The organism is Escherichia sp. WS1118, assembly GCF_046487695.1.
Lineage (GTDB): Bacteria > Pseudomonadota > Gammaproteobacteria > Enterobacterales > Enterobacteriaceae > Escherichia > Escherichia coli.
The window spans coordinates 115,344-173,014 of the sequence record NZ_JBJQIZ010000009.1 but is presented as its reverse complement, the minus strand read 5'-3'; the positions used below and the strand labels follow the sequence as shown (position 1 = coordinate 173,014).

Below are 57,671 nucleotides of genomic sequence, written 5' to 3'. Positions count from 1 at the left end.
AAAAACTGTTTAGCGGTATGCAGCGTAAAGACGGTAATTTGAACTTAACCGGCCAGGCACCGTACAAACTGAAAATTGGTGCGCCAGCCGCAGTACAGATCCAGTATCAAGGGAAACCTGTCGATCTGAGTCGTTTTATCAGAACTAACCAGGTTGCGCGTCTGACCCTCAATGCCGAACAATCACCGGCGCAGTAACAGACGGGTAACGCGGGAGATTTTTCATGCATAACCAGGCTCCAATTCAACGTAGAAAATCAACACGTATTTACGTTGGGAATGTGCCGATTGGCGATGGTGCTCCCATCGCCGTACAGTCCATGACCAATACGCGTACGACAGACGTCGAAGCAACGGTCAATCAAATCAAGGCGCTGGAACGTGTTGGCGCTGATATCGTCCGTGTCTCCGTACCGACGATGGACGCGGCAGAAGCGTTCAAACTCATCAAACAGCAGGTTAACGTGCCGCTGGTGGCTGACATCCACTTCGACTATCGCATTGCGCTGAAAGTAGCGGAATACGGCGTCGATTGTCTGCGTATTAACCCTGGCAATATCGGTAATGAAGAGCGTATTCGCATGGTGGTTGACTGTGCGCGCGATAAAAACATTCCGATCCGTATTGGCGTTAATGCCGGATCGTTGGAAAAAGATCTGCAAGAAAAGTATGGCGAACCGACGCCGCAGGCGTTGCTGGAATCTGCCATGCGTCATGTTGATCATCTCGATCGCCTGAACTTCGATCAGTTCAAAGTCAGCGTGAAAGCGTCTGACGTCTTCCTCGCTGTTGAGTCTTATCGTTTGCTGGCAAAACAAATCGATCAGCCGCTGCATCTGGGGATCACCGAAGCCGGTGGTGCGCGTAGCGGGGCAGTAAAATCCGCTATTGGTTTAGGTCTGCTGCTGTCTGAAGGCATCGGCGACACGCTGCGCGTATCGCTGGCGGCCGATCCGGTCGAAGAGATCAAAGTCGGTTTCGATATTTTGAAATCGCTGCGTATCCGTTCGCGCGGGATCAACTTCATCGCCTGCCCGACATGTTCGCGTCAGGAATTTGATGTTATCGGTACGGTTAACGCGCTGGAGCAACGCCTGGAAGATATCATCACTCCGATGGACGTTTCGATTATCGGCTGCGTGGTGAATGGCCCTGGTGAGGCGCTGGTTTCTACACTCGGCGTCACCGGCGGCAACAAGAAAAGCGGCCTCTATGAAGATGGCGTGCGCAAAGACCGTCTGGACAACAACGATATGATCGACCAGCTGGAAGCACGCATTCGTGCGAAAGCCAGTCAGCTGGACGAAGCGCGTCGAATTGACGTTCAGCAGGTTGAAAAATAATAACGTGATGGGAAGCGCCTCGCTTCCCGTGTATGATTGAACCCGCATGGCTCCCGAAACATTGAGGGAAGCGTTGAGGGTTCATTTTTATATTCAGAAAGAGAATAAACGTGGCAAAAAACATTCAAGCCATTCGCGGCATGAACGATTACCTGCCTGGCGAAACGGCCATCTGGCAGCGCATTGAAGGCACACTGAAAAACGTGCTCGGCAGCTACGGTTACAGTGAAATCCGCTTGCCGATTGTAGAGCAGACCCCGCTATTCAAACGTGCGATTGGTGAAGTCACCGACGTGGTTGAAAAAGAGATGTACACCTTTGAGGATCGCAATGGCGACAGCCTGACTCTGCGCCCTGAAGGGACGGCGGGCTGTGTACGCGCCGGCATCGAGCATGGTCTTCTGTACAATCAGGAACAGCGTCTGTGGTATATCGGGCCTATGTTCCGTCACGAGCGTCCGCAGAAAGGGCGTTATCGTCAGTTCCATCAGTTGGGCTGCGAAGTTTTCGGTCTGCAAGGTCCGGATATCGACGCCGAACTGATTATGCTCACTGCCCGCTGGTGGCGCGCGCTGGGTATTTCCGAGCACGTAACTCTTGAGCTGAACTCTATCGGTTCGCTGGAAGCTCGTGCGAATTACCGCGATGCGCTGGTGGCATTCCTTGAGCAGCATAAAGAAAAGCTGGACGAAGACTGCAAACGCCGCATGTACACTAACCCGTTGCGCGTACTGGATTCAAAAAATCCGGAAGTGCAGGCGCTTCTCAACGACGCTCCGGCATTAGGCGATTATCTGGACGAGGAATCTCGTGAGCACTTTGCCGGTCTGTGCAAACTGCTTGAGAGCGCGGGGATCGCTTACACCGTAAACCAGCGTCTGGTGCGCGGTCTGGATTACTATAACCGTACCGTTTTCGAGTGGGTGACTAACAGCCTCGGTTCCCAGGGCACCGTGTGTGCAGGTGGTCGTTATGACGGTCTGGTGGAACAACTGGGTGGTCGTGCAACACCGGCAGTCGGTTTTGCGATGGGCCTCGAACGTCTTGTATTGTTAGTTCAGGCCGTTAATCCGGAATTTAAAGCCGATCCTGTTGTCGATATATACCTGGTGGCTTCAGGTGCTGACACACAATCTGCGGCTATGGCATTAGCAGAGCGTCTGCGTGATGAATTACCGGGCGTGAAACTGATGACCAACCACGGCGGCGGCAACTTTAAGAAACAGTTTGCCCGTGCTGATAAATGGGGTGCCCGCGTTGCTGTGGTGCTGGGTGAGTCTGAAGTGGCTAACGGCACAGCAGTAGTGAAGGATTTGCGCTCTGGTGAGCAAACTGCAGTTGCGCAGGATAGCGTAGCCGCGCATTTGCGCACGTTACTGGGTTAAGGAAGGAGAAGGACAGCGTGGAAATTTACGAGAACGAAAACGACCAGGTTGAAGCGGTTAAACGCTTTTTTGCTGAAAATGGCAAAGCACTGGCTGTTGGGGTGATTTTGGGCGTTGGCGCACTGATTGGCTGGCGCTACTGGAACAGCCATCAGGTTGATTCTGCACGCTCCGCTTCTCTTGCCTATCAAAATGCGGTTACCGCAGTGAGCGAAGGCAAACCGGATAGCATCCCAGCGGCGGAAAAATTTGCTGCTGAAAATAAAAATACTTATGGTGCGCTGGCTTCTTTGGAACTTGCGCAGCAATTTGTTGACAAAAATGAACTAGAGAAAGCTGCCGCCCAGTTACAACAGGGGCTGGCAGACACGAGCGATGAAAATCTCAAAGCCGTGATAAATCTGCGTCTTGCTCGCGTTCAGGTACAGCTCAAGCAGGCTGATGCCGCGCTAAAAACCCTTGATGCTATCAAAGGTGAAGGGTGGGCTGCCATTGTTGCCGACCTGCGTGGTGAAGCATTGCTGAGCAAAGGTGATAAGCAAGGTGCGCGTAGTGCATGGGAAGCAGGCGTGAAAAGCGATGTTACCCCGGCACTGAGCGAAATGATGCAGATGAAAATTAATAATTTGTCCATCTGAGAGGGACCCGATGCAATTGCGTAAATTACTGCTGCCAGGACTGCTTTCCGTTACCCTTTTAAGCGGCTGTTCGCTGTTTAACAGCGAAGAAGATGTGGTAAAGATGTCCCCATTGCCAACCGTTGAAAACCAGTTTACGCCGACTACTGCGTGGAGCACTTCCGTTGGTAGCGGCATTGGCAACTTCTATTCCAATCTTCATCCGGCACTGGCGGACAACGTTGTCTATGCAGCGGACCGCGCTGGTTTAGTAAAAGCGCTGAATGCGGATGACGGCAAAGAAATCTGGTCTGTCAACCTGGCCGAGAAAGATGGCTGGTTCTCTAAAGATCCTGCATTACTTTCTGGCGGCGTGACCGTGTCTGGTGGGCATGTCTACATTGGCACCGAAAAGGCGCAGGTTTACGCGCTGAATACCAGCGATGGTACTGTGGCATGGCAAACTAAAGTCGCGGGTGAAGCACTTTCGCGCCCGGTGGTCAGCGACGGTCTGGTGTTAATCCACACCAGTAACGGTCAGTTACAAGCGCTGAACGAAGCTGACGGCGCTGTCAAATGGACAGTTAACCTCGATATGCCTTCGCTCTCTTTGCGTGGCGAGTCTGCGCCGGCAACGGCTTTTGGTGCGGCCGTCGTGGGTGGCGATAATGGTCGCGTCAGCGCAGTGCTGATGGAACAGGGCCAGATGATTTGGCAGCAGCGTATTTCCCAGGCGACCGGTTCTACCGAAATTGACCGTCTGAGCGATGTTGACACGACTCCCGTCGTTGTTAACGGCGTTGTTTTCGCGCTGGCCTATAATGGTAACCTGACGGCGCTTGATCTGCGCAGCGGTCAGATTATGTGGAAACGCGAACTGGGTTCGGTGAATGATTTCATCGTCGACGGCAATCGCATCTATCTGGTCGATCAAAATGACCGGGTGATGGCGTTGACCATTGATGGCGGCGTTACGCTGTGGACACAAAGCGATCTGCTGCATCGCCTGCTGACTTCTCCGGTGCTGTATAATGGCAACCTGGTGGTAGGTGACAGCGAAGGTTATCTGCACTGGATTAACGTCGAAGATGGTCGTTTCGTTGCCCAGCAAAAAGTTGATAGTTCCGGTTTCCAGACTGAACCGGTTGCCGCTGACGGCAAACTGCTGATCCAGGCAAAAGACGGAACCGTGTACTCTATTACACGTTAATCGTCTCTGTCGTTCACTTTGAAAACGGCTCCTGGACAGGGGCCGTTTTCCTGTTTTTAACAACGACACGAATATAGCGTGCGTTGTCTGATGATTTATAAAAATGAGGCTTTAAACATGGTACCTGTGGTCGCGCTTGTCGGGCGCCCTAACGTAGGAAAATCCACGTTATTTAACCGTCTAACTCGCACCCGAGATGCGCTGGTTGCGGATTTCCCGGGTCTGACTCGTGACCGTAAGTACGGTCGTGCGGAAATTGAAGGCCGTGAGTTTATCTGCATTGATACCGGCGGGATTGATGGCACAGAAGACGGTGTAGAAACCCGCATGGCGGAACAGTCGCTGCTGGCGATTGAAGAAGCGGACGTCGTACTGTTTATGGTGGATGCGCGCTCGGGCCTGATGCCGGCGGATGAAGCGATTGCTAAACATCTGCGCTCCCGTGAAAAACCGACCTTCCTGGTGGCAAACAAAACTGACGGTCTGGATCCCGATCAGGCAGTGGTTGATTTCTACGCGCTTGGTTTAGGTGAAATCTACCCGATCGCCGCGTCTCACGGTCGTGGCGTATTAAGTCTGCTGGAGCACGTGCTGCTGCCGTGGATGGAAGATCTCGCACCGCAAGAAGAAGTCGACGAAGACGCCGAATACTGGGCGCAATTTGAAGCGGAAGAGAACGGCGAAGAAGAAGAGGAAGACGACTTCGACCCGCAAAGTCTGCCGATCAAACTGGCGATTGTGGGTCGCCCGAACGTAGGTAAGTCTACACTCACTAACCGTATTCTTGGTGAAGAGCGCGTTGTTGTTTACGACATGCCTGGCACGACGCGTGACAGTATCTACATTCCAATGGAACGCGACGGACGTGAGTATGTGCTCATTGACACCGCTGGCGTACGTAAACGCGGCAAAATCACCGATGCGGTAGAGAAATTCTCGGTAATCAAAACGTTGCAGGCCATTGAAGATGCCAACGTGGTGATGTTGGTGATTGATGCGCGTGAAGGTATTTCCGATCAGGATCTCTCCTTGCTGGGCTTTATTCTCAATAGTGGGCGCTCACTTGTGATTGTAGTGAACAAGTGGGACGGCCTGAGCCAGGAAGTGAAAGAGCAGGTGAAAGAGACGCTGGACTTCCGTCTGGGCTTTATCGATTTTGCTCGTGTGCACTTTATCTCTGCCTTGCACGGCAGTGGTGTTGGTAACTTGTTTGAATCAGTACGTGAAGCGTATGACAGCTCCACCCGTCGTGTGGGGACCTCTATGCTGACGCGCATCATGACGATGGCTGTTGAAGATCACCAACCACCGCTGGTACGCGGTCGTCGTGTGAAGCTGAAATACGCCCACGCCGGGGGTTATAACCCGCCGATTGTGGTGATTCACGGCAATCAGGTGAAAGACCTGCCTGATTCCTACAAGCGTTACCTGATGAACTACTTCCGCAAATCGCTGGACGTAATGGGATCGCCGATTCGTATTCAGTTCAAAGAAGGGGAAAACCCGTATGCGAACAAGCGTAACACCCTGACGCCAACCCAGATGCGTAAACGTAAGCGTCTGATGAAGCATATCAAGAAAAGTAAGTAATCACTTATCTGGTTTCCCTTTCCACACGGAGAGGGAAGCCGAATAACACGCGAGGAGTATTTATGGCACTCAACTGTCCAACCTGCAAAACCCCTCTCGAACGCAATGGCGAGACTGCTCACTGTGCAACTTGCGACAAAGACTTTACCGTCCAGGCACTTTGCCCTGAGTGTCATCAGGCGTTACAAGTGTTAAAAGCTTGTGGTGCTGTGGATTATTTCTGCCAACATGGGCACGGTTTAATATCTAAAAAACGCGTTGAATTTGTTATTGCTTAATATCATGTGAATATATTGTTTTATCATTTATATTTAATATATGAATGGTAAACAATCTGTTATTAGTGGAATAACTAATGTATTTGAGTGAAATCACTAATTTAAACAATTAAGAATATATTTATTCTTTATGACATGCCTTTCTGAATAATCAGGGATACAATATTAAAGCTTATTTTTGACTGTATCATTGTCACAGGGAAAGTGCATGCTGCGATGGAAACGCTGTATTATTCTAACATTTATCTCTGGTGCTGCTTTCGCGGCGCCAGAGATAAATGTTAAGCAAAACGAATCGTTACCTGATTTAGGTAGCCAGGCAGCACAACAGGATGAACAAACCAACAAGGGTAAATCGCTGAAAGAGCGCGGAGCCGATTACGTCATCAACTCCGCCACGCAAGGGTTTGAAAACTTGACCCCTGAGGCGCTGGAATCTCAGGCCAGAAGCTATCTGCAAAGTCAAATCACCTCAACCGCACAATCTTATATTGAAGACACACTCTCTCCCTACGGTAAGGTCCGTTCGAACCTCTCCATTGGTCAGGGCGGCGATCTGGATGGCAGTTCCATCGATTATTTTGTTCCCTGGTACGATAATCAAACCACTGTTTATTTCAGCCAATTTTCTGCGCAACGAAAAGAAGATCGTACGATCGGGAATATTGGCCTTGGGGTAAGGTATAATTTTGATAAATATCTATTGGGTGGAAATATATTTTATGATTATGACTTTACCCGTGGACATCGCCGTTTAGGTTTAGGCGCCGAAGCCTGGACGGATTATTTAAAATTCTCAGGCAACTATTATCACCCACTTTCTGACTGGAAAGACTCTGAAGATTTCGACTTTTATGAAGAACGCCCTGCGCGCGGCTGGGATATTCGCGCTGAAGCCTGGCTACCCGCTTACCCGCAGCTTGGCGGAAAAATTGTCTTCGAACAATATTATGGGAATGAAGTCGCGCTTTTTGGTACCGATAGTCTGGAGAAAGATCCCTTCGCTGTCACGCTGGGTGTGAAATACCAGCCCGTTCCGCTCATTGTTGTCGGTACAGATTTCAAAGCTGGCACTGGCGATAATACCGATCTTTCTGTTAACGCAACGCTGAACTACCAGTTTGGCGTCCCGCTCAAAGACCAGCTTGATCCTGACAAAGTGAGCGCGGCTCACTCGCTCATGGGTAGCCGTCATGACTTTGTTGAACGTAACAACTTTATTGTTCTGGAATACAAAGAAAAAGATCCCCTCGACGTCATTTTGTGGCTGAAAGCAGACACCACGAATGAACATCCCGAGTGCGTGATTAAAGATACGCCTGAAGAAGCTATCGGGCTGGAAAAATGTAAGTGGACCATTAACGCACTCATTAATCATCATTACAAAATCGTTGCGGCCTCCTGGCAGGCGAAAAACAATGCCGCCCGCACGCTGGTGATGCCGGTTATCAAAGAGAATACTCTGACAGAGGGTAACAATAACCACTGGAACCTGGTGCTGCCTGCCTGGCAGTACAGTTCCGATCAAGCCGAACAAGAAAAACTCAATACCTGGCGAGTACGTCTGGCGCTGGAAGATGAAAAGGGCAACCGACAGAACTCTGGCGTGGTGGAAATCACCGTTCAGCAGGACCGTAAAATAGAGTTGATTGTTAATAACATCGCGAACGTGCCAGAAGAGAACAACCACAGCCACGAAGCCAGCGCACAGGCAGATGGCGTTGATGGTGTAGTGATGGATCTCGATGTAACCGACAGCTTTGGCGATAACACCGACCGCAACGGCGATGCGTTGCCGGAAGATAACCTTACGCCTCAGCTTTACGACGCGCAGGACAAACGAGTGACGTTAACCAACAAGCCCTGCTCGACCGATAACCCCTGCGTTTTTATTGCCAAACAAGATAAAGAAAAGGGCACTGTCACCCTCTCCAGTACCTTACCTGGCACCTATCGCTGGAAAGCAAAAGCCGCGCCCTACGATGACAGTAACTATGTGGATGTCACTTTCCTCGGGGCAGAAATTGGTGGGCTAAATGCTTTTATCTATCGTGTGGGGGCGGCTAAACCCAGCAACCTGATAGGTAAAGATAAAGAACCGTTGCCGCTCAACAACATTTATCGATTTGTTTTATGGCGCGACAACAATAAAGACGGTGTCTTCCAGCAGGTCGAAAAACTGACTGACGAAGAGATGGTGCAGTACGACTACAAGTGGGAATTTACCGGCAAGAGCATCAATGGTGAAGTGGGTGCACAGGCGAACACTTCCAATGAGGACATTGTGATTCCGGCCACTAACCGTGAAGCGGCGCAAACCTATGGCGCACAAGCGGGAGATGGCTTGCAGGGATACGGTTTACGCGTGCTGTATACCAAAAAATAAGATTGGCGTAAGGCCAGTCGGCCAGTCGCTGAAGGTTCATTAAGGAGAGCATCAATGAAGCAGGATAAAAGACGCGGTCTGACCCGGATCGCATTAGCGCTGGCACTTGCAGGTTATTGTGTGGCACCTGTGGCGCTGGCTGAAGACAGCGCCTGGGTCGACAGCGGTGAAACCAATATTTTCCAGGGGACCATTCCGTGGCTCTATTCGGAAGGGGGAAGTGCTACGACAGATGCCGACCGTGTAACGTTGACTTCTGATCTAAAAGGCGCTCGCCCGCAAGGCAGTGAAACGGACAAGCGTCTTTACTCGGGTGATAAATTAACCGTAAGTTGGGAAATTGGTGATACCGAAGGCGACGTGGATCTTGGGGGATTGGGCGATAACGCGAAAACTATCGATACTATCCGCTGGATGAGCTACAAGGATGCGCAGGGGGGTGATCCAAAAGAGCTGGTAACGAAGGTGACCAGTTACACTCTTACCGATGCCGACCGTGGTCGTTATATCGGTATTGAAATTACGCCAACCACGCAGACCGGTACGCCAAACGTCGGGACTGCGCTGCATCTTTATGACGTTTCTACTGCCAGCGGCGGCGGAAGCGACAGCGATAACGTTGCACCGGGGCCGGTGGTTAACCAGAACCTGAAAGTCGCTATCTTTGTTGATGGTACCAGTATCAACCTTATCAACGGTAGCACGCCAATCGAACTTGGCAAAACCTACGTGGCCAAACTGTACTCGGATGAGAACAAAAATGGCAAGTTTGATGCGGGTACCGATGCTGACGTCACCGCCAATTATGACTTCCGTTGGGTACTTTCTGGCAGCAGCCAACAGCTTGGCACTTCGGGTGGCATCGTTAACTCAAGCTTCGATAATAACAATTTGGTCATCCCTGCGACCAACGACGAAGCCAGAACCAACCTTAACGGCCCTGCGCGCGATGGAAAAGAGGCACTTTCCATCCCGACCAACGGCGACGGGGTACAGGGTTACAAACTTCACATTATTTACAAACACAAATAACGCGTACTCAGCAGCATTCCCGCAAGGGAATGCTGTTTCCGCATATTTTGCTTAATCCCGGATTAAGCAAAATATGTTGATGCGACAAGTGTCCGTTTAACAACCGGTGGAGTTTCTGTCATGTCCCTGACCCTGAATAAAATCCTTGTGTTATGCGCATTGCTGATAAGCGCAATGCTGCCTGGGTGGTCATGGGCAGAATCTGCATGGCAAGACTCTTCAGATACGGTCGGCGAATTTAACGGTACCGTGCCCACCGCCGACAGCGCCAGCATACCCGTCTACCAGGGCAGTGTCTTTCTGGATCCTACAAAGACGCATGAGGTAGCGTTTACCGCTAAACCGAGTGAATTCAACGCGGATGTTAGCGTCTCTAAATTGCTCGTCACCAACCCGCAAGACAGAGAAGGCGATATCATTGCCACCCCACGTTGGGAAAACCAAACGCCACCGGCTGTATCTTTAGTTTGGGCGGATGCCGCCACGCCGGACACCTTACTGGACCCACAGCCAGTCGCAGATCGCTCGTTTTGTGCACAGGGACTTGCCGGGCGTTCGCTGGTCGCCTGGGCGCAGCCTGATCCCCAGCAGACCATGCCGCTGTTATATTTACTCACCTCGACGGGCTATCCCTATGAAAGTGTTCTGACGCTCGCCGATCAGAAAGTGACGCTGAAGATTGCGCCCGCGCAGGGTGACCTTATTTCCGTCAGCGCTGCGGGCTATGACGAATCCTCAGGTGCGGCGAAAATGACGGTTGGGGGCAGTATCACGTTAACGGTCACCACCAAAGATTGCGTCGGTAATGTTGTGGGGAATATTCCTTTTGTTATCAAACGCAAAGATGCTGAAAACCGCCAGGGTGTGGTGAACAATACTGCGCCTGTAAAACTGGGCACGACCGAATTAACCACCACCGCGACGGAATATCGTGGTACTACCGATGCGAATGGTGTTGCCACGGTTACGGTCACCCAGGCCAACGGCCCTGGTGTAAAAACGCCGTTGGTCGCGAGCCTCGCGGGTATTGCTCAGGCCAGTGAAACGGCAGTGATCTTTACCGTCCTCACCAGCCCGGATGTTCCGCAGGCTACAATGTGGGGTCATATGCCCGATACGCTGAAGGCCCGTGATTACACTTTTAGTCGACCAAAACTGGCGGCGGAAGTCGATAATGAAGGCGGTACGGTTAACGATCACAATGAAACCTGGTCCACCTTTACCTGGAGCGGCGCGGATAAACATTGCGACATTTTGCCCGGAATGCGTCAGTTCGGTGCGCTGGCGACGGTGGTGCCAACGTCAGTGCAGGATGTGGCTGGTTGGCCGATGCAGGGTAATTTCTACTGGTCATCACTGGCGGGGATGAGCGGCCAGCACCATGCGGCGGATGTTTCGAACCGCAGCGAAGCGCAAAAACCGGACGATACGACGTTTATTGTGAGCTGTGTCGATAAAGAAGCGCCCGATGTTGAACCGAAGCTGGTACTGACGCCGGGCAGCTATGATTCGACGATAAAAGCGATGAAAGTAAAGGTGGGGGAAGAGGCTTCTTTACGTCTGACGATTACCGATAGCAAGAACAACGATCAGCCGCTGGCTTACTACTACTTTTCGCTGCATCTGGATGACGGCATTAACCGTAAGAATCAAACTGACGCCGCGTGGGAGACGCATCCGGTACAAATTGATGGCGGCAGTAACGTTCGCAAAGTTGACGCCCATACCTATGAAGGGATCACTGATGCTAACGGAGAGGCCACTCTGACGCTGACCCAGCCAGGCGGCGTGGGGGTGAAAACTCACATCACCGCGAGAATGCGCAGTGATTTTACTGCCTCGGATGAGAAAGACGTTATTTTTACGGTGATCACCAGCCCCGATACCGACAAAGCGCGGATGTGGGGCCATATGTTGGGCATTATTGAAGCGAACAATATCTTTAAACGCCCACGGCTGGCGGATGAAACCGACAACGAACTGGGATCGGTGCGGGAAAATAACGAAGACTGGGCGCTGTTTGATCAGAATAGCAGTATGCAGGCTGAGTGTGGTTTAGGTCATATTCCGAGCCAAAGTTCATTGCACAGTTTGTTTGCCGCTCATCCAGCCAATGCCATCGGCACCGAATATGGCTGGCCAACGTTGCAAAAAGCGTATCTTAGTGCGGTGGAAGAGACGTCGCACGCGTCGGTAAACCTGGCCACGGGCAACATCGACACCTATTCCGGCTTTAAGCAAAACTATCTCTCTTGTTCGGGCAATGAGATGGTCGCCAAGATTGCCGCGACCACCGATCGTGATGTTTCCGCAGGCAGCAGAGCGCAGGCCAAAGTGGGTGACACGATCACCATGACGGTACGCACCTTTAATGCCTTGAATAATGCACCCGTGCCGTATACCGCGTTCACCATCACTAAAGATATGGGGAAAAATCGTCAGGGGCAGACTACAGGTTTTGATGATCCAACCCGCGGCGCAATCGAGATGAATGGCACACTCTACGGAACATCGCAACCGTCTTTAGTCTATGCCGGTACTACGGATGCGCAGGGTTTTGCGACTGTGGAAATTAAGCAATCGCAAGGTGTGGGCTTATCGACGCCGCTAAATATTGTGCCTGTGAACTCCTATATTCCCAATACTGTTAATTACAATGTGATTTTCACTACGCTCACCAGTCCGGATGCGGTTGGCGCGCAGATGTGGGGGCATATGGATGAGACGATTACCGTCGATGCTTTAACCTTTGCCCGCCCCCGACTGGCTGCGGAAGTGTTCAGTCCGGACGGCACATTAACGGAAAATAACGAAGTCTGGTCGCGAGTCAGCCAGGCCAACGCCTCCAGCACCAGTAAAGGTGGCTGTGGCGCCAATATGCTCCCACGCCGTTCTCAGCTTAGCGCGCTCTATGATGCCAATAACGGTGACGGTGTACAGACAGTACACGGCTGGCCAACGCAGCGTCAGCCCTACTGGAGCAGTTCGCCCGCAGATCAGGTACCGCATTATTACACCATAGCCCTCAACGATGGGGCGCGGACCGTTGGCGGTAGCACGGCGGTTTATGTCAGTTGCCTGACGACGGCTAACAATCCTGCCAGTAGCATTACGCTGGAAGTGGTGGATCCGGCGCAGTGGAACGCGGCTGCAAATGCGGCGAAGCTGAAAAAAGGCGAAACGCTACAGGTAAAGGTGACGGTAAAAGATGCGCAGGGCAATCCATTGGGTGATATACCCTTTACCCTGAAACGTGGCGATGGTTATACCCGCTCAGAGGAAAAACACGTTGCTGGTAGCAGTGATGCGCTGGTTGCGCCGGTTGTGGTCAATGGTGGCCTGGCGGACGAAACTTCGCTTAATAATACCGCTGCAGCATACAGCGCCATGACCGGCAGCGACGGAACTAAAATTCTCACTATTACCCGCCCGGATACCCATGGCACGAAAACGTCGCTGACCGCTAGGCTCTATTCAGATACAACGAAAAAAGCGACCCTAGATACCATTTTTACCGTTGTAACCAGTCCGGACAGCGATAAGGCGAAAATGTGGGGGCATATGCCTGAAACAGTGACGGCTGCAGATGGAGCGGTCTTTAAACGCCCATTATTGTTGAAAGAGTTATCCAGTACGTCGGGGCGAACAGCGATTGCAGAAGAGAATGAAGACTGGGCGCAATTTACCCAAGCTCAGGCTATAAGCACATCCTCTAATGGTTGTGGTAGTGAATATGTTCCCTCTCAGGCCGGGCTGGAGTCATTGTATGAAGCCAACCGCGGAAATGCGATGAAAACGGTTCAGGGCTGGCCCGTCGCCTCAAGTTACCTTTCCAGCACGACAGGTAGTAGTAGCCTGGAACAGCGTGACTTCAAGGCCGTCAATCTCAGTTCAGGCACCAGTTCGATAATTCCATCTGCCACAAAAGAACTGCTTACCTGCCAGACGACGCCGATTGTTAAGGCAAGCCAAATCGTTCTTGAAGCTGCAGACCTCACAAAATTTGACCGTATGAATAATGTTGTCAAAGTGAAAAAGGGTGAAGAAGCCGTATTACGAGTGACCACTAAAGATGCGCAGGGTAAGCCTGTGGGAAATACCGCATTTACCCTCAAACGAAACACCAGCGTGAACAGGGCCAATGTGTCAACTACGACGTCGATTGCTTCACTGGCGGTAACGGATGCCTGGGGAAATACTCAAAATGATTTTCTTTCAACGACCCTGGTTATTTATGGCGTGACGGGGGCTGATGGCACCACCACTTTCACATTGAAGCAAGACCAGACTACCGGGCTAAAAACAGAACTCACGGCAGCGTTGGATTCCTCCAGCAGCACTAAATCGACGCTTCCCGTTGTCTTTACGGTGCTTACCAGCCCGGATTCGCCAAAAGCCAAATTCTGGGGGCATATGGCTGAAACGGCGACAGGCGATGACGGTCTTATTTATCGAAGGCCTTTGCTGAGGGACGAGAATAGTGCTACCACCAGTATCGGTACCCTGGTGGAAGAGGGGGAGGCCTGGTCTACGTTCCCGTCGGGCCAGGCTAACGATACCTCGATAAATGGTTGTGGCGCGGAGTATGTTCCAACTGACAATGAACTTAGGGCCATTTATGCGCACCAGGGGAGTAGCGCATTACATGATGCTATTGGCTGGCCAGTGTCGAGGTTCTATATCTCGAATACCGTTGCAGATACGTTCACTCAAACCTTTACGTATGATGTCGTTTCGCTGAAGACAGGAGATGAAACGCAGATGCCCTCATCTGGTGGTGCATTACTGAGCTGCCGGACCACGCCTGTCGCCGTTGCCAGTCAGATCATTGTTGAGGCGAATGATACGGCGCAATTTGTCAAAGTTGACGACACCTTGAGTGCGTTGAAAGTGAAAAAAGGCGAAGACGCGGTGATTCGCGTGGTGACTAAAAATGCGCAGGGAAATAGCGTGCCCAATGTCCCCTTTATTCTCAGACGTGAAGGCTCGAAGAACCGTCAAAATGCCGAGATGATAAATAAGTCGATTACGGTAATTAACGCGGCAGGCGCTTCTGCGAGGATGAATAGTTCTTCAAGCCTGCTTTATGGGGTGACTGGCGCGGACGGGACTACCTCCTTTACGGTAAAACAAGATGATTCTATGGGCCTGGTAACCAATATGTACGCCCAGTTGTATCAGCTGACGATAGAATCCAACAAATTACCGGTCATGTTTACCGTCATAACCAGCCCGGATACGCCACTGGCAAGTTACTGGGGGCATATGCCTGAAACGTTTACTACCCGGTCGGGAATTGCCTTTAAGCGGCCATTGCTTACTGCCGAGCATCCAGCGGGGCAGTCAACCATGGCTAATAATGAATCATGGCTTTCTTTGAATACGGCAGCAAAAAATGATGTCAGCAAATCAGACTGCGGCGAACCTTATCAACCGTTATTAAGCGAATTTCAAGAGTTATACAGTGAACATCCTAATGGTGCGATAGGGACCGATTTAGGCCTTCCGCTGACTAACACCTGGTGGGCTTACGATAAAATTGCCTACGCGAACGTCTGGTACGATCAGTCTATTAATTTATCGAATGGATCAAGCTCCAGGGCATTATCAAACACCGTGGCATTTGTGTCCTGTCTGGTAAACCCTCATGCAGTGGCAGCTTCTATAGAGATGACCTCCACGGCACTGGATGCGGAGAAAACGGCCAGCAACGATGGTCGCCCTAGTGCAACGGCGGCGAAAGGTACGGCGATCCGGATGACGGTGATTGTGCGGGATAGCGCAGGAAATCTGTTGCCAGGCGCAAACTTTAATCTCATACGCGGGACTGCGTTGGATCGTGCAAAAAACAGGCTAGATTCTACGTATGATGATCTTACTATCGTGCCGGTCACCCCTGCCGGAGTAAACATGTCACTCTATAATAATGGGGCACAGGCACTTCTGACGACAGGAAGTGATGGTAAAGCGACTTTTGATGTGACGCAAAACGAGACTTATGGGCTGGCAACTCCGCTCACTGCAACATTGATGCGCGACACCACAAAAAGTGCCACGATGGATGTTATTTTCACTGTGATAACCAGTCCGAACTCACCGAAAGCAAAATACTGGGGTCATATGCCCGACACGTTTACCAGTAGGGCGGGGGTGACCTTTAAACGACCGCTACTGGCAGCAGAAGCGACCTTGGGGTCCTCGGTAAGTAATAATAATGAGTCGTGGTCATACCTTTTTTATACCAATAAAGTTACGCCGGATTGCCCGGTTGAGTATCAGCCGCGTCTCAATGAGTTACAGAGGCTATATAATGATCATCCAGGCGGGACAATACTGACAGATTTGGGGTTGCCTATAACTGCCGGAAGTGGAAATTGGTGGACTTATGAAATGAGTACCACTGACGCGTTGACGTGGTATTACGGCGCCATTAATTTGAAAACGGGACAATCGACGACGACTATAAATGGATACGCTTTAATGCTCTGTCTGACGCAGCCACATTCGGCACCAGCAAGCCTTACGCTGTCATCGACTGCCTATGATGAGGGCCGAACTGCCAGTAATGGTGGTACCCCCACGTCATCTGTGAAAAAAGGTGAGATGCTTCCCATCGTGGTGACGATCAAAGATGCCAATGGTAATCCTGTTGGTGGCGAAGGTGTTACGCTCAAGCGCGTGCAGGCGAAAAGCCGTTCAGGGATCTCTGTATCCTCCAATACCGTAGATGATCTCATTTTAGATGAAGTCACCCCGACATCGGCGCGTATCTCCTTCAACCAGAATACGTCGGCATGGAGCGGCTTCACCGGCAGTGATGGCACGATAACGTTCAACGTTACCCAAAATAACACCGTTGGTCTGGTAACGCCGTTTACAGCTTCATTGGCGCGAAATCCGCAGGTTACGGCTAATCAGGACCTGATATTCACGGTAGTGACCAGCCCGGATTCTGCGAAGGCTAACTACTGGGGGCATATGCCAGCAACCTTGACGGCAGTGAATGGTGCGGTATTTGAACGCCCGAAATTGTGGAGTGAACTGACATCGACTTCTGGCGTCGGCAAGATCAATAACAATAATGAAGACTGGCCGTACTTTACCCCAACACAGAAATCAGATGCGAGTGTGAGCCCTTGTGAAGTAGCAAGGCAGCCACTATTCAATGATTTAAGTTCGTTGTCTGCGCGTTATCCGAATAACACGTTTGTCACTGAAACTGGCTGGCCTGCGTATTACACCTGGTGGGCAGAGGATAAATCCGCCGATGGTAAAGACCAGTCGGTTGATTTGAGAAATGGCACGCTGTATACGGGTTCAACAAAATCATTTCAGCCTTGCCTGGCTAACGTGCGTTCAACGGTTTCCAGCGTCACACTTACCTCAACAGCGTTTGATGCAGCCACTCAGGCGGCGAAAGTGAAAAAAGGCGAAGCCATGTCCGTTACCGTGACGGTGAAAGACAGCGCCGGGAATACGGTGCCGAATGTTGAATTTACTTTGAAACGTGGTGAGGCATCGCCGCGTAACGCTGGGGCAACGTTGTATGGCAATGTAGTGGCGATGGACGATCTCGTCGTTCAGCCGTTATCAGGTTCGGCTATTACGCTGAGTGAAAGCGGTAATACCATTAGTGGCATGACAGGCGCGGATGGGACGGCAAGTTTTTCGCTCCGCCAGGATAATACCCCTGGTTATAAAATGCCACTGACGGTTACTCTGGCTAATTACGCTTCCGCGACAGACACGCTGGACGCTATTTTTACGGTGCCAACCAGCCCAAATGTTTCATCGGCGCACTTTTGGGGACATATGGCAGACACGGTAGTGGTGAATAGTAAATCGCTACATCGACCGTTGTTAACGACGGAATTGCCGTCCGGGGCTAATCCCGTATCCTCACCGATTATTAACTACGAAAACTGGGCTTCTGCACATATCATTGATGCCAGTAAATGGGATATCGCAAGGCAGTGTGGCAGCATAGAAAATGCACCGACATACAATGAATTAGAGTTGTTGCATACTGTTTTTAATTCACTGGGATGGCCGTCTTCACCCAGTTTTCCTTATTTGTCCTCTCAACAGTGTGGGATGGACGAAGGTACTGGAGCACAGGATTGTAGTATCACGCTAATAAATAAACCGGGTCTGGTGACCTGCTTCCAGTAACCAGCATGGCGGATCTGGCGTAGCCTGGGAGTTATTGCCGGATGCGATGCTGGCGCCTCTTATCCGGTCTACGGATTAGACGTTTTTTTACGTGATTTGCGGGTTTTTGTTACGGCGCTGACTTCACTAATCACCACACCATCTCCCAGTCGTGTGGTCAGTGTCTCACCCACTTTCACTTGCTTAACCTGTTTTAACACCGCGCCATCAGCGGCGCTGGTGACGCTATAACCGCGCGCCAGCGTTGACAGTGGGCTTACGGCTTCGAGGTGTGTTACTGCATTACCGAAACGTTCACGCGTGGCGCTAAGCTGTGCGCGCAGGGTTTCTGCTAAACGATATTCCAGTTGCTGAATGTGCGTTTGCGCGCGATGAATACGCGACTGCGGATTTTGCTGGACGAGTTGCCGTGTTAATCGCTGCTGTTGCTGACCCGCGCGTTTAAGCTGATTCTCCAGCGCAAAGCTCATCCGCTTTTGCAGACGTTCGAGCATAGTTTGCTGGCGTGCCAGCCGGAGCTGCGGATGCTGTTGCTGCAAGCGATGATGAATCTGCGTAAAACGACGCGTGCGGTTGGCGAGATAATAATCCATCGCCATTTCCAGCCGTTGATGGGTCGATTGCACCTGACGTAGCAATTCTTGCTGATTTCGGCTCACCACTTCAGCGGCGGCTGACGGCGTTGGCGCACGCAGATCAGCAACAAAGTCGGCAATCGTCACATCCGTCTCATGCCCGACGGCGCTGACTATCGGAATGCGACTGGCAAAAATCGCCCGCGCCACACGCTCATCATTAAAACTCCATAAATCTTCCAGCGAACCACCGCCACGGCCAACGATCAACACGTCACACTCGTTGCGCTTATTCGCCAGTTCAATGGCACGAACGATTTGCCCCGGCGCATCATCCCCCTGTACGGCGGTGGGATAAATAATCACTGGCAGAGAAGGATCGCGACGTTTTAACACATGCAAAATATCATGTAGCGCAGCACCGGTTTTTGAGGTGATCACACCAACGCAATGCGCAGGGGAGGGGAGTGATTTTTTGTATTGCAGATCGAACAAACCTTCAGCCTGCAACTTCGCTTTAAGCTGTTCGTACTTCTGTTGCAGCAATCCTTCACCGGCCGGCTGCATACTTTCGACGATAATTTGATAATCGCCGCGCGGCTCGTAGAGTGTAATATTGGCGCGAACTAAAACCTGTTGCCCGTGCTGTGGGCGGAAGGTGACCCGGCGGTTGCTGTTGCGGAACATCGCACAGCGCACCTGCGCGGTATCGTCTTTAAGCGTAAAGTACCAGTGACCGGAGGCTGGTTGTGTAAAATTAGAGATTTCACCGCTGATCCACACCTGCCCCATCTCATGCTCAAGCAGCAGACGAACCGTTTGATTCAGGCGGCTAACGGTAAAAATTGCAGGGGATTGAGAAGGTAACATGTGAGCGAGATCAAATTCTAAATCAGCAGGTTATTCAGTCGATAGTAACCCGCCCTCCGGGGATAGCAAGCATTTTTTGCAAAAAGGGGTAGATGCAATCGGTTACGCTCTGTATAATGCCGCGGCAATATTTATTAACCACTCTGGTCGAGATATTGCCCATGCTACGTATCGCTAAAGAAGCTCTGACGTTTGACGACGTTCTCCTCGTTCCTGCTCATTCTACCGTTCTGCCGAATACTGCTGACCTCAGCACTCAGCTGACGAAAACTATTCGTCTGAATATCCCTATGCTTTCCGCAGCAATGGATACCGTAACGGAAGCGCGCCTGGCTATTGCTCTGGCTCAGGAAGGCGGTATCGGCTTTATCCACAAAAACATGTCCATTGAACGCCAGGCAGAAGAAGTTCGCCGTGTGAAAAAACACGAATCTGGCGTAGTAACTGACCCGCAGACTGTTTTGCCAACCACGACGCTGCGCGAAGTGAAAGAACTGACTGAACGTAACGGCTTTGCGGGTTACCCGGTCGTTACCGAAGAAAACGAACTGGTCGGCATCATCACCGGTCGTGACGTGCGTTTTGTGACCGATCTGAATCAACCGGTTAGCGTTTACATGACGCCGAAAGAGCGTCTGGTAACTGTGCGTGAAGGCGAAGCCCGTGAAGTGGTGCTGGCAAAAATGCACGAAAAACGCGTTGAAAAGGCGCTGGTGGTTGATGACGAATTCCACCTGATCGGCATGATCACCGTGAAAGACTTCCAGAAAGCGGAACGTAAACCGAACGCCTGTAAAGACGAACAAGGCCGTCTGCGTGTAGGTGCAGCGGTTGGCGCGGGCGCTGGTAACGAAGAGCGTGTTGATGCGCTGGTTGCCGCAGGCGTTGACGTTCTGCTGATCGACTCCTCTCACGGTCACTCTGAAGGTGTTCTGCAGCGTATCCGTGAAACTCGCGCTAAATATCCTGACCTGCAAATCATCGGCGGCAACGTGGCAACTGCTGCAGGTGCCCGCGCGCTGGCAGAAGCCGGTTGCAGTGCCGTTAAAGTGGGTATCGGCCCTGGTTCTATCTGTACGACGCGTATCGTGACTGGTGTCGGTGTTCCGCAGATCACCGCCGTTGCTGATGCAGTAGAAGCCCTGGAAGGTACCGGCATTCCGGTTATCGCTGACGGCGGTATCCGTTTCTCAGGCGATATCGCTAAAGCTATCGCCGCTGGCGCAAGCGCGGTGATGGTAGGTTCCATGCTGGCGGGTACTGAAGAATCTCCGGGTGAAATCGAACTCTACCAGGGCCGTTCTTACAAATCTTACCGTGGTATGGGTTCCCTGGGCGCGATGTCCAAAGGTTCTTCTGACCGTTACTTCCAGAGCGACAACGCTGCCGACAAACTGGTGCCGGAAGGTATCGAAGGCCGCGTAGCCTATAAAGGTCGCCTGAAAGAGATCATTCACCAGCAGATGGGCGGCCTGCGCTCCTGTATGGGCCTGACCGGCTGTGGTACTATCGACGAACTGCGTACTAAAGCGGAGTTTGTACGTATCAGCGGTGCGGGCATTCAGGAAAGCCACGTTCACGACGTGACCATTACTAAAGAGTCCCCGAACTACCGTCTGGGCTCCTGATTCTCTTCGCCCGACTTCATGTCGGGCGATTTATATTATCTGTTTCACTTGCCTCGGAATAAGCGTCAATGACGGAAAACATTCATAAGCATCGCATCCTCATTCTGGACTTCGGTTCCCAGTATACTCAACTGGTTGCGCGCCGCGTGCGTGAGCTGGGCGTTTACTGCGAACTGTGGGCGTGGGATGTGACAGAAGCACAAATTCGTGACTTCAATCCAAGCGGCATTATTCTTTCCGGCGGCCCGGAAAGTACTACTGAAGAAAACAGCCCGCGTGCGCCGCAGTATGTCTTTGAAGCAGGCGTACCGGTATTCGGCGTTTGCTATGGTATGCAGACCATGGCGATGCAGTTGGGCGGTCACGTTGAGGCTTCTAATGAACGTGAATTTGGCTACGCGCAGGTTGAAGTCGTAAACGACAGCGCACTGGTTCGCGGTATCGAAGATGCGCTGACCGCAGATGGTAAACCGCTGCTGGACGTCTGGATGAGCCACGGCGATAAAGTTACCGCTATCCCGTCCGACTTCGTCACCGTAGCCAGCACCGAAAGCTGCCCGTTTGCCATCATGGCCAACGAAGAAAAACGCTTCTATGGCGTACAGTTCCACCCGGAAGTGACTCACACCCGCCAGGGTATGCGCATGCTGGAGCGTTTTGTGCGTGATATCTGCCAGTGTGAAGCCCTGTGGACGCCAGCGAAAATTATCGACGACGCTGTAGCCCGCATCCGCGAGCAAGTGGGCGACGATAAAGTCATCCTCGGCCTCTCTGGTGGCGTGGATTCCTCCGTAACCGCAATGCTGTTGCACCGCGCTATCGGTAAAAACCTGACTTGCGTATTCGTCGACAACGGCCTGCTGCGTCTCAACGAAGCAGAGCAGGTTCTGGATATGTTTGGCGATCACTTTGGTCTGAACATTGTTCACGTACCGGCAGAAGATCGCTTCTTGTCAGCGCTGGCTGGCGAAAATGATCCGGAAGCAAAACGTAAAATCATCGGGCGCGTTTTCGTTGAAGTATTCGATGAAGAAGCGCTGAAACTGGAAGACGTGAAGTGGCTGGCGCAGGGCACCATCTACCCTGACGTTATCGAATCTGCTGCTTCTGCAACCGGTAAAGCACACGTCATCAAATCTCACCACAACGTGGGTGGCCTGCCGAAAGAGATGAAGATGGGCCTGGTTGAACCGCTGAAAGAGCTGTTCAAAGACGAAGTGCGTAAGATTGGTCTGGAGCTGGGCCTACCGTATGACATGTTGTACCGTCACCCGTTCCCGGGACCAGGCCTTGGCGTTCGTGTTCTGGGAGAAGTGAAGAAAGAGTATTGTGACCTGCTGCGCCGTGCTGACGCCATCTTCATTGAAGAACTGCGTAAAGCGGACCTGTACGACAAAGTCAGCCAGGCGTTCACCGTCTTCCTGCCAGTACGTTCCGTTGGCGTAATGGGCGATGGTCGTAAGTATGACTGGGTTGTCTCTCTGCGTGCTGTCGAAACCATCGACTTTATGACCGCACACTGGGCACATCTGCCGTACGATTTCCTCGGTCGCGTTTCCAACCGCATTATCAATGAAGTGAATGGTATTTCCCGCGTGGTGTATGACATCAGCGGCAAGCCACCAGCGACTATTGAGTGGGAATGATTTGACTCTGCACTATGAATGAACAAAACCCTCTGTTACTACAGAGGGTTTTTTATACTCACGAATCATAGGATTGAAGTTACTAACATCGATTAATTAAACCAGCTATCTGATTTATTCTCTTCTGCTTTGCCCACGCTTTTCATCAGATCGCGACCGCCTTCAGTCATATTTCTGTTTGCGTCAGCTTCAGATTGCACCACATCGGTTTGCGCAGCTTTGTGCTTCAGTTCCTGATCGATAAATTCGTTTTCGCGCTTAACGCGGGCTTCTTCTTTCGCCAGCGCCAGTTTTTGTTTCTGAATCTCTAAGCTGCGTAGCTCATCTTCATAACTTTGATCGCGTTTTTTGTCCGCAGTGGCTTCGGCGTCCAGTTTATCCTGACGAGCTTTCTTATTCGCTGCTGCCGTTGCCGCTCTTTTATTAGCCGCGGCCTGGGCGTTTGCGCGACGTTGCTTCTCTTGCTGGATTTCCCTGTTGCGCTCCGCGACCCATTCGTCATGCTGCCTTTGCTCTTCGTTTTTACCTTGCTGTTCCGCTTCTGCGACAGCCGATAGTTGATCCTGCAATGATGAGGCGATAGCCGGATAGCTTAAGGAGGCTAAGATGGCGCAAAGAAAAACTTTCTTCATGACTCCTCCTGATTATTAGCTCTTTTCAGGACATTTGGTATTTGGCTGAATACGCGTTTCGTTATACGTCGTGGTAATAACAACGGCTAAACCTGTCGTAAACTGGCACTCTTTACCCACCTGGGTGGAGGTATACACTTTGGTGCCTTCCTTATATGTTAAAGAAACACCTTCCACTAAGGTTTTATCATTCACCATAGAACCCGCTGCCGCGCCTACAGCTCCGCCGCCAACTGCACCTGCCGTCGTTCCGGAATTGCTGCCAGACCCGACGTTGTGGCCGATAACACCGCCAGCGACAGCGCCAATAAGCGCGCCGAAGGCTTGTGCGTTCCGTTTATTTTGGGCGTTGTCTACGGCAACTTTTGCGGGAAGAATGGAAATAATATTAACGGTTTTAGTTTCTTGTTTGGTATTCAGTTGATCGGTTTGATAAACATCGGCGGCATGATCATCAGCATTTGACTGGCATCCTGCCAGAGTGAATGACGCTAACATTGCCACAGGCAGAAGACATTTTTTAAATTTCATCACTATTCCTTGTTATACACATTACGAAAAATAAGACATTTAAGATCATCAAAAGAGGAAAGTAAATGTATTGCGTATAAAGGAATAGATTAAATTTATTAAAATTCATGCGGGAAATAATTTATAAAAATACATCATCACAACATATGTATTAATGATGTATTTATTTCGCAGTCGAACAGGATAAACATCAGTCAGGACAAAAACGTAAAATTTAAGATGAAAAAATATCTGCCGCTTTGATAATCCCAAAGAGCAAAAGCATCCGACAGCGAGGTGCCGTTATGTTCTGTGAGAGTGGAGAAGGTAACCGCTAACGTTGTACCGGTGATTCGACGGAGAGTGTGGATTGCTGAGCTTCTTTTTTGCTCTGATGGTGCTGCCAGGCACCGACGGACGAGTAGATAAAACGGCCAAAGAAGAAGATAAAGCTGATGAGCAGTACGATACGGGTCATGCGACTGTTAAATCGGTGTCGTTTTCGCATACTGGTTGCCTGACTCACAAAAGGTTCCTTGAAGTATGTCCCACGCCGTGGACGGTACTTACATTAAGGCACAACAGGACAAAATGGTCAATTCTTCGTTATGTAAAAAAGCGTCAGTGGATACATATTTTAATGTTATGGAAGTTAATTTAATTATTTACAATGATGATGTAATAATGATGAGTTAACATGATAAACGTAATAATTCATTAATCAGGGTTATTTTGTTTGATATATATCAATTGGAACTTTCATATGACACTTAGAATCATTGCTCTCTATAGTGATGAATAATCATCATTCGAAGTCAGGTGGGATGCCTGTCTGAATACACCTCCTTCAGGATGTGGGGGATTCTGCTGAGCATCTATGAAACTGAATGCAACTTATATAAAAATACGTGATAAATGGTGGGGGCTTCCGCTGTTCCTGCCTTCTTTAATCTTGCCCATTTTCGCCCACATTAATACTTTCGCGCATATTTCTTCCGGTGAAGTTTTTCTCTTTTATCTGCCACTGGCACTGATGATCAGCATGATGATGTTTTTCAGCTGGGCGGCATTGCCAGGGATCGCCTTAGGGATTTTTGTTCGCAAATATGCAGAGCTGGGTTTTTACGAAACGCTCTCATTAACGGCTAATTTTATTATCATTATCATTCTCTGTTGGGGCGGTTACAGGGTTTTTACTCCCCGGCGTAACAACGTTTCACATGGTGATAGCCGTTTAATTTCCCAGCGACTATTCTGGCAGATTGTGTTTCCTGCAACGCTGTTTCTGATACTTTTCCAGTTTGCTGCGTTTGTTGGATTACTGGCGAGCAGAGAAAATCTGGTCGGCGTCATGCCCTTTAACCTCGGGACCTTAATCAATTATCAGGCCTTGCTGGTGGGTAATCTGATTGGTGTCCCGCTGTGCTACTTCATCATTCGGGTGGTGCGAAATCCGTTTTATTTACGTAGCTATTATTCGCAATTAAAACAGCAGGTTGATGCCAAAGTTACCAAAAAAGAGTTCGCAATCTGGCTACTGGCATTAGGTGCTTTACTATTGCTGTTATGCATGCCGTTAAATGAAAAAAGCACGATTTTTAGCACCAATTACACCTTGTCATTATTGCTGCCCCTGATGATGTGGGGAGCGATGCGTTATGGTTATAAGCTGATTTCATTGCTCTGGGCGGTCGTGTTGATGATCAGCATCCACAGCTATCAAAATTACATTCCCATTTATCCTGGCTATACCACGCAGCTGACCATAACCTCCTCCAGTTATCTAGTATTCTCTTTTATTGTCAATTATATGGCTGTACTGGCAACCCGTCAGCGAGCGGTAGTCAGACGCATTCAGCGGCTTGCGTATGTGGACCCGGTGGTTCATTTGCCAAATGTTCGCGCCCTGAATCGCGCGTTACGTGATGCCCCCTGGTCTGCGCTTTGTTATTTACGCATCCCTGGCATGGAAATGCTGGTTAAGAATTATGGCATCATGCTGCGTATTCAATACAAGCAAAAACTTTCTCACTGGCTGTCACCATTGCTGGAACCGGGTGAAGATGTTTATCAGCTTTCGGGTAACGATCTCGCGCTGCGGCTGAATACAGAATCGCACCAGGAGCGCATTACCGCACTGGATAGCCATCTCAAGCAATTTCGTTTCTTTTGGGATGGAATGCCGATGCAACCGCAGATTGGCGTCAGTTACTGCTATGTGCGCTCGCCAGTGAATCATATCTACCTGCTGCTGGGAGAGCTAAATACAGTGGCCGAACTTTCCATCGTGACCAACGCCCCGGAAAATATGCAGCGTCGCGGAGCAATGTATTTGCAACGCGAATTGAAAGATAAAGTCGCGATGATGAATCGGCTACAGCGGGCGCTGGAACACAACCATTTTTTCCTGATGGCCCAGCCGATTACCGGTATGCGTGGTGATGTCTACCATGAAATTCTTCTGCGCATGAAAGGTGAGAATGATGAACTGATCAGCCCCGATAGCTTCTTACCGGTCGCGCACGAATTTGGTTTATCGTCGAGTATCGACATGTGGGTCATTGAGCATACGCTGCAATTTATGGCTGAAAACAGAGCGAAGATGCCCGCTCACCGTTTTGCTATTAATCTGTCTCCAACCTCGGTATGTCAGGCTCGTTTTCCTGTTGAAGTCAGTCAGCTGCTGGCTAAATATCAGATTGAAGCGTGGCAACTTATTTTTGAAGTCACCGAAAGTAATGCTCTGACCAATGTTAAGCAGGCGCAAATCACCTTGCAGCATCTTCAGGAATTAGGCTGCCAGATTGCGATTGATGATTTCGGCACCGGCTACGCCAGCTATGCGCGGCTTAAAAATGTGAATGCCGATCTGCTTAAAATTGACGGCAGTTTTATCCGCAATATTGTGTCAAATAGTCTGGATTATCAGATAGTGGCGTCGATTTGCCACCTGGCGCGAATGAAGAAAATGCGGGTAGTGGCAGAGTACGTTGAAAACGAAGAGATCCGCGAGGCGGTGCTCTCTTTGGGGATCGATTATATGCAGGGTTATCTTATTGGTAAGCCGCAACCGTTAATTGATACGCTGAATGAAATCGAACCCATTCGCGAAAGTGCCTGAATAATGCGGGCCGACATTTCTCGTCGGCCCGCAAAGCATTAAGCGGCGATTTCTGGTGTACTTTCTTCTTCAATTTTCAACCGCCAGCCAGCCACGCCTTCCCAGTATTCTTGCTCCTTTTCCAGATCAAGCAGTACCAGCGCATTCTGACTAAACCAGTCATGCGGGAAACGCAGTGTCCAGTGACTGTCATCAGTAATCAGCGTCAATGTTGGCGGTGTGGTGGTTGCCTGACGTTGATTATTGAGTAATACGCCAAGGCGCAATAGCTGAATCAGTGGCAGGAACTGTTTCTTCTTAAACAAGGTAAAGCGCGGCAGATCGTCGAGTTTAATCGCTTTACGGTGATAGCGCACCAGTGTCGCCATCATCAGCTGCTGTTCCTGATTAAAACCCGGCAAGTCGCTGTTTTGCAGAATATAAGCGGAGTGGCGATGCAAACCGCTGTGGTTGATATTCAACCCGACCTCATGCAGCATGGCGGCCCATCGCAGTAGCGCCTCCAGTTGTGGGTGCGCCAGCTTCGGTTGCTGTTCCCGCCACTGTTCGTACATTTGCATAGTGGTATCCAGCACCCGTCGGGCCTGTTCGCTGTCGATGTGATACTGGTTGGCGAGGCTGCTGGCAGTGCGACTACGCACATCCTGATGACGGAAACGTCCTTCCATTTCATACAGTACGCCTTCGCGTAACGCCCCGTCAGAAAGGCGCAGTTCACGGATGGCTAAAGCATCAAACACACCGCATAAAATCGCCAGTCCAGGAACGAAGACTGTTTTCCGCTCTTCGGAAAGACCTGGTAAACTCAGCGATGCGAAATTACGGTGCCGTAAAACTTCTTTTACCAGTTTTTCCAGACGTTCCGGGGTAATTATCCCGTCTTTCTCGCCCATTTCCATTAACACTTCATGGGCGGCTTTTATGGTACCGGAAGCGCCCATTGCCACGTTCCAGCCCTGAATTCGAAATTGCCAGGTTAACGTTTCCAGTTTTTGTGCTGCCGCCATGCGAGCGCGCTGAAAATTCTCTTTATTGATGACCCCGCCAGGGAAATAAAGCTGGGCAAAGCTGACACAACCCATCCGGCGGCTTTCAACGAGAATCGGTTCGAAATTTTCACCAATCACCAGTTCTGTAGAACCGCCGCCAATATCAATAACCAGTTTGCGACCTTTTTCCGGTTGGGTATGTTCCACGCCCATAAAAATCAGACGGGCTTCTTCATTACCGGAAATAATTTCGATCGGGTAGGGAATGACTTTTTCCGCGCGTTTCAGAAAGTCAGTGGCGTTCAGCGCCTGACGCAGCGTATGGGTACCAACTATACAGACGCTGGCAGGAGAAAACCCTTGTAGCCTTTCGGCAAATAGCGACAGACAGTTCAAACCGCGCGTCATTGCCTCTTCACTCAACATATTATCTGGCCCCAGGCCGTCCGCCAGATGCACCCGCTGTTTCAGGCGGCCAATAATCTGCATGGCACCATCTACCACACGGGCTATGACCATGTGAAAACTGTTTGAACCAAGATCGACCGCAGCAAACTCCTGCGGACGAGGGGATTTATCGTGTATTGGCATAGGGTTATTCAGATTGTTCGAGTGATTTGATGTAGTCGTAAATCGCCAACTGCGCCCGTACTTTGCGGCGATTGCCGCGGGGAACGTAGCGATTACTGAGTTCTTTATCGATATAACGTGCTTTGACCGTATCGCTGAACAATATGTCGATGATGTCCAGCACCCGCTGCTTCAGGCGCGGATCGAGCAGCGGCGTTGCCACTTCAATACGATAATCAATATTGCGCGTCATCCAGTCGGCGGAAGAAAGGTAGACCTTTTTATCGCCGCCATTTTCAAAAATATAAACCCGGTCATGTTCAAGGTAACGGTCAACAATACTGATGGCACGAATGTTGTCGCTAATGCCTTCCAGATTGGGGATCAGAGAACACATTCCGCGCACCAGCAGATTAACCGGTACGCCGGAGCTGGAGGCCGCATACAGACGATCAACCAGGCCTTTATCGACAAGGTTATTTAGCTTCAGGGTGATACCACTGGGCAGCCCTTGCTGCGCGTTGGCGATCTCGCGGTCCACCATTTCATACAACAGACGGCGAGAGTTTTGCGGCGACACCATTAAATAATCAAATGTCACCGGACGGTATGGGTTTTCAATAAAGTTGAACACCCGCCGTACTTCGTTGGTGATGCGCGCATCGGCGGTCAGCAACGAATAGTCAGTATAAAGACGCGCGGTTTTTTCGTTAAAATTTCCGGTCCCGATGTGTGCGTAACGCACCACTTCACCGTTTTCTTTACGTGAAATCAGGAACAGTTTGGCGTGAATTTTCAGCCCCGGCGCAGAGAAGATAACGTGCACGCCTGCTTCGGTCAGGCGCTTCGCCCAGTGAATGTTGGCTTCTTCGTCGAAACGCGCCTGTAACTCAACCACCACGGTGACTTTCTTACCGTTGTGTGCGGCGTGGATCATCGAGTCGATGATGCGTGAATCTTTCGCCACGCGGTAAATGTTAATTTTAATCGCCAGTACGCTCGGGTCGAACGAAGCCTGACGCAGCAGTTCCAGTACATGCTCAAAGGTATGATAAGGATAATAGAGCAACACATCGCGTTCGCGAATAGCATCAAAACCATTGCGGAACTGGGCTTTATCAAACCAAATGTGGCGTAAACGTGGCAGTGGTTTGTTCACCAGATTGGCTTTGCCGACATTGGGGAAATTAATAAAGTCTTTAAAATTATGATAACGACCACCAGGGACGATGGAGTCGTAGCGGGAAATAGTCAGTTTTTCGCGTAACACTTCAACCAGCGCATTGGGCATATCGCGCTGATAAACAAAACGCACCGGCTCAGCAGTTAAACGCTGCTTGAGACTGGAAGACATCAACTCCATCAGGCTGGCTTCCATCTCATGCACTAAATCGTATTCGGCATCGCGGGTCATCTTCATTGAATAGGCATTCAGCGCGTCATAATCAAAGAAGCCTTTGAAAATATCATCAAGGCAGTAACGCAGAATGTTATCCAGAAGAATCATCGGCTTGCGTCGACGCGGCGCTTCTGGCGGTAAATTCACAAAGCGCGGCACTTTATCTGATGGGATCTCCAGCAGCGCGTAACGGATGGTATCGCCACGGATAATTTCCACCGCCAGATAGGTGTAATCATCTTTCAGGAACTGCACTAAATCAGTGTCAGGATTGATTAAAATCGGCGTAATGTGCTGACGCAGATACTGCTTAAAATAATGACGCAGCCAGTTTTGTTGATTGACGGAGAGCTGGCGTTCATTAATCAGGAAGATCTGGTTGCGCGCCATCTCCAGCAACAGCTCGTTGTAGAGGCCGTCGAATTCCTGATCGGCTTTCAGCACCCGGGACTGAATTTTGCCCAGTAAATGGCGGGAATGAGAGTTGGAACCTTGTTCTTCGCTAATAATGATGCGTCGCTTCAGTTCAGCGAAGCGGACTTTATAGAACTCATCAAGGTTATTGGAATAGATCCCCAGGAAACGCATCCTTTCAATCAGCGGGTTAGATTTGTCCGCCGCTTCCTGAAGCACGCGTTCATTGAACGATAACCAACTGAGCTCTTTTTCGATGTATAGCTTTTCCTGACCCATTACCACTTTTACTCCGTTTTATTCACGGGACACTGCCTGGATATTATGGCGAGCAATATTGGCAGATGTCCAACTATGCCAGAAAAGGGGGAAAAAAACTGCTGGAGCTTGCGATTTACAGGTGAATTGAAAAACGCCAGCGGCAGAGCTGGCGCTTTAACTACGGGGGCATTACTCGTCGGCAGCGTAGCCCTGCGGCGGCAGACGTTGACCATCCAGCCACGCGGCGTTTTCGTGCATTTTCAGACGACCATCGGCAAACCAGCTAATCACCAGTGGATAAATAGCGTGTTCCTGGGTTTGCACGCGGGCGGTGATGTCATCTTCCGTATCACCAGCAAATACCGGGACTTTCGCCTGTAAAATAACCGGGCCACCGTCCAGTTCATCGGTGACGAAATGCACCGATGTACCGTGCTCCTCATCGCCATTTTCCAGCGCCTGACGATGGGTGTGTAATCCGGGATATTTCGGCAGCAGAGAAGGGTGAATGTTCAGCAAACGCCCGGCATAATGGGAGACAAACGCCGGGCTGAGAATGCGCATAAAACCAGCCAGCACGACCACATCGGGTGCGTACATGTCGATTTCATGAATCAACTCCCGGTCATAGGCTTCACGACTGTCAAACGCGCTGGTGATGAGCGTATGCGTTGCAATACCCGCCTGGCGGGCGCGTTCAAGGCCGAACGCGTCGGCCTTATTGCTGAAAACTGCCCGTACGGTGCCTTTAATTTTGTTGGTTTTGCAGGCGTCAATAATTGCCTGCAAATTACTTCCGTTGCCGGAAATAAGCACCACAATATTCATTATTCGATAACCACGCGTTGTTCGGAATCAGAGGCTTTGATGATACCGATTTTCCACGCGTTTTCACCGTTGGCATTGAGCAGGGCGAGGGCTTTGTCCACTTCCGGAGCAGGCAGGGCAATAATCATACCGACGCCGCAGTTGAAGGTGCGATACATTTCATGGCGCTCAACGTTACCTGCCGTTTGCAGCCAGTTAAACACTTCCGGCCACTGCCAGGAAGATTCATCAATCACTGCCTGGGTATTATCTGGCAATACGCGCGGAATGTTTTCCCAGAAACCGCCGCCGGTCAGGTGCGCAATGGCATGCACATCGACCTTTTCAATCAACTTCAGCACTGACTTCACGTAAATGCGGGTCGGTGCCAGCAGATGATCGGCTAATGGCTTACCATCAAGTTCGGTGGTTTGCGGATCACAACCGCTGACTTCAAGAATTTTGCGCACCAGCGAATAGCCGTTCGAGTGCGGACCGCTGGAGCCGAGTGCAATCAGCACATCGCCATCGCTGACTTTAGAGCCGTCGATGATTTCTGATTTTTCTACCACGCCAACGCAGAAACCAGCGACATCGTAATCTTCACCGTGATACATCCCCGGCATTTCTGCCGTTTCGCCACCCACCAGTGAACAGCCCGATTGCAGACAACCTTCCGCAATGCCGCTGATCACCGCTGAAGCGGTATCAACATCCAGTTTTCCGGTTGCGTAATAGTCGAGGAAAAACAGCGGTTCCGCACCTTGCACCACCAGGTCATTAACGCACATGGCGACCAGATCAATACCAATGGTGTCGTGACGTTTTAAGTCCATCGCCAGACGCAGCTTGGTACCTACGCCGTCAGTGCCGGAAACCAGCACAGGTTCACGATATTTTTGCGGCAATGCACACAGTGCACCGAAGCCGCCCAGACCGCCCATCACTTCCGGACGACGCGTTTTCTTCACTACGCCTTTGATTCTTCCAACCAGAGCATTACCCGCGTCAATATCAACACCGGCATCTTTGTAGCTAAGAGAGGTTTTATCGGTCACTGCTTGGGTCCCCACGCGTTACTTGCGGTAGAAAAATAAAATTCGGCGCAATTCTAACAGGGAAAGCAAACGTTTGCGAGACTGCTTTACACAACCTTTTTGCACGTCTTTTCCCCAGGCGCGCGGCGAAAGAATACTTGTACCAGGGCAAAGGATCGTTTTCGGATGGAATAATCTTCTTTCATAACCATTTGAATATAAAATAACTTTATCTCAAACCGTTATCATTTTGACTAAAGTCAACGAAAATAATATTGCCGCCTTGAAGAAAGGAGGTATAATCCGTCGATTTTTTTGTGGCTGCCCCTCAAAGGAGAAAGAGTATGAAGATCGTGGAAGTCAAACACCCACTCGTCAAACACAAGCTGGGACTGATGCGTGAGCAAGATATCAGCACCAAGCGCTTTCGCGAACTCGCTTCCGAAGTGGGTAGCCTGCTGACTTACGAAGCGACCGCCGACCTCGAAACGGAAAAAGTCACTATCGAAGGCTGGAACGGCCCGGTAGAAATCGACCAGATCAAAGGTAAGAAAATTACCGTTGTGCCAATTCTGCGTGCGGGTCTTGGGATGATGGACGGTGTGCTGGAAAACGTTCCGAGTGCGCGCATCAGTGTCGTCGGTATGTACCGTAATGAAGAAACGCTGGAGCCGGTACCGTACTTCCAGAAACTGGTTTCTAACATCGATGAGCGTATGGCGCTGATCGTTGACCCAATGCTGGCAACCGGTGGTTCCGTTATCGCGACCATCGACCTGCTGAAAAAAGCGGGCTGCAGCAGCATCAAAGTTCTGGTGCTGGTAGCTGCACCAGAAGGTATCGCTGCGCTGGAAAAAGCGCACCCGGACGTCGAACTGTATACTGCATCGATTGACCAGGGACTGAACGAGCACGGATACATTATTCCGGGCCTCGGCGATGCCGGTGACAAAATCTTTGGTACGAAATAAAGAATAAAAATAATTAAAGCCGACTTTAAGAGTCGGCTTTTTTTTGAGTAAAGCGCCTATAACACATAATACAGAGGATAATACTATGACGCGCCGTGCTATCGGGGTGAGTGAAAGACCGCCACTTTTACAGACAATCCCGCTTAGTTTGCAACATTTGTTCGCCATGTTTGGTGCAACCGTCCTGGTGCCCGTCTTATTTCATATTAACCCGGCGACTGTACTGTTATTTAACGGTATAGGAACACTGCTGTATCTCTTCATCTGTAAAGGGAAAATTCCGGCTTATCTTGGTTCCAGCTTTGCCTTTATTTCACCGGTATTGTTACTGTTGCCGTTGGGGTATGAAGTTGCGCTGGGCGGCTTTATTATGTGCGGCGTGCTGTTCTGCCTGGTTTCTTTTATCGTGAAGAAAGCGGGGACCGGCTGGCTGGACGTGCTGTTTCCACCTGCGGCAATGGGCGCAATCGTTGCCGTCATCGGTCTGGAGCTGGCGGGCGTAGCTGCCGGTATGGCGGGTTTACTCCCGGCTGAAGGGCAAACGCCAGACTCCAAAACCATCATCATCTCTATTACCACCCTGGCGGTCACGGTTTTAGGTTCCGTGCTGTTTCGTGGTTTCCTGGCAATTATCCCGATTTTAATTGGCGTGCTGGTGGGGTACGCGCTCTCTTTCGCAATGGGAATTGTCGATACCACGCCGATTATTAATGCTCACTGGTTTGCGCTGCCGACCCTCTATACGCCGCGCTTCGAGTGGTTTGCCATTCTGACTATTCTGCCAGCGGCGTTAGTGGTTATTGCCGAACACGTAGGGCACCTGGTAGTAACGGCTAATATCGTCAAAAAAGATCTGCTGCGCGATCCAGGTCTGCACCGTTCGATGTTTGCTAACGGCTTGTCGACCGTGATCTCCGGCTTCTTTGGCTCCACGCCAAACACCACTTACGGAGAAAACATTGGCGTGATGGCGATCACCCGTGTTTACAGTACCTGGGTTATCGGCGGTGCGGCGATTTTCGCTATCCTGCTTTCCTGCGTCGGTAAACTGGCTGCTGCTATCCAGATGATTCCATTGCCGGTGATGGGCGGCGTTTCGCTGCTGCTTTACGGTGTCATCGGTGCTTCCGGTATTCGTGTGTTGATCGAATCGAAAGTGGATTACAACAAAGCACAGAACCTGATCCTGACTTCCGTTATTTTGATCATCGGCGTCAGTGGCGCGAAGGTAAACATTGGCGCGGCGGAGCTGAAAGGTATGGCGCTGGCGACCATCGTCGGTATCGGCTTAAGTTTGATCTTCAAACTGATTAGTATGCTGCGCCCTGAAGAAGTGGTGCTGGACGCAGAAGACGCGGATATAACAGACAAATAATGTACCGACCGGGCAGTGTTGCTGCCCGGTTCAAACATCATGGGATTCTGTGGTAAACTTCTCGCGATTTTGTGAAATCCTGGTTGAGGTATCTCTGAACACACCGGCACAGCTCTCTTTGCCACTTTATCTTCCTGACGACGAAACCTTTGCAAGTTTCTGGCCGGGGGATAACTCCTCTTTACTGGCCGCGCTGCAAAACGTGCTGCGTCAGGAACATAGCGGTTACATCTATCTCTGGGCACGCGAAGGCGCGGGGCGCAGCCATCTGCTGCACGCGGCTTGCGCGGAATTGTCGCAGCGTGGCGATGCGGTGGGCTATGTCCCGCTGGATAAACGCACCTGGTTTGTTCCGGAAGTGCTCGACGGTATGGAGCATTTGTCGCTGGTCTGTATTGACAACATTGAGTGTATTGCCGGCGATGAGTTGTGGGAGATGGCGATTTTCGATCTCTACAATCGAATTCTGGAATCGGGCAAAACACGGTTGTTGATCACCGGCGATCGTCCACCGCGGCAGTTGAATCTGGGATTACCGGATCTCGCGTCGCGTCTCGACTGGGGGCAGATCTACAAATTGCAGCCACTTTCTGATGAAGATAAGTTGCAGGCGCTACAGTTACGCGCGCGTTTGCGTGGTTTTGAACTGCCGGAAGATGTGGGGCGTTTCTTGCTGAAGCGGCTCGACAGAGAAATGCGCACGTTGTTTATGACGCTGGATCAGCTGGATCGTGCGTCGATTACCGCGCAACGCAAGCTGACCATTCCGTTTGTGAAAGAAATTCTGAAGTTGTAGATAAGGTGTTTATTGTCGGATGCGGCGCGAACGCCTTATCCGACCTACGCGAAGTTAATCCATAGTATTCGTAGGCCGGATAAGACGCGGCAAGCGTCGCATCCGGCAATGTGCTTCAACTAGCGATGGAGCACATCTTAACCCACGATTTCCAGTACCTGCTCCGGTGGACGACCAATCCGCGCTTTGCCATTCGCGACCACAATCGGGCGTTCCATTAGCTTCGGATTATCCACCATCGCCTGAATCAGCGCCTCTTCGCTAAGTGAACTGTCAGCCAGGTTCAGTTCTTTATAAAGATCCTCTTTTTGGCGCATCAATTCACGAGCGCTATTCATCCCCAGCATTTTCAGCAAATCACGCAGCGTTGCCGCATCGGCGGGTGTCTCAAGGTAGAGCACCACTTCTGGCTCCACGCCGTTTTCTTTCAGCAGGTTCAGCGTTTCCCGGCTCTTTGAACAGCGTGGGTTATGGTAGATTTTTACCTGTTTGGTCATTGTTCTTCCTTTAATGCGAATTACATCTTGGTATAAGGCTTAAAGCGTTCCTGCAGCTGGCGCAACTGGTCGATGCGCGCATCGTAACGCGCTTGTTGCAGGCTGCCTAATTTCACCTGAGAACTGGCGCTACTCAACAAGGAAATAGCCTGATCGAGTCGCCCGGCGAGCGCATAACCTTCTGCTCGCGCAGCCAGTTCCTGATCGCGGTTATTTAGTGCGGCTTCCGCCTGTGCCAGTAAATCCCAGCCGTTGCTGTCATCTTTATTGTTAAAAGTGTAGCGATTCAGAATATTGGCCGCTTCCTGTGGTTGCCCCCCTTGCAGATAAGCGTTCGCCAGGTTGAGCTGCAACACCGGATTGGTGCGCAAATCGCGGGCATTTTTCAGGCGATTGATAGCGTCATTGGCTTTGTTTTGCCCAAGATCGATATCGGTAGCCAGATCGAGATACCATGCGTTGCCAGGTTCTGCCGCCAGTAACGGTTGCAGCGTTTTACGCGCCTCGTCGTATTTATTGGCTTCCATCGCCTGTAAAGCACGACCATATTGCGCCGCTCGTTGCTGACGAACGTTTCCTTTCGCCCATTCATCCAGCAAATCACTGGTGAGTTGGTTACGCCCTGAATTGTACATCCCCAGTGTGCGCACTTTTGCCAGATAGAAATCTTCTGACGATTGCACCACTATCGGGCGCATCTGATTGGCACGGTTACGGGCATCAGCCAGACGGCTTTCCGGTAGTGGGTGAGTGAGCAGAATTTCTGGTGGGCGCGAAGAGTAACGCGCCTGATCGAGTAATTTTTCGAGGAAGGTCGGCATCGCCTGCGGATCGAATCCCGAGCGTTGCAGCACCTGAATACCAATGCGGTCCGCTTCCTGTTCATTTTGCTGGGTGAAACTGATCATCCCCTGGCGCGTTCCCGCCAGTGTACCGGTCAGCGCCGCCATCCCCGCCTGCGGACTGGCCATCGCCAGTAAAATAGAACCTAACGCGCCGACCCAGGTCAGCGGCGCGCTGCGCTGCTGATCTTCCATCGCTCGCGCCAGGTGACGTTGGGTGACGTGGGAGATTTCGTGCGCCATAACTGAAGCCAGTTGACTTTCGTTATCGGAATAACGGAACAGGGCAGAGTGCAGCACCACGTTGCCGCCAAAGAAAGCAAAGGCGTTAATTTCATCGTTGTTGATCAGAAAGAAATGAAACGGTGTCTTAACCGAATTGGCATGCGAAACCAGACGCATTCCTAGCGAATTAATGTATTGCGTTAACAGCGGATCATTAATTAACGGCGCGCTGCCGCGTAACTGGCGGACATAATAGTCGCCCATCTGCATTTCCTGACCAATGGAAAGTGTGCTTCCTGCGGAGGTTCCCATATCCGGCAAGGTGTCTGCGCTGTCGGCAAACGCCGGGGCTACCTGACCAATGGTCATAGCAGCAATGAGGGTTGCAACCAGGTTTTTTTTCAACTGCCTGAACATAACCTCTATCCTGTATTTCTGGAGATAGTCATTTGACCGATACTGTGAAATATCGTTCCCACCGCGCCGCCTTTGAGTGTAACGGCGAAGATTAGCCCACTCAAATGACTTTTCAGTTTCCTGAATCCGTCATAAAAAGCGAAGTCTTTTTTGTGACATTTCGATACAATTGCGGATCGCAATCCCGCTCTTGAGGTTCAGGGAAGGTCTGTATGCTCGAAATGTTGATGCAATGGTATCGCCGCCGTTTTAGCGACCCGGAAGCGATTGCCTTGCTGGTTATTTTGGTTGCTGGTTTTGGCATTATCTTTTTCTTTAGCGGCCTACTCGCGCCGTTGCTGGTGGCTATTGTGCTGGCCTATTTACTGGAATGGCCGACTGTCCGCCTGCAGTCTATTGGCTGTTCCCGCCCTTGGGCGACATCTATCGTGCTGATCCTGTTTGTGGGCATCCTGCTACTGATGGCGTTCGTGGTACTGCCTATCGCCTGGCAGCAGGGCATCTACTTAATCCGCGATATGCCGGGGATGCTCAATAAGCTTTCTGACTTTGCCGCCACGTTGCCGCGCCGCTATCCGGCGTTAATGGATGCGGGCATTATTGATGCAATGGCTGAAAATATGCGCAGTCGGATGCTGACCATGGGCGATTCGGTGGTGAAAATTTCCCTCGCCTCGTTGGTTGGTTTGCTGACCATTGCCGTCTATCTGGTGCTGGTGCCATTGATGGTCTTCTTCCTGCTGAAAGACAAAGAGCAGATGCTGAACGCCGTTCGCCGGGTGCTGCCGCGCAACCGTGGACTGGCAGGACAGGTGTGGAAGGAGATGAATCAACAAATCACCAACTATATCCGCGGCAAAGTGCTGGAGATGATCGTGGTAGGGATCGCCACCTGGCTGGGGTTCTTGCTCTTTGGGCTGAACTATTCGCTGCTGCTGGCGGTGCTGGTCGGCTTCTCGGTACTTATTCCGTACATTGGCGCATTTGTGGTGACCATTCCGGTGGTTGGCGTGGCGCTATTCCAGTTTGGTGCTGGCACGGAATTCTGGAGCTGCTTCGCGGTGTATCTGATTATTCAGGCGCTGGACGGCAACCTGTTAGTACCGGTGTTGTTCTCCGAAGCGGTTAACCTGCATCCTCTGGTGATTATTTTATCGGTGGTGATCTTCGGTGGTTTGTGGGGATTCTGGGGCGTATTCTTCGCTATTCCATTGGCGACGCTGATCAAAGCCGTGATTCACGCCTGGCCTGATGGGCAAATCGCGCAAGACTGACCTTCAGCGAAAAAATTTTAAACGAGTGTTGCAGGGCAGTGAGAAGATTTGAGATGTGCTGGCCGCAAGCGCAGCCAGCACGGAATGGAGCAAAGTAATCAGGCGTGTTCTTTCAGCCAGTTCAGCACAACGTCGTGGTGATTGCTGGTTTTGAAATCGTCAAAGACATGTTCGATTTTGCCATCAGCGTCAATCAGGAAGCTGATGCGATGAATACCATCGTAGGTTTTGCCCATGAAGGACTTTTCACCCCAGACGCCGAATTGTTCGCACACCTGGTGGTCCTCATCAGACAGGAGCGTAAAGTTAAGCAGCTCTTTTTCCGCAAAACGGGAGAGTTTTTCGGGTTTATCGGTGCTGATACCCAGCACATCAACGCCCGCTTTTTTCAACTCATCCATGTTATCGCGTAAGCCGCAGGCCTGTACGGTACAGCCGGGGGTCATGGCTTTCGGGTAGAAATAAACCAGAACACGCTGTCCCTGGAAGTCGGTCAAATTAACTTGTTCTCCGTCTTGATCCGGCAAGCTAAATTTCGGTGCGATATCACCGGCTTTCAGTGGATTCATTACTTAACTCCATCCTGTTCATCATGTTGGGAATAATTGACGACGTTAATACTGCCTTGTGCATTGAGTTCTGTACATAGGGCTTTGAACGCTTGCTCAATATTTGCTGCGTCCGCAGATGCGGGGCTGTGGGCAGTTATCTGAATATGCAACTGCGCAGCCCTTTCATTTTCAGCAGGTTGCGTGCGCGACACCAGCTCCGCAATGTTCATATGATGCGCGTCGAAAAGTGCTGTGAAGCGTTCAATTAAATGCGGGGAGTCTGCCACATCGACCTGAACCCAGACAGATGCTGGCATTGGCGGACGCGGACGCGCCGTCGTGCGCTTCATCACGATTAAAAGATCCAGCTCGGCACCTTTCAACGGTAACGTTGATTCAATCAGAGTAATGGCATTCCATGAACCGGAAAGCAGCATGATAAACGTGAACTCTTCTCCCAGCATCGCCAGGCGACTGTCTTCAATATTACAGCCGCAACTACTGACATGACGGGTGATGGTGTTCACTATTCCAGGGCGATCGGCACCCAACGCAGTGATCACCAGATAATGTTGCGATGACAGTGTCAAACTGGTTATTCCTTCAAGGGGTGAGTTGTTCTTAAGGAAAGCATAAAAAAAACATGCATACAACAATCAGAACGGTTCTGTCTGCTTGCTTTTAATGCCATACCAAACGTACCATTGAGACACTTGTTTGCACAGAGGATGGCCCATGTTCACGGGAAGTATTGTCGCGATTGTTACTCCGATGGATGAAAAAGGTAATGTCTGTCGGGCTAGCTTGAAAAAACTGATTGATTATCATGTCGCCAGCGGTACTTCGGCGATCGTTTCTGTTGGCACCACTGGCGAGTCCGCTACCTTAAATCATGACGAACATGCTGATGTGGTGATGATGACGCTGGAGCTGGCTGACGGGCGCATTCCGGTGATTGCCGGGACCGGTGCTAACGCTACTGCGGAAGCCATTAGCCTGACGCAGCGCTTCAATGACAGCGGTATCGTCGGCTGCCTGACGGTAACCCCTTACTACAATCGTCCGTCGCAAGAAGGTTTGTATCAGCATTTCAAAGCCATCGCTGAACATACTGACCTGCCGCAAATTCTGTATAATGTGCCGTCCCGTACTGGCTGCGATCTGCTCCCGGAAACGGTGGGCCGTCTGGCGAAAGTAAAAAATATTATCGGAATCAAAGAGGCAACAGGGAACTTAACGCGTGTAAACCAGATCAAAGAGCTGGTTTCAGATGATTTTGTTCTGCTGAGCGGCGATGATGCGAGCGCGCTGGACTTCATGCAATTAGGCGGTCATGGGGTTATTTCCGTTACGGCTAACGTCGCAGCGCGTGATATGGCCCAGATGTGCAAACTGGCAGCAGAAGGGCATTTTGCCGAGGCACGCGTTATTAATCAGCGTCTGATGCCATTACACAACAAACTATTTGTCGAACCCAATCCAATCCCGGTGAAATGGGCATGTAAGGAACTGGGTCTTGTGGCGACCGATACGCTGCGCCTGCCAATGACACCAATCACCGACAGTGGTCGTGAGACGGTCAGAGCGGCGCTTAAGCATGCCGGTTTGCTGTAAAGTTTAGGGAGATTTGATGGCTTACTCTGTTCAAAAGTCGCGCCTGGCAAAGGTTGCGGGTGTTTCGCTTGTTTTATTACTCGCTGCCTGTAGTTCTGACTCACGCTATAAGCGTCAGGTCAGTGGTGATGAAGCCTACCTGGAAGCGGCACCGCTTGCGGAGCTTCATGCCCCGGCTGGAATGATCTTGCCGGTGACCTCCGGCGATTATGCAATCCCGGTAACCAACGGTAGTGGTGCCGTCGGTAAGGCGCTGGACATTCGTCCACCAGCCCAGCCGCTGGCACTGGTTTCTGGCGCGCGTACCCAGTTCACGGGCGATACCGCTTCATTGCTGGTGGAAAATGGTCGTGGCAATACCCTGTGGCCGCAGGTGGTTAGCGTGCTGCAGGCGAAAAACTACACCATCACCCAACGTGATGATGCTGGTCAGACACTGACCACCGATTGGGTACAATGGAACCGTCTGGACGAAGACGAGCAGTATCGTGGTCGTTATCAAATCTCTGTTAAGCCGCAGGGTTATCAGCAGGCGGTTACGGTTAAACTGCTGAACCTGGAACAGGCGGGCAAACCGGTTGCAGACGCGGCTTCCATGCAGCGTTACAGCACGGAGATGATGAACGTTATTTCCGCCGGTCTGGATAAATCTGCCACTGACGCCGCGAACGCTGCGCAAAATCGTGCCTCCACCACTATGGACGTACAAAGTGCAGCTGATGACACCGGTTTACCAATGCTGGTCGTACGCGGGCCGTTCAATGTGGTTTGGCAACGTCTGCCAGCTGCGCTGGAAAAAGTGGGCATGAAAGTGACCGACAGCACCCGTTCGCAGGGCAACATGGCCGTAACTTATAAGCCGCTGTCTGACAGCGAATGGCACGAACTGGGCGCGAGCGATCCAGGTCTGGCATCCGGTGACTATAAACTGCAGGTTGGCGATTTAGATAACCGCAGCAGCCTACAGTTCATCGATCCGAAAGGTCATACTCTGACTCAGAGTCAGAACGACGCGCTGGTAGCTGTCTTCCAGGCTGCATTTAGCAAGTAAAAATACAGGGCTGGAGTCATCCGGCCCTTTTTTCTGATATGATACGCAAACGTGTGCGTCGACAGAAAAACGCGATTTTAGCGGTAATTCGCACGAAATTTGTTTGTCGGACGTAGGTCGGATAAGGCGTTCACGCCGCATCCGATAAAACATCCGGCACACCAGACAGCAAAAGATTTTAAAACGTTAATTCACACCCAGGAGTGATAAAGATGCAAAAGCAAGCTGAGTTGTATCGTGGTAAAGCGAAAACCGTATACAGCACGGAAAACCCGGACCTGTTGGTGCTCGAATTCCGCAATGATACGTCAGCAGGGGATGGCGCGCGCATTGAGCAGTTTGATCGCAAAGGTATGGTGAACAACAAGTTCAACTACTTCATTATGAGCAAACTGGCTGAAGCGGGTATCCCGACTCAAATGGAGCGTCTGCTCTCCGATACCGAATGTCTGGTGAAAAAGCTGGATATGGTGCCGGTTGAGTGTGTCGTGCGTAACCGTGCTGCTGGCTCTCTGGTGAAACGTCTTGGAATCGAAGAAGGTATTGAGCTGAACCCGCCACTGTTCGATCTGTTCCTGAAAAACGACGCCATGCACGATCCGATGGTCAACGAATCTTACTGCGAAACCTTTGGCTGGGTGAGCAAAGAGAATCTGGCGCGTATGAAAGAGCTGACCTACAAAGCGAACGACGTGCTGAAAAAACTGTTCGATGATGCAGGTCTGATTCTGGTCGACTTCAAGCTGGAGTTTGGTCTGTACAAAGGCGAAGTGGTTCTGGGCGATGAGTTCTCCCCGGACGGCAGCCGCCTGTGGGACAAAGAAACGCTGGAGAAAATGGATAAAGACCGTTTCCGCCAGAGCCTCGGTGGCCTGATCGAAGCCTATGAAGCCGTTGCCCGCCGCCTGGGTGTACAGCTGGACTGATTTTTCTATTCATCATCTTGCCGTGCTGCTGGCACGGCAAGACAACCGCTCTCATAAGATGAGTATTGAACGCTCATTCCTCCGCCATTTCATCCCGCTTTCCTGTGGTAATCTTCCTCTGAACCACCTACGATCATTTCTATAATGAATATAATGTTGAGGTATCTATGCGTTGGCAAGGGCGACGTGAAAGTGACAATGTTGAAGACAGGCGCAATAGCTCCGGCGGTCCGTCAATGGGCGGTCCCGGTTTTCGCCTGCCAAGCGGTAAAGGCGGGCTGATTTTACTGATAGTCGTGCTGGTTGCAGGCTACTATGGCGTTGATTTAACCGGGTTGATGACCGGACAGCCGGTTTCCCAACAGCAATCAACGCGGTCAATTAGCCCTAATGAAGACGAAGCCGCAAAATTCACCTCGGTGATTCTGGCAACCACGGAAGACACCTGGGGACAGCAATTCGAGAAGATGGGTAAAACCTATCAGCAACCGAAGCTGGTCATGTACCGTGGAATGACGCGTACCGGCTGCGGGGCGGGCCAGTCCATAATGGGGCCATTCTATTGCCCGGCGGATGGCACAGTTTATATCGATCTCTCCTTCTATGATGACATGAAAGACAAACTTGGCGCGGATGGCGATTTTGCCCAGGGGTACGTTATCGCTCATGAAGTCGGTCATCATGTGCAGAAACTGTTAGGCATCGAGCCGAAAGTTCGTCAACTGCAACAAAACGCGACGCAGGCGGAAGTAAACCGCTTATCTGTGCGTATGGAACTCCAGGCCGACTGTTTTGCCGGTGTCTGGGGGCATAGTATGCAGCAGCAAGGTGTTCTGGAAACCGGCGATCTGGAAGAGGCGCTGAACGCGGCGCAGGCCATCGGCGATGACCGTTTACAACAGCAAAGTCAGGGGCGAGTAGTACCAGACAGTTTCACTCATGGCACTTCTCAGCAACGCTATAGCTGGTTTAAACGTGGTTTCGACAGCGGCGATCCGGCACAATGCAATACTTTTGGTAAAAGCATTTAACTTCCGGGGCAGGGATGGCTGAACTGACTGCGCTTCACACATTAACAGCGCAAATGAAACTTGAAGGGATCCGCCGCTTGCTGGTGTTGAGCGGGGAAGAGCGTTGGTGTTTTGATCATGCGCTTAAGTTGCGTGATGCCTTACCTGGCGACTGGCTGTGGATTTCGCCGCAGCCAGATGCTGAAAACCACTGTTCTCCCTCGGCACTACAAACTTTACTTGGGCGCGAGTTCCGGCATGCGGTATTCGACGCCCGCTACGGCTTTGATGCCGCTGCCTTTGCGGCACTTAGCGGAACGTTGAAAGCGGGAAGCTGGCTGGTGTTGTTACTCCCTGTATGGGATGAGTGGGAAAACCAACCTGATGCCGACTCGCTGCGCTGGAGTGATTGCCCTGACCCTATTGCGACGCCGCATTTTGTCCTGCACCTCAAACGTGTACTTACGGCGAATAACGACGCTATCCTCTGGCGGCAAAACCAGCCGTTCTCGTTGGCGCATTTTACTCCCCGTACTGACTGGCACCCCGCTACCGGCGCACCACAACCAGAACAACAGCAACTCTTACAGCAGCTACTGACCATGCCGCCGGGCGTGGCAGCGGTAACGGCTGCGCGTGGGCGCGGTAAATCGGCGCTGGCAGGGCAACTCATTTCTCGTATTGCGGGTAGTGCGATTGTCACCGCGCCCGCAAAAGCGGCAACGGATGTACTGGCACAATTTGCGGGCGAGAAGTTTCGCTTTATTGCACCGGATGCCTTGTTAGCCAGCGATGAACAAGCCGACTGGCTGGTGGTCGATGAAGCCGCAGCCATACCTGCGCCGTTGTTGCATCAACTGGTATCGCGTTTTCCTCGAACGTTGTTAACCACTACGGTGCAGGGCTACGAAGGCACCGGACGTGGTTTTTTGCTGAAATTTTGCGCTCGCTTTCCGCATTTACACCGTTTTGAACTACAACAGCCGATCCGTTGGGCGCAGGGATGCCCGCTGGAAAAAATGGTTAGTGAGGCACTGGTGTTTGACGATGAAAACTTCACCCATACACCACAAGGCAATATCGTTATTTCCGCATTTGAACAGACGTTATGGCGAAGCGAGCCAGAAACGCCGTTAAAGGTTTATCAATTATTGTCTGGTGCGCACTACCGGACTTCGCCGCTGGATTTACGCCGCATGATGGATGCACCAGGTCAACATTTTTTACAGGCGGCTGGCGAAAACGAGATTGCCGGAGCGCTGTGGCTGGTGGATGAGGGTGGATTATCTCAAGAACTCAGTCAGGCGGTATGGGCGGGTTATCGTCGTCCACGGGGCAATCTGGTGGCTCAATCGCTGGCGGCGCACGGCAGCAATCCACTGGCGGCGACATTGCGCGGACGGCGGGTCAGCCGGATAGCAGTTCATCCGGCGCGTCAGCGGGAAGGCACAGGGCGGCAACTTATTGCTGGTGCTTTGCAATATACGCAGGACCTCGACTATCTTTCGGTGAGTTTTGGTTACACCGGGGAATTATGGCGTTTCTGGCAACGCTGCGGTTTTGTGCTGGTGCGAATGGGTAATCATCGTGAAGCCAGCAGCGGTTGCTATACGGCGATGGCACTGTTACCGATGAGTGATGCGGGTAAACAGCTGGCTGAACGTGAGCATTACCATTTACGTCGCGATGCGCAAGCTCTCGCGCAGTGGAATGGCGAAATGCTTCCTGTTGATCCACTAAACGATGCCGTCCTTTCTGACGACGACTGGCTTGAACTGGCCGGTTTTGCTTTCGCTCATCGTCCGCTATTAACGTCGTTAGGTTGCTTAATGCGTCTGTTACAAACCAGCGAACTGGCATTACCGGCGCTGCGTGGGCGTTTACAGAAAAACGCCAGTGACGCGCAGTTATGTACCACACTTAAACTTTCAGGCCGTAAGCTGTTACTGGTTCGCCAGCGGGAAGAGGCCGCGCAGGCGCTATTCGCACTTGATGATGTTCGCACTGAGCGTCTGCGCGATCGCATAACGCAATGGCAATTTTTTCACTGACTCCTTCAATTTTCTCCCATGGTCATTGTGAGTCAGCGGCGTAAAATTAATGACATCAGTTAAGGAGTTCGCCATGAAACATGACCATTTTGTTGTTCAAAGCCCGGATAAACCAGCACAACAGTTGTTACTGCTTTTCCACGGTGTCGGGGATAACCCGGTGGCAATGGGGGAAATAGGCAGCTGGTTTGCGCCGCTGTTTCCTGATGCGCTGGTGGTGAGTGTCGGTGGCGCGGAGCCGAGCGGTAATCCGGCGGGGCGTCAGTGGTTTTCGGTGCAGGGTATTACGGAAGATAATCGCCAGGCGCGTGTGGATGCCATCATGCCGACGTTTATTGAGACGGTGCGCTACTGGCAGAAACAAAGCGGAGTAGGGGCTAACGCCACGGCGCTAATCGGTTTCTCACAAGGCGCGATTATGGCGCTGGAGAGCATTAAAGCCGAACCGGGCCTTGCTTCGCGCGTCATTGCCTTCAACGGACGCTACGCGAGCCTGCCGGAAACCGCGTCTACAGCCACAACAATTCACTTGATTCATGGCGGTGAAGATCCGGTTATCGATCTGGCGCATGCGGTTGCGGCGCAGGAAGCGTTAATCAGTGCCGGTGGCGATGTGACGCTGGATATCGTGGAGGATTTAGGCCATGCGATCGACAATCGCAGTATGCAATTAGCCCTGGATCACTTGCGTTATACCATTCCGAAACATTATTTCGACGAAGCGCTAAGCGGCGGTAAGCCTGGCGATGATGATGTGATTGAAATGATGTAATAATAGCCGGGTAGGTCTGATAAGACTGTATCAGGCATCATGGCCGGATGCGGCGTTAACGCCTTATCCGGCCACTTAGCTTACTTCTTCGGTTGATCCTTTTTCGGCCAGTCGTCGTCATCGTCCCACTTATCGTTGAAATCACGATGCGGGGGAAGCTCCGGCTTGTTGGCGAGAAATTTCTTATGGTCGACGCGCTTGAGATCTTTAATCACGTTCAGCAGGACGCCTACCAAAAAGACAATCACCAGAATCCACCAATATTTAGCCAGCCAGTCCATGCTTATTTCCTCTTGCAGAACCACTCATCAGGCGACGAGCTGTTCCATGATACGTTGATACATACGGGCAAGTAGCTGCAGGTCGGCAGCGTTCACACATTCATTAATTTTATGAATCGTGGCATTGACCGGCCCGAGTTCCACCACCTGCGCCCCCATGCGGGCAATAAAGCGCCCGTCGGACGTTCCGCCTGTGGTCAGTAGCTGCGGTTTAATTTCATTATAGTGCTCAACCGCGTTAACGACCGCATCCACCAGTTTACCGCGCGCGGTCAAAAATGGCTGCCCGGAAAGCCACCAATCCACCGTATAGCGCAGTTGATATTTTTCAAGCAGGGCAAGCACCTGCGCTTTGATCATCTCATCCGTCAGTTCGGTGCTAAAGCGGAAGTTAAACTGCACAAACAGTTCACCTGGAATAACGTTGTTACTGCCCGTTCCCGCCTGAATATTGGCAATCTGCATACTGGTCGCCGGGAAGAATTCATTACCCTGATCCCACTCAATAGCCACTAATTCATTAATGAAAGGTGCTGCGCGATGTACCGGATTGTCAGCCAGATGTGGGTAGGCAACATGCCCCTGAACGCCATGAATGGTAAGGTTGCAGGTTAACGATCCGCGACGACCATTTTTCACCACATCACCTACCACTTCGATACTCGACGGTTCGCCAACCAGACAGTAATCGAGACGCTCATTACGCGCCATTAACGCTTCGACGACTTTTACCGTACCATTGTGGGCACTAGCTTCTTCATCAGAGGTGATCAGAAATGCCAGTCGCCCCGTATGGTTGGGATGTTGTGCGACAAAGCGTTCTGCCGCTACCACCATCGCCGCCAGCGAGCCTTTCATATCTGCCGCACCGCGCCCGAATAACATGCCGTCACGAATGGTTGGTTCAAACGGTGGATTGATCCAACGGTCGGCGTCGCCAGGCGGCACCACGTCGGTATGCCCGGCAAAGGCTAACGTTTCACCCTGTCCACGCCATGCCCAAAAATTCTGCGTATCGGCAAAGTCCATGCGTTCAACGGTAAAACCGATCGCCTGCAAACGTTCAATCAACAAAGCCTGGCATCCTGCGTCATCAGGACTCAGGGAAGGGCGGCGAATAAGCTGTTGTGTCAGCTCAATAACCGGGCACGACATAGACTACACCTCATGGAAAAATTGCTGATAACTGGATTCACTGAAACCCAGCAGCATAGGCTTACCAGGCGCGCAGAGCAATGGACGTTTGATAATTGCAGGCATTTCAGTCATTAATGTCGCCGCAGAGGCCGCATCGGTGATTTTATTGCGGGTGGTTTCGTCCAGTTTACGCCAGGTTGTACCACGGGTGTTGAGTAACGCTTCCCAGCCTAATTCGTTGATAAAACCGTTCAATAATTCGCTGTCCAATCCATCGACGCGGTAATCATGAAAACGATAGTCGATGTTATTGGCTTCCAGCCAACGGCGAGCCTTTTTAATGGTGTCACAATTTTTGATGCCGTAAAGTGTAACCATAATGAATCCTTTTTCGATTTATGAGAATAAATACTCATTTAAGGGTGAAAACATTTTGCCTGCAAATGATCATCAGGAAATATAACATTATCGAAGTGTTCAAATTAACAACTATTAAATAATATTAAACATTTTTAACGTAAACATTAAGAATATTCATCTTGTTATCTGTCTGTATTTTAACCAGAATTAAATCAGTATTAGATGCCGTATGAATATCTCGAAATGTTGCTGTGTATCACATACAAATCATCACTGCAGGACCATAGTATTTACATAAGGTTTGTCCCCCGGAGGTAGTCATCGCAGCAATCGAGTAAATTAGCTTCACCACGGTATATTGTTTCCGTAGAATACCCATAATTATAAGAGAGGTTGTTATGATTGAACGTGAACTGGGGAACTGGAAAGACTTTATCGAAGTTATGCTTCGTAAGTAATTCCTGAGACAAAGTACAAACAGCAAGAACCCGCTGAGCAGGTTCTTAATCGGAAAGTTGAAAAAGGCGACACATTGGCATGTCGCCTTTTTTATTGCTTATTCCGGGCGCGGCTTCAGCGGGAATCGGCGGCGCACCAGCACAAAGAACAGCGGCACGAAGTAAATAGCCAGAATAGTGGCCGAAATCATCCCGCCCATTACGCCAGTACCCACCGCATGCTGACCACCGGAACCGGCACCCGTGCTGGTTGCCATTGGCAATACGCCGAAGATAAATGCCAGCGAGGTCATCAGAATCGGGCGTAAACGCTGACGGCAGGCGTGGAGCGTCGCTTCAAACAGGTCGTGGCCTTTTTGGTTCATCTCGTTAGCAAACTCGACGATCAGGATGGCGTTTTTCGCCGATAAACCAATGACCGTTAACAGGCCCACCTGGAAGTAAACGTCGTTTTCCAGCCCGCGCATCCAGGTTGCCAGCAGCGCGCCGATAACCCCCAGCGGCACGACCAGCATTACCGAGAACGGCACCGACCAGCTTTCATACAATGCCGCCAGACACAGGAATACCACCAGCAAGGAAATGGCGTACAGCGCCGGAGCCTGCGCGCCGGAAAGCCGCTCCTGATACGACATCGCCGTCCACTCCAGACCAAAGCCGTTTGGCAACTGCTTCACTAACGATTCCATAATATCCATCGCCGTACCGGTACTGACCCCCGGTGCGGCTTCCCCAACAATCTCAACCGCAGAATAACCATTATAGCGTTCCAGACGCGGTGAGCCTGTCTCCCAGCGTGAGGTCGCGAAAGCAGAGAAGGGCACCATGCCGCCATCTTTATTTCGGACATACCAGAGATTGATGTCATCTGGCAGCATGCGATACGGCGCAGCTGCCTGCACATAGACTTTCTTCACGCGACCGCGATCCATAAAGTCATTCACATAGCTCGAACCCCAGGCGGTTTGCAGTGTGTCGTTAATATCGTCGATAGCAACGCCCAGCGCCTGAGCTTTACGCTGGTCGATATCAATCTGCAACTGCGGACTGTCGTCGAGGCCGTTATGGCGCACACGGGTTAGCTCCGGGTTTTCCGCTGCCAGCGCCAGCAACTGGTTTCGTGCTGCCATCAGCGCATCGTGACCCGCTCCAGCGTGGTCCTGCAACTCCATATCAAAACCCGCAGAACTACCAAGACCGCTAATTGCTGGCGGGCTGCTGGCGATAACGCGAGCTTCTTTAATCTTGTTAAACGCCTTCGTTGCACGCTCGATAATGGCAAACGAGGTGCCGGTCTTACTGTCGCGTTCGCTCCAGTCTTTCAGGCGGATAAACATTCGCGCCACGTTTTGCCCGTTCCCCCCAGGGCCAGAACCCACGGTGGCAAACACCGACATGATGTTGTCTTTTTCATGGGTGAAGTAATATTTCTCGATTTGCTCAACGACTTTCAGGGTCTGTTGCTGGGTTGAACCGCTGGGCAACTGTACCGAGGTAGTAAACATGCCACGGTCTTCCAGCGGTAAGAACGACGTCGGCAAACGCAGGAACAGGAACACCATGCCGCCAAGCAGCAGGACATAAATCACAATCCAGCGCAGGCTACGGTGGAGAATTTTCGCCACCCCTTTTTCGTAGCGTTCGGCGTTGCGGTTAAACATCTGGTTAAACCAGGCAAAAAAGCCTTTTTGCCCGTGATGCTCACCTTTTTTCAGTGGCTTAAGTAGCGTGGCACACAGAGCAGGAGTGAGGATCATCGCTACCAGTACTGACAGCACCATCGCCGCAACAATGGTAATAGAGAACTGGCGATAGATGGCACCGGTGGTGCCGCCGAAGAAGGCCATTGGCACAAATACCGCCGAAAGCACCATCGCAATCCCGACCAGTGCCCCCTGGATCTGCCCCATCGATTTACGTGTGGCTTCGCGAGGAGTGAGTCCTTCCTCACTCATAATACGTTCGACGTTTTCCACCACCACGATGGCATCATCCACCAGCAGACCGATCGCCAGCACCATCGCGAACATGGTTAAGGTGTTGACACTGTAACCGAAGGCGTAAAGCACGGAGAAGGTTCCCATCAACACCACCGGCACGGCTATAGTGGGTATCAGCGTGGCGCGGAAGTTTTGCAGGAACAGATACATAACGAGGAAAACCAGGGCGATAGCTTCCAGAAGCGTTTTCACCACGTCTTCAATGGAGGCTTTAACAAACGAGGTGGTTTCATACGCCACCTTGTATTCCAGTCCGTGTGGAAAATACTGCGCCAGCTCGTCGAGACGATTGAGCACCAGCTCCGCTGTCGCCATTTCGTTCGCGCCGGAGGCCAGTTTAACCCCCAGCCCGGAGGCTGGCTTACCATTGAAGCGGCTAAGATAATCGTATTTCTCCGCCCCCATTTCGACGGTGGTGACATCGCCCAGCCTTACCTCTGAGCCGTCCTGATTCACCCGCAAGGTGATATCGCGGAACTGTTCTGGTGTTTGCAGCAGTGACTGGGCGTTAATGGTGGCGTTGAGCGCCTGCTTATCGACGGAAGGCGTACCACCAAGTTGCCCAACCGCAATCTGCGCGTTCTGTGATTCAATGGCATCGGTGACATCTTTAGCCGTCATCTGGAAACTGTTGAGTTTCGCCGGGTCCAGCCAGATACGCATGGAATATTGCGAACCATAGGCATCGATATCCCCGACGCCATTCACGCGGCTTAACGGGTCCTGAATATTACTGGCAACATAATCGGCAATATCCTGCTTATCCATCGAACCATCGGTAGAGACGAAGGCAATGGTCAGAATGTTGGTATCGCCGGTTTTACGCACCGTCACGCCCTGATTTTGCACCGCCTGCGGTAACTTTCGCATGGCTGATTGCAGCTGGTTTTGTACTTGCTGCACGGCTTCGTCCGGATCGGTGCCTGCTTTAAAACTTAACGTGACAGATGCCTGACCGGTGCCGCTGCTCTGAGATGACATATACATCAGATTATCGAGGCCCGTCATATTTTGCTCGATAACCTGGGTCACGGTGTTTTCCAGCGTCTGGGCCGATGCGCCGGGATAGTTAGCGGTCACTCGCACATTCGGTGGCGCGAGATCGGGGTATTGTTCAACGGGCAATGAAAAAATCGCCAGGGTACCTGTCAGACACAACAGGATTGCCAGCACCCAGGCAAAAATGGGGCGATCAATAAAGAAATTCGCCATTAAAAGAGGACCTCGTGTTTCTGCGTATCGTTGTAGGCTTGGCTTGCTTCACTGTAGCGGCAAGGTACGAGCCAATCGTGGAGAAAAAAAGGAGTTAATGTAAATTATCATGCCCTTTTATACTGAACCTTAAGTGCCACTATTCTTTGGTCAATAAGAGGCATTACATCAGCTGACTTTCCTCACCCTCCGCAGAGCGAAAGCTAATACTCACTAACGTGCCGCCGCCGGAAGGTTGTGAAAAAGTCAGCGTCCCACCCAATCTTTCCGCGCGTTCGCGCATGATATTCAGACCATAATGGCCTTCGGGTTCTTTCGGTTCACCGATGCCAATCCCGTTGTCGCGAATATAGACTGTGTGATTGCCATCCGGCGCGGTGACGCAGCTAACGGCGATTTCGCTGGCGTTGGCGTGCTTCATCGCATTCAGCACCGCTTCGCGAATAATTTGCAACAAATGCACCTGCATTTGCGCATCCAGCGCCAGGGTTGGCAGACGGCAGTCGAGGGTCAGTTTGGCGCTGGTTTGATTTTGTAACGTATCCAGCATTTCCCTCAACGCGGAGGGGAGATCCGCCTGCTGCAGCGTCAGGCGGAAAGTAGTCAACAGCTCGCGTAACTGCCGATAAGCATCATTCAACGCCTGGGAAAAATCGGCCATGATACTTTGTGCGGTGGCGTTATCTTCCGGTATCGAACGCTTCAGTAACGTCAACTGGATACGTAAGTAAGAAAGTACCTGAGCCAGCGAGTCGTGCAATTCGCGGGCGATGGTCGCACGTTCTTCCATCAACAATAACTGCTGAAAATGCTTCTGCGCCTGATTAAAGTACAAACCGCGTCCCAGCATCGACGAAACGCTGTTAAGCAGCGGTTCTGATGATGAAACGTGACTATTTTGCCAGTGCAGTTCGCCGTAAACCGTCTCTTGCATTGTCACCGGTAAAATCTGCATCGGCAATTCCGGGTTTGGCTGCCCTTCGCTAATCCGCCAGTTGTCACCGACATTTAACTCCAGATATTCAGCCGCTTCATTGTCGCGAACAATCTGCAAAATATGGCGGAAACAATGCACATCAATCTGGCTGGTGTTTAGCGCCTGCGAACACTGATACAACACCTCCAGACGACGCTTGGCCTCGTGGAGATCGCGGGTCTTTTCTTCTACTGACGCCTCCAGCGAACGGTACAATTTATGCAGCTCGCTCGACATCTGGTTAAAGGTTTTTGCAAGCAGGCCAAGCTCATTCGGCAGGCTGGTATCCAGCGGCGGCGAGTCGAACTGCCCGTGTTCAATACGCTGACTGGCGGTAACCAGCTGATTCAGCGGGGCAACCACCTGATGGCGTATGCGGCGCAAAGTAAAAAAGACCAGCGTGAAAATACCGATGCCGCCAGCCAGGGAAATTGCCACCACCAGCAGCATTTTGCGTTCAGCGTAGTGCTGTAAAGCCAGCACGAACAGGTCTATCTGATTAACATAATTATTAATATTGGCCTGATACCACGGCAAGTCGCCCTTGCTGAGCCGATTATTCATCTCCAGCCAGTTGGCATTCAGATGCGCATAGCGGGTTTTTACTGCCTCTGGCACATACCAGACGTTGAGATTGGTTAATACCGGTGAATGCAGTGCCTGCTGAAATAACTGGCGATGTGCATTGAGTTGTGGACTGCCACTTTGCAAGTCGTAGCCCAGGCGGTAACTCTGCATACGCAGCGATCCGGCAATATTGATAGCCTCAGCGTCGCGTAAACTGCTCGCCAGCGTTAGCAGAGCGATACCCGTGGAAAGAATCGACAGCAGCACAATGTAAAAAAAGGCCCGGGCCAGACTGGCCGAGACGGGTCGTTTAACAATCACACGCGTCTTCTCCACAAAAAATCATTAATGTTCCAGTTCGCTGAAACGAAATTTAGTCAGTGATGGGATTATTTGATCTGCCACAGTTTATAGCGAAATAGTTACTTATTCTGGGCACATGAACATTGCCGATTCCCCTGTAAGTCGGGTAATAACAACACTCATATAAAGAATAAGGTTTTTACAACCAAAAAAGAAGGTCGTTATGAATCGTTTTATTATGGCCAACAGTCAGCAATGTCTGGGTTGTCATGCTTGTGAAATCGCCTGTGTCATGGCTCACAATGACGAGCAACATGTCCTGAGCCAACACCATTTTCATCCCCGAATTACGGTTATCAAACATCAGCAGCAACGTAGTGCAGTGACCTGTCACCATTGTGAAGATGCGCCCTGCGCCCGTAGCTGCCCTAATGGCGCAATCAGCCACGTTGATGACAGCATTCAGGTCAATCAGCAAAAGTGTATTGGCTGTAAATCCTGCGTGGTGGCCTGTCCATTTGGTACGATGCAAATCGTTCTGACACCCGTTGCGGTAGGAAAAGTAAAAGCCACGGCGCATAAATGCGACCTTTGTGCAGGGCGCGAAAACGGTCCTGCCTGTGTCGAAAATTGCCCGGCGGACGCGCTGCAACTGGTCACTGACGCCGCACTCTCCGGCATGGCGAAATCCCGCCGCTTGCGCACCGCACGTCAGGAACATCAACCGTGGCATGCCAGTACCGCGGCGCAAGAAATGCCGGTAATGAGTAAAGTCGAGCAAATGCAGGCAACGCCCGCGCGTGGCGAGCCAGATAAACTGGCGATTGAAGCGCGCAAAACCGGTTTTGATGAAATTTATCTGCCATTCCGTGCCGATCAGGCACAACGGGAAGCCTCGCGCTGCCTTAAGTGCGGCGAGCACAGCGTTTGTGAATGGACCTGCCCGCTGCATAACCATATACCGCAGTGGATTGAACTGGTGAAAGCCGGAAACATCGACGCCGCCGTCGAGCTTTCTCACCAGACCAACACCCTGCCGGAAATTACCGGACGCGTTTGCCCGCAAGACCGTTTGTGTGAAGGTGCCTGTACTATTCGCGATGAGCACGGCGCAGTAACTATCGGTAACATTGAACGCTACATTTCAGATCAGGCGTTGGCGAAAGGTTGGCGTCCTGACTTAAGCCATGTCACCAAAGTGGACAAGCGGGTGGCGATTATCGGTGCGGGTCCGGCAGGGCTGGCCTGTGCAGATGTTCTCACCCGCAATGGCGTGGCGGTGACGGTGTACGATCGCCATCCAGAAATCGGTGGCTTGCTCACTTTCGGCATTCCTTCTTTCAAACTGGATAAATCCCTGCTGGCACGCCGTCGGGAAATCTTCAGCGCGATGGGGATTCACTTCGAACTCAATTGTGAAGTGGGTAAAGATGTCTCTTTGAATTCGCTTTTGGAACAATACGACGCGGTCTTCGTTGGCGTAGGCACTTACCGTTCCATGAAAGCGGGTTTACCCAATGAAGATGCGCCGGGCGTTTATGACGCGCTGCCGTTCCTCATCGCCAATACTAAACAGGTGATGGGACTCGAAGAGCTACCGGAAGAGCCGTTTATCAATACTGCCGGACTTAACGTCGTGGTACTGGGCGGCGGCGACACCGCGATGGACTGTGTGCGTACTGCGCTGCGCCACGGCGCGAGTAACGTCACCTGCGCTTATCGTCGTGATGAAGCTAACATGCCAGGCTCGAAGAAAGAGGTGAAGAACGCCCGTGAAGAGGGGGCCAACTTCGAATTTAACGTCCAGCCGGTGGCGCTTGAACTGAATGAACAAGGTCACGTCTGCAGGATTCGTTTCCTGCGCACGCGTCTTGGCGAGCCGGACGCCCAGGGACGTCGGCGTCCAGTGCCGGTGGAAGGCAGTGAATTTGTCATGCCAGCCGATGCGGTGATTATGGCGTTTGGCTTCAATCCGCACGGGATGCCGTGGCTGGAGTCGCACGGTGTAACGGTAGACAAATGGGGCCGCATCATCGCGGATGTGGAAAGCCAGTACCGTTACCAGACCACGAATCCGAAAATCTTCGCCGGTGGTGACGCCGTGCGTGGTGCGGATCTGGTGGTTACCGCAATGGCAGAAGGACGTCATGCGGCACAGGGGATCATTGACTGGCTGGGCGTAAAATCAGTCAAATCTCACTGATAGCCTGCGCAGACAAACCCGACTTCACAGCGTAAGATAATTGTTCATTTCGCGCTGTGGAGTCGGTATGACGCAACAAATCACCCTCGTTAAAGACAAAATTCTCTCCGATAACTATTTCACCCTGCACAACATTACTTACGATCTCACGCGCAAAGATGGCGAAGTTATCCGCCATAAACGTGAAGTTTACGATCGCGGTAATGGTGCGACGATCCTCCTGTACAACGCGAAGAAAAAGACCGTGGTTCTGATTCGCCAGTTCCGCGTCGCTACCTGGGTTAATGGCAATGAAAGCGGGCAACTGATTGAAACCTGCGCCGGGCTGCTGGATAACGACGAACCGGAAGTGTGCATTCGCAAGGAAGCGATTGAAGAGACGGGCTATGAAGTTGGCGAAGTCCGCAAATTATTTGAACTGTATATGTCGCCAGGCGGTGTGACTGAGCTAATCCACTTTTTTATCGCCGAATACAGTGACAGCCAGCGCGCTAACGCCGGTGGTGGTGTCGAAGATGAAGATATTGAAGTGCTTGAGCTGCCGTTCAGCCAGGCGCTGGAGATGATTAAAACCGGCGAGATACGTGACGGTAAGACGGTGTTATTGCTTAACTATTTGCAAATGTCACATTTAATGGACTGAAAAATAACAATAATATTTCGTTGTTTATTATTGGCTCAATCCGACAAATCCGATTGAGCCGCGCTACCTGCGCAACGAAGATACGACTTGTGCTGTTTGTTTGAACTTCTGGGGTCGTACCGTCCATGCGATATCGCATTTTCCTTCTCTTTTTTTTCGTTTTGTTGCCGATGTCTTTGGTGTGGGCGGCACCAGCGCAACGGGCGTTTTCCGACTGGCAGGTCACCTGTAATAATCAAAATTTCTGTGTAGCGCGCAATACGGGCGATCATAATGGACTGGTGATGACCCTGAGCCGCAGCGCCGGGGCGCATACCGATGCCGTTTTACGTATTGAGCGCGGCGGGTTGAAGTCGCCGGATGCGTCAGAAGGGGAGATAGCGCCACGGCTGCTGTTAGATGGTGAGCCGTTGGCGTTAAGTGGTGACAAGTGGCGGATTTCACCATGGTTATTAGTAACCGATGATACGGCAACCATCACCGCGTTTTTGCAGATGATTCAGGAAGGGAGGGCGATCACCTTACGCGACGGCAATCAGACTATTTCTCTGAGTGGCTTAAAAGCGGCGTTGTTGTTTATTGATGCCCAGCAAAAGCGCGTTGGCAGTGAGACCGCGTGGATAAAGAAAGGGGACGAACCGCCGCTCAGCGTACCGCCAGCGCCTGCGCTGAAAGAGGTCGCGGTGGT

General features: G+C 51.2%; 45 protein-coding genes (2 of these 45 cut by a window edge). 28 read left to right on the top strand and 17 right to left on the bottom strand.

All coding sequences use genetic code 11. From position 1 onward, the window contains the following. The 10 genes from rodZ to ACJHYO_RS16560 all read left to right on the top strand — a co-directional run. Positions 1-197 carry the 3' end of a cytoskeleton protein RodZ gene (gene rodZ, locus ACJHYO_RS16605; RefSeq protein WP_001090909.1) on the top strand. It extends 811 nt beyond the left edge of the window, so only the last 197 of its 1,008 coding nucleotides appear in the window; its start codon lies beyond the left edge, outside the window; its stop codon occupies positions 195-197. A 26-nt stretch (positions 198-223) separates the two neighbouring features. Further along, complete coding sequence (gene ispG, locus ACJHYO_RS16600; protein ID WP_000551807.1) at positions 224-1,342, top strand: flavodoxin-dependent (E)-4-hydroxy-3-methylbut-2-enyl-diphosphate synthase; 1,119 nt, start codon at positions 224-226, stop codon at positions 1,340-1,342. Between the two features lie 110 nt (positions 1,343-1,452). Further along, positions 1,453-2,727 (top strand): histidine--tRNA ligase, encoded by a 1,275-nt coding sequence (hisS, locus tag ACJHYO_RS16595; RefSeq protein WP_001107167.1) that lies wholly within the window; start codon positions 1,453-1,455, stop codon positions 2,725-2,727. 17 nt (positions 2,728-2,744) lie between these two features. Further along, positions 2,745-3,365 carry an ancillary SecYEG translocon subunit YfgM gene (gene yfgM / locus ACJHYO_RS16590; protein WP_000409203.1) on the top strand — a complete coding sequence of 207 codons (621 nt, stop codon included), beginning with the start codon at positions 2,745-2,747 and terminating at the stop codon, positions 3,363-3,365. 10 nt (positions 3,366-3,375) lie between these two features. Beyond that, the gene (gene bamB / locus ACJHYO_RS16585; RefSeq protein WP_001177034.1) at positions 3,376-4,554 is read left to right on the top strand and encodes an outer membrane protein assembly factor BamB; all 1,179 of its coding nucleotides are present in this window, start codon (positions 3,376-3,378) and stop codon (positions 4,552-4,554) included. 117 nt (positions 4,555-4,671) lie between these two features. Continuing rightward, complete coding sequence (gene der, locus ACJHYO_RS16580; RefSeq protein ID WP_001350310.1) at positions 4,672-6,144, top strand: ribosome biogenesis GTPase Der; 1,473 nt, start codon at positions 4,672-4,674, stop codon at positions 6,142-6,144. Between the two features lie 62 nt (positions 6,145-6,206). Next, positions 6,207-6,422: a zinc ribbon domain-containing protein gene (locus tag ACJHYO_RS16575; protein ID WP_001196895.1), complete on the top strand. Its 216-nt coding sequence runs from the start codon at positions 6,207-6,209 to the stop codon at positions 6,420-6,422. A gap of 208 nt (positions 6,423-6,630) precedes the next feature. Next, positions 6,631-8,808, top strand: coding sequence for an intimin-like inverse autotransporter SinH (sinH, locus tag ACJHYO_RS16570; protein WP_001442009.1), 2,178 nt, complete (start codon positions 6,631-6,633; stop codon positions 8,806-8,808). Between the two features lie 54 nt (positions 8,809-8,862). Then, on the top strand, positions 8,863-9,840 hold the full coding sequence (locus tag ACJHYO_RS16565; protein ID WP_000806617.1) for a SinI family autotransporter-associated protein: 978 nt from the start codon (positions 8,863-8,865) through the stop codon (positions 9,838-9,840). Positions 9,841-9,960: 120 nt separating this feature from the next. Then, entirely contained in the window at positions 9,961-18,012 is an 8,052-nt protein-coding gene (locus tag ACJHYO_RS16560; protein ID WP_410232515.1) for an adhesion domain-containing protein, read from the top strand. Between the two features lie 68 nt (positions 18,013-18,080). On the opposite strand, the gene xseA is transcribed toward ACJHYO_RS16560, so the two are convergent. Beyond that, the gene (gene xseA / locus ACJHYO_RS16555; RefSeq protein WP_000937900.1) at positions 18,081-19,457 is read right to left on the bottom strand and encodes an exodeoxyribonuclease VII large subunit; all 1,377 of its coding nucleotides are present in this window, start codon (positions 19,455-19,457) and stop codon (positions 18,081-18,083) included. Between the two features lie 161 nt (positions 19,458-19,618). Here xseA and guaB point away from each other — a divergent pair, with 161 nt between their 5' ends. Then, positions 19,619-21,085, top strand: a complete 1,467-nt coding sequence (gene guaB / locus ACJHYO_RS16550; protein ID WP_001299507.1) for an IMP dehydrogenase — start codon at positions 19,619-19,621, stop codon at positions 21,083-21,085. 68 nt (positions 21,086-21,153) lie between these two features. After that, positions 21,154-22,731: a glutamine-hydrolyzing GMP synthase gene (gene guaA, locus ACJHYO_RS16545; protein WP_000138282.1), complete on the top strand. Its 1,578-nt coding sequence runs from the start codon at positions 21,154-21,156 to the stop codon at positions 22,729-22,731. A 92-nt stretch (positions 22,732-22,823) separates the two neighbouring features. Here guaA and ACJHYO_RS16540 read toward each other — a convergent pair whose 3' ends face one another. From ACJHYO_RS16540 to ACJHYO_RS16530, 3 genes are all read right to left on the bottom strand, one after another. Further along, positions 22,824-23,363 carry a DUF5384 family protein gene (locus tag ACJHYO_RS16540; RefSeq protein ID WP_000755178.1) on the bottom strand — a complete coding sequence of 180 codons (540 nt, stop codon included), beginning with the start codon at positions 23,361-23,363 and terminating at the stop codon, positions 22,824-22,826. Positions 23,364-23,378: 15 nt separating this feature from the next. Further along, the gene (locus tag ACJHYO_RS16535; protein WP_001311989.1) at positions 23,379-23,897 is read right to left on the bottom strand and encodes a glycine zipper 2TM domain-containing protein; all 519 of its coding nucleotides are present in this window, start codon (positions 23,895-23,897) and stop codon (positions 23,379-23,381) included. A 310-nt stretch (positions 23,898-24,207) separates the two neighbouring features. Beyond that, positions 24,208-24,399, bottom strand: a complete 192-nt coding sequence (locus tag ACJHYO_RS16530) for a YfgG family protein (protein WP_000076001.1) — start codon at positions 24,397-24,399, stop codon at positions 24,208-24,210. A 17-nt stretch (positions 24,400-24,416) separates the two neighbouring features. On the opposite strand from ACJHYO_RS16530, the gene ACJHYO_RS16525 reads away from it, so the two are divergent. Both ACJHYO_RS16525 and pdeF read left to right on the top strand, forming a co-directional pair. After that, a complete protein-coding gene (locus tag ACJHYO_RS16525; RefSeq protein WP_000017553.1) occupies positions 24,417-24,569 on the top strand; it encodes a hypothetical protein in 153 nt (50 codons plus the stop codon). A gap of 181 nt (positions 24,570-24,750) precedes the next feature. Beyond that, positions 24,751-26,994, top strand: coding sequence for a cyclic-guanylate-specific phosphodiesterase PdeF (pdeF, locus tag ACJHYO_RS16520; protein ID WP_000772715.1), 2,244 nt, complete (start codon positions 24,751-24,753; stop codon positions 26,992-26,994). 38 nt (positions 26,995-27,032) lie between these two features. Here pdeF and ppx read toward each other — a convergent pair whose 3' ends face one another. The 4 genes from ppx to purM form a co-directional block, all read right to left on the bottom strand. Further along, positions 27,033-28,574: an exopolyphosphatase gene (ppx, locus tag ACJHYO_RS16515; protein WP_001121363.1), complete on the bottom strand. Its 1,542-nt coding sequence runs from the start codon at positions 28,572-28,574 to the stop codon at positions 27,033-27,035. 4 nt (positions 28,575-28,578) lie between these two features. Next, positions 28,579-30,645, bottom strand: a complete 2,067-nt coding sequence (ppk1, locus tag ACJHYO_RS16510; protein WP_001296288.1) for a polyphosphate kinase 1 — start codon at positions 30,643-30,645, stop codon at positions 28,579-28,581. A gap of 171 nt (positions 30,646-30,816) precedes the next feature. Continuing rightward, the gene (purN, locus tag ACJHYO_RS16505) at positions 30,817-31,455 is read right to left on the bottom strand and encodes a phosphoribosylglycinamide formyltransferase (protein ID WP_001028626.1); all 639 of its coding nucleotides are present in this window, start codon (positions 31,453-31,455) and stop codon (positions 30,817-30,819) included. Continuing rightward, positions 31,455-32,492, bottom strand: coding sequence for a phosphoribosylformylglycinamidine cyclo-ligase (purM, locus tag ACJHYO_RS16500; protein ID WP_001296287.1), 1,038 nt, complete (start codon positions 32,490-32,492; stop codon positions 31,455-31,457). The genes purN and purM overlap by 1 nt, the downstream gene beginning before the upstream one ends. A 323-nt stretch (positions 32,493-32,815) precedes the next feature. Here purM and upp point away from each other — a divergent pair, with 323 nt between their 5' ends. From upp to ACJHYO_RS16485, 3 genes are all read left to right on the top strand, one after another. Further along, entirely contained in the window at positions 32,816-33,442 is a 627-nt protein-coding gene (upp, locus tag ACJHYO_RS16495) for a uracil phosphoribosyltransferase (protein WP_001295473.1), read from the top strand. 85 nt (positions 33,443-33,527) lie between these two features. Further along, positions 33,528-34,817 (top strand): uracil permease, encoded by a 1,290-nt coding sequence (gene uraA / locus ACJHYO_RS16490; protein WP_000198327.1) that lies wholly within the window; start codon positions 33,528-33,530, stop codon positions 34,815-34,817. A 94-nt stretch (positions 34,818-34,911) separates the two neighbouring features. Continuing rightward, positions 34,912-35,613, top strand: a complete 702-nt coding sequence (locus ACJHYO_RS16485; protein ID WP_001307333.1) for a DnaA inactivator Hda — start codon at positions 34,912-34,914, stop codon at positions 35,611-35,613. Between the two features lie 137 nt (positions 35,614-35,750). Here the strand turns inward: ACJHYO_RS16485 and arsC are convergent, their stop codons facing one another. Further along, entirely contained in the window at positions 35,751-36,110 is a 360-nt protein-coding gene (arsC, locus tag ACJHYO_RS16480) for an arsenate reductase (glutaredoxin) (RefSeq protein WP_000166449.1), read from the bottom strand. A gap of 20 nt (positions 36,111-36,130) precedes the next feature. Then, entirely contained in the window at positions 36,131-37,594 is a 1,464-nt protein-coding gene (gene bepA / locus ACJHYO_RS16475; RefSeq protein WP_000489658.1) for a beta-barrel assembly-enhancing protease, read from the bottom strand. Between the two features lie 212 nt (positions 37,595-37,806). Here bepA and ACJHYO_RS16470 point away from each other — a divergent pair, with 212 nt between their 5' ends. Further along, a complete protein-coding gene (locus ACJHYO_RS16470) occupies positions 37,807-38,868 on the top strand; it encodes an AI-2E family transporter (RefSeq protein WP_000892033.1) in 1,062 nt (353 codons plus the stop codon). Positions 38,869-38,966: 98 nt separating this feature from the next. Here the strand turns inward: ACJHYO_RS16470 and bcp are convergent, their stop codons facing one another. Both bcp and ACJHYO_RS16460 read right to left on the bottom strand, forming a co-directional pair. Then, the gene (gene bcp / locus ACJHYO_RS16465) at positions 38,967-39,437 is read right to left on the bottom strand and encodes a thioredoxin-dependent thiol peroxidase (protein WP_001068682.1); all 471 of its coding nucleotides are present in this window, start codon (positions 39,435-39,437) and stop codon (positions 38,967-38,969) included. Further along, complete coding sequence (locus ACJHYO_RS16460) at positions 39,437-40,009, bottom strand: glycine cleavage system transcriptional repressor (RefSeq protein WP_000176187.1); 573 nt, start codon at positions 40,007-40,009, stop codon at positions 39,437-39,439. The genes bcp and ACJHYO_RS16460 overlap by 1 nt, the downstream gene beginning before the upstream one ends. Positions 40,010-40,154: 145 nt before the next feature. Between ACJHYO_RS16460 and dapA the strand changes: the two genes are divergently transcribed. The 6 genes from dapA (at position 40,155) to ypfH (ending at position 46,843) form a co-directional block, all read left to right on the top strand. Next, positions 40,155-41,033, top strand: coding sequence for a 4-hydroxy-tetrahydrodipicolinate synthase (dapA, locus tag ACJHYO_RS16455; RefSeq protein ID WP_001295469.1), 879 nt, complete (start codon positions 40,155-40,157; stop codon positions 41,031-41,033). Positions 41,034-41,049: 16 nt separating this feature from the next. Beyond that, positions 41,050-42,084 (top strand): outer membrane protein assembly factor BamC, encoded by a 1,035-nt coding sequence (gene bamC, locus ACJHYO_RS16450; RefSeq protein ID WP_001296286.1) that lies wholly within the window; start codon positions 41,050-41,052, stop codon positions 42,082-42,084. 212 nt (positions 42,085-42,296) lie between these two features. Next, on the top strand, positions 42,297-43,010 hold the full coding sequence (purC, locus tag ACJHYO_RS16445) for a phosphoribosylaminoimidazolesuccinocarboxamide synthase (RefSeq protein WP_001295467.1): 714 nt from the start codon (positions 42,297-42,299) through the stop codon (positions 43,008-43,010). 167 nt (positions 43,011-43,177) lie between these two features. Beyond that, the gene (locus tag ACJHYO_RS16440) at positions 43,178-44,041 is read left to right on the top strand and encodes a neutral zinc metallopeptidase (protein WP_001267498.1); all 864 of its coding nucleotides are present in this window, start codon (positions 43,178-43,180) and stop codon (positions 44,039-44,041) included. Between the two features lie 14 nt (positions 44,042-44,055). Then, positions 44,056-46,071: a tRNA cytosine(34) acetyltransferase TmcA gene (tmcA, locus tag ACJHYO_RS16435; RefSeq protein WP_085455464.1), complete on the top strand. Its 2,016-nt coding sequence runs from the start codon at positions 44,056-44,058 to the stop codon at positions 46,069-46,071. A 73-nt stretch (positions 46,072-46,144) separates the two neighbouring features. After that, a complete protein-coding gene (ypfH, locus tag ACJHYO_RS16430; protein WP_000679819.1) occupies positions 46,145-46,843 on the top strand; it encodes an esterase in 699 nt (232 codons plus the stop codon). Between the two features lie 80 nt (positions 46,844-46,923). Here ypfH and ACJHYO_RS16425 read toward each other — a convergent pair whose 3' ends face one another. Genes ACJHYO_RS16425 through ACJHYO_RS16415 form a run of 3 tightly spaced genes read right to left on the bottom strand, consistent with a single transcriptional unit; the run spans position 46,924 to position 48,639 of the window. Then, a complete protein-coding gene (locus ACJHYO_RS16425; protein WP_000383836.1) occupies positions 46,924-47,124 on the bottom strand; it encodes a YpfN family protein in 201 nt (66 codons plus the stop codon). Positions 47,125-47,151: 27 nt separating this feature from the next. Continuing rightward, entirely contained in the window at positions 47,152-48,279 is a 1,128-nt protein-coding gene (gene dapE, locus ACJHYO_RS16420; RefSeq protein ID WP_021513746.1) for a succinyl-diaminopimelate desuccinylase, read from the bottom strand. Positions 48,280-48,282: 3 nt separating this feature from the next. Beyond that, positions 48,283-48,639 carry an ArsC family reductase gene (locus tag ACJHYO_RS16415; RefSeq protein WP_000258253.1) on the bottom strand — a complete coding sequence of 119 codons (357 nt, stop codon included), beginning with the start codon at positions 48,637-48,639 and terminating at the stop codon, positions 48,283-48,285. Between the two features lie 380 nt (positions 48,640-49,019). Here ACJHYO_RS16415 and ypfM point away from each other — a divergent pair, with 380 nt between their 5' ends. Beyond that, positions 49,020-49,079, top strand: a complete 60-nt coding sequence (gene ypfM, locus ACJHYO_RS16410) for a protein YpfM (protein WP_001386977.1) — start codon at positions 49,020-49,022, stop codon at positions 49,077-49,079. A gap of 98 nt (positions 49,080-49,177) precedes the next feature. On the opposite strand, the gene acrD is transcribed toward ypfM, so the two are convergent. Beyond that, positions 49,178-52,291 (bottom strand): multidrug efflux RND transporter permease AcrD, encoded by a 3,114-nt coding sequence (gene acrD / locus ACJHYO_RS16405; RefSeq protein ID WP_094258969.1) that lies wholly within the window; start codon positions 52,289-52,291, stop codon positions 49,178-49,180. 163 nt (positions 52,292-52,454) lie between these two features. Next, positions 52,455-54,155: a nitrate/nitrite two-component system sensor histidine kinase NarQ gene (gene narQ, locus ACJHYO_RS16400; protein WP_001296285.1), complete on the bottom strand. Its 1,701-nt coding sequence runs from the start codon at positions 54,153-54,155 to the stop codon at positions 52,455-52,457. 205 nt (positions 54,156-54,360) lie between these two features. Between narQ and aegA the strand changes: the two genes are divergently transcribed. The 3 genes from aegA to ACJHYO_RS16385 form a co-directional block, all read left to right on the top strand. Next, on the top strand, positions 54,361-56,340 hold the full coding sequence (gene aegA / locus ACJHYO_RS16395; protein WP_001078897.1) for a formate-dependent uric acid utilization protein AegA: 1,980 nt from the start codon (positions 54,361-54,363) through the stop codon (positions 56,338-56,340). 67 nt (positions 56,341-56,407) lie between these two features. After that, positions 56,408-56,983, top strand: coding sequence for a GDP-mannose pyrophosphatase NudK (gene nudK / locus ACJHYO_RS16390; RefSeq protein ID WP_001296284.1), 576 nt, complete (start codon positions 56,408-56,410; stop codon positions 56,981-56,983). Positions 56,984-57,108: 125 nt separating this feature from the next. Continuing rightward, positions 57,109-57,671, top strand: partial view of a DUF1176 domain-containing protein gene (locus ACJHYO_RS16385; RefSeq protein WP_001270553.1) — the 5' portion only. Its footprint extends 481 nt past the window's final position; only the first 563 of its 1,044 coding nucleotides appear in the window; its start codon is at positions 57,109-57,111; its stop codon lies off the right edge, out of view.

Coding starts and splice junctions, on each gene's coding strand:
- ispG (WP_000551807.1), top strand. CDS start 224: ATGCATAACCAGGCTCCAATTCAACGTAGAAAATCAACACGTATTTAC.
- bamB (WP_001177034.1), top strand. CDS start 3,376: ATGCAATTGCGTAAATTACTGCTGCCAGGACTGCTTTCCGTTACCCTT.
- der (WP_001350310.1), top strand. CDS start 4,672: ATGGTACCTGTGGTCGCGCTTGTCGGGCGCCCTAACGTAGGAAAATCC.
- ACJHYO_RS16575 (WP_001196895.1), top strand. CDS start 6,207: ATGGCACTCAACTGTCCAACCTGCAAAACCCCTCTCGAACGCAATGGC.
- sinH (WP_001442009.1), top strand. CDS start 6,631: ATGCTGCGATGGAAACGCTGTATTATTCTAACATTTATCTCTGGTGCT.
- ACJHYO_RS16565 (WP_000806617.1), top strand. CDS start 8,863: ATGAAGCAGGATAAAAGACGCGGTCTGACCCGGATCGCATTAGCGCTG.
- ACJHYO_RS16560 (WP_410232515.1), top strand. CDS start 9,961: ATGTCCCTGACCCTGAATAAAATCCTTGTGTTATGCGCATTGCTGATA.
- xseA (WP_000937900.1), bottom strand. CDS start 19,457: ATGTTACCTTCTCAATCCCCTGCAATTTTTACCGTTAGCCGCCTGAAT.
- guaB (WP_001299507.1), top strand. CDS start 19,619: ATGCTACGTATCGCTAAAGAAGCTCTGACGTTTGACGACGTTCTCCTC.
- guaA (WP_000138282.1), top strand. CDS start 21,154: ATGACGGAAAACATTCATAAGCATCGCATCCTCATTCTGGACTTCGGT.
- ACJHYO_RS16540 (WP_000755178.1), bottom strand. CDS start 23,363: ATGAAGAAAGTTTTTCTTTGCGCCATCTTAGCCTCCTTAAGCTATCCG.
- ACJHYO_RS16525 (WP_000017553.1), top strand. CDS start 24,417: ATGTCCCACGCCGTGGACGGTACTTACATTAAGGCACAACAGGACAAA.
- pdeF (WP_000772715.1), top strand. CDS start 24,751: ATGAAACTGAATGCAACTTATATAAAAATACGTGATAAATGGTGGGGG.
- ppx (WP_001121363.1), bottom strand. CDS start 28,574: ATGCCAATACACGATAAATCCCCTCGTCCGCAGGAGTTTGCTGCGGTC.
- ppk1 (WP_001296288.1), bottom strand. CDS start 30,645: ATGGGTCAGGAAAAGCTATACATCGAAAAAGAGCTCAGTTGGTTATCG.
- purN (WP_001028626.1), bottom strand. CDS start 31,455: ATGAATATTGTGGTGCTTATTTCCGGCAACGGAAGTAATTTGCAGGCA.
- upp (WP_001295473.1), top strand. CDS start 32,816: ATGAAGATCGTGGAAGTCAAACACCCACTCGTCAAACACAAGCTGGGA.
- uraA (WP_000198327.1), top strand. CDS start 33,528: ATGACGCGCCGTGCTATCGGGGTGAGTGAAAGACCGCCACTTTTACAG.
- arsC (WP_000166449.1), bottom strand. CDS start 36,110: ATGACCAAACAGGTAAAAATCTACCATAACCCACGCTGTTCAAAGAGC.
- bepA (WP_000489658.1), bottom strand. CDS start 37,594: ATGTTCAGGCAGTTGAAAAAAAACCTGGTTGCAACCCTCATTGCTGCT.
- ACJHYO_RS16470 (WP_000892033.1), top strand. CDS start 37,807: ATGCTCGAAATGTTGATGCAATGGTATCGCCGCCGTTTTAGCGACCCG.
- bcp (WP_001068682.1), bottom strand. CDS start 39,437: ATGAATCCACTGAAAGCCGGTGATATCGCACCGAAATTTAGCTTGCCG.
- dapA (WP_001295469.1), top strand. CDS start 40,155: ATGTTCACGGGAAGTATTGTCGCGATTGTTACTCCGATGGATGAAAAA.
- bamC (WP_001296286.1), top strand. CDS start 41,050: ATGGCTTACTCTGTTCAAAAGTCGCGCCTGGCAAAGGTTGCGGGTGTT.
- purC (WP_001295467.1), top strand. CDS start 42,297: ATGCAAAAGCAAGCTGAGTTGTATCGTGGTAAAGCGAAAACCGTATAC.
- ACJHYO_RS16440 (WP_001267498.1), top strand. CDS start 43,178: ATGCGTTGGCAAGGGCGACGTGAAAGTGACAATGTTGAAGACAGGCGC.
- tmcA (WP_085455464.1), top strand. CDS start 44,056: ATGGCTGAACTGACTGCGCTTCACACATTAACAGCGCAAATGAAACTT.
- ypfH (WP_000679819.1), top strand. CDS start 46,145: ATGAAACATGACCATTTTGTTGTTCAAAGCCCGGATAAACCAGCACAA.
- ACJHYO_RS16425 (WP_000383836.1), bottom strand. CDS start 47,124: ATGGACTGGCTGGCTAAATATTGGTGGATTCTGGTGATTGTCTTTTTG.
- dapE (WP_021513746.1), bottom strand. CDS start 48,279: ATGTCGTGCCCGGTTATTGAGCTGACACAACAGCTTATTCGCCGCCCT.
- ACJHYO_RS16415 (WP_000258253.1), bottom strand. CDS start 48,639: ATGGTTACACTTTACGGCATCAAAAATTGTGACACCATTAAAAAGGCT.
- acrD (WP_094258969.1), bottom strand. CDS start 52,291: ATGGCGAATTTCTTTATTGATCGCCCCATTTTTGCCTGGGTGCTGGCA.
- aegA (WP_001078897.1), top strand. CDS start 54,361: ATGAATCGTTTTATTATGGCCAACAGTCAGCAATGTCTGGGTTGTCAT.
- nudK (WP_001296284.1), top strand. CDS start 56,408: ATGACGCAACAAATCACCCTCGTTAAAGACAAAATTCTCTCCGATAAC.